Genomic DNA, 56,430 nt, shown 5'->3' with positions numbered 1-56,430 from the left:
TGGCCGGTTCGCTGCTTGCCATCCTGCTGTCCCGCCAGGGCTGGCAGATCACCTTGTATGAGCGCCGCGGCGACCCACGCGTGAGCGATTACGAGTCCGGTCGCTCGATCAACCTGGCGCTCGCCGAGCGTGGCCGCCATGCGCTGCGCCAAGCTGGTGTCGAAGACGCGGTCATGGCCAAGGCGGTGATGATGCGCGGGCGCATGATCCACCCGCGCGAGGGCGAACCGCAGCTGCAGCGCTACGGCCGCGATGACAGCGAAGTGATCTGGTCGATCCACCGCAAGGACCTCAACACCACCCTGCTGCAGCTGGCCGAGGATGCGGGCGCGACCGTGCATTTCCACCGTCGCCTGCATACGGTGGATTTCGATGCCGGCTACGCGCGCTTCATCGATGACCGCGACGACCAGCCGCACGATATCCGCTTCGATACCCTGATCGGCGCCGACGGTGCCGGCTCGGCGCTGCGCGCGGCGATGAACCGCAAGCAGCCGCTGGACGAGCGCATCGCCTTCCTGGATCACTCCTACAAGGAACTGGAGATCCCGCCGACCGACGATGGTGGTTTCCGGATCGAGGCCAATGCTTTGCACATCTGGCCGCGCGGGCACTACATGTGCATTGCGCTGCCCAACGACGAAGGCACCTTCACGGTCACGCTGTTCCTGCCCAACGAGGGCGACCCGAGCTTTGCCACCACCAACAGCGGGGCCGAGGCCGAGGCGCTGTTCGCGCGCGACTTCCCCGATGCACTGGCGCTGATCCCGAACCTGCGCCGCGACTGGGAGCAGCACCCGCCGGGCCTGCTCGGCACGCTGCACCTCAAGCATTGGCATATGAAGGGCCGCGCGGTGCTGATCGGCGATGCCGCGCACGCGATGGTCCCGTTCCACGGCCAGGGCATGAACTGCGCCTTCGAAGACTGCATCGCACTGGCCGCGCATCTGCTGGAGCAGGACTCGCTGGCCGAGGCCTTCGCCGCCTTCGAAACCGACCGCAAACCGAACGCCGAAGCGATCCAGCAGATGGCGCTGGAAAACTACCTGGAGATGCGCGACCGCGTGGCCGATCCGCAGTTCCTGCTGCAGCGCGAACTGGAACAGGCGCTGCAGGCGCGGTGGCCGACCCGCTTCGTGCCGCATTACACGATGGTCACCTTCCTGCGCACCCCGTATGCCGTAGCGCTGGCCCGCACCGAGCTGCAGCGGCGCATGCTGGAGGACGCCACCGCCGGGCACGACAGCCTGGCACATATCGACTGGGCCGCCCTTGAGCGCCTGGTCCACGAACAACTGTCAGTCCTGGAGGGCGCGCACTGATGGCCGACAGCTTCCTGTTCTATGACCTGGAAACCTTCGGCCAGGACCCGCGCCGCACGCGCATCGCGCAGTTTGCCGGTATCCGCACCGATGCCGATCTGAACACCATCGACGAGCCGGTCAGCTTCTACGTCAAACCGGCCGACGACCTGTTGCCCTCGCCGGTCGCCACGCTGATCACCGGCATCACCCCGCAGCATGCCCTCACCGCCGGGGTCACCGAGGCCGAGGCATTCGCGCGCATCAACGACCTGATGTCGCGGCCGGGGACCTGCACGCTGGGTTACAACACCCTGCGCTTCGACGATGAGTTCGTCCGCCACGGTCTGTTCCGCAACTTCTACGACCCCTACGAGCGCGAATGGCGCAACGGCAATTCGCGCTGGGACCTGCTGGACATGATGCGGCTGCTGCACGCGCTGCGCCCGGACGGCATTGTCTGGCCGCAACGCGAGGATGGCGCGACCTCCTTCAAGCTGGAACATCTGGCCGTGGCCAACAACGTCCGCCAGGGCGATGCGCACGAAGCATTGTCCGATGTGTACGCGACGATCGGGCTGGCGAAGCTGTTCAAGCAGGCGCAGCCACGGCTGTGGGACTACGCGCTGAAGCTGCGTGACAAGCGTTTCGTCGGCGGCCTGCTGGATGTGGACGCGATGCAGCCGGTGCTGCACATCTCGATGCGCTATCCGGCCCAGCGCATGTGCGCCGCGCCGGTGCTGCCACTGGCGCGCCATCCCTTCATCAACAACCGCATCATCGCGCTCGACCTGGACGGTGATATCGAACCGTTGCTCGAGCTGCCGCCGGAAACCATCGCCGCGCGCCTGTACACCCGCGCGGCCGACATGGCCGAGGGCGAGCAGCGCGTGCCGCTCAAGGAAGTGCACCTCAACAAGGTGCCGGCGCTGGTCGCATGGAACCATCTGCGCCCGGCCGACCATGCACGCCTGGGGATCGACCCGGCCGCGATCGAGGCCAAGGCCGAGCGGCTGCGCCAGATCGGACCGGCGCTGGCCGAGAAGGTCCGCCAGGTGTATTCGGGCGAGCGCAGCCTGGCGCCCAGCGATGTCGATGCCTCGCTGTACGACGGCTTCCTGGCCGACGGCGACAAATCCCTGATGTCGCGGATCCGCACCAGCCCGCCGGCCGAGCTGGCCAGCTTCGCCGAGCGCCTGCGTGACCCGCGCATGCCCGAACTGCTGTTCCGGTACCGCGCCCGCAACCATCTGGACACCCTGGACACCACCGAGCGCTCACGCTGGAACGATTATCGTCGCCAGCGCCTGCTCGGCGATGCGTCGCTGGGCGAACAGACCCTGCCGCAGTTCACCGCGCAGCTGGATGCACTGGCCGCAGAGCATGCCGACGATGCCGGCAAGCTCGCCCTGCTGCAGCAGCTGCGCGACTGGGGCACCCACCTGCAGAGCAGCCTATGAGCAAGTATTTCAGCCCGGCCACCTTCACGTTCCTGCGTGGCCTGGCCCGCAACAACGACAAGACCTGGTTCAACGAACACAAGCCGAAGTACGAAGAACATGTCCGCCAGCCGTTCCTGCGGTTGATCACCGATCTGCAGCCGGACCTGGCCGCGGTCAGCGAGCACTTCCGCGCCGACCCGCGCACCGTGGGTGGCTCGTTGTTCCGCATCTACCGCGATGCGCGCTTCTCCAACGATAAATCGCCCTACAAAAGCTGGCAGGGCGCGCGCCTGTTCCATGAGCGGCGCAAGCAGGTGCCGGCCCCGTCGTTCTACATCCACCTGCAGCCAGGCGAGAGCTTCGTCGGCGCGGGGCTATGGCATCCCGAGCCGGCCACCCAGCGCAAGGTACGCCACTTCATCGTAGACAATCCCGGCAGCTGGAAGGCGGCCGCGCATTCCCCGGTGCTGCGCAAAAAGTTCGATTTCGAGGAAAGCGAAAAGCTGGTCCGTGCCCCGCGGGGTTTCGAGCCGGATTTCGAGTTCATCGACGATCTGAAGCACCGCAACTGGGTGTTCTGGCGCTCGCTGGACGATGCCACGATGACCGGCCCGCGGCTGCGCCAGACCATCGCGGCCGACCTGGTCACGCTGGCGCCATTCGTGGACTACCTGTGCGCGGCGCTGGACCTGGAATTCTGAGCTTCACGTGCGCTGACGTCCGCTGCGGCAAGCTGGGCACCATGACGACAAGGCAGACCCGATGAAGAAACTGCTCTGGTTGCTGGTCACCGTGCTGCTGGTGCTGGCCGGCATTGTGTTCAGCGGGCCCTACGTGACCGTGCACGGCCTCAGCCGCGCGATCGAACAGCGTGATACCGCCAGGCTCGACCGTTACGTGGATTTCCCGATGCTGCGCGCCAACCTGCGCGCCCAGCTCAGCGACTACGTGGTCCGTCGCGCCGGTCCGGACATGCAGTCCAGCCTGTTTGGCGCGTTGCTGCTCTCGGCCGGCGACCGGCTCAGCGCGACCGCCGTGGATGCGCTGGTGACGCCGACCGGCATCGGCGCGCTGCTGGAGGGCCATACCCTGTGGAAGCGGGCCAGCAATGACCTGGACAGCCCGAGCAACGATGCCTACGCGGCGCCACGGCCGGCGCGCCCGCTGAAGGGGGCGACCCACCATTTCGACTCGCTGTCGCGCTTTACCGCCACCACCTACACGCCGCAGGGCGCACCGGTGGTGTTCATCCTGCAGCGTTCGGGCCTGCGCTGGCGGCTGGTGGACATCCGCCTGCCGCTGAATCCTGACACCACCGCCCCGTCGGTCCTGCCGATCCGGTAGGTACCCACCGTTGGTGGGTACATCGGCGCCACCGTTGGTAAGTACATGGGCGCCACCGTTGGCGGATACCTGGGGCCCCAGGTGCATCCGGGCGCCGCATCAACCGCCGTTGGCGACCCCGTGCGGCACATGCCCGGCCGCCACGCTCTGGTGCTGCAGCGCGCTGTCGATGTTGTGCTGGGAATCATCGAAGAAGATGTCCGCGCCGAACGCTTCCAGGAACGGCCCCTTGTGGCGGCCGCCAAGGAACAGCGCTTCGTCCAGACGCACGCCCCACTCGCGCAGGGTGCGGATCACGCGCTCGTGCGCCGGCGCCGAGCGCGCCGTCACCAGGGCGGTGCGGATCGGCGCATCCTCGCCTGAGGGAAACACGGCCTGCAGCGTATGCAGGGCCGAGAGGAAATTGCGGAACGGGCCACCACTGAGCGGCTCGCGGGCGTTTTCCCGCTCGTGGCGACCGAACGCTTCCACGCCCTGCTCGCGCGAAATGCGCTCGCTTTCATCGCCGAAGATCACCGCATCGCCATCGAAGGCGATGCGCAGCTGGCCCAGCGGACGGCCCAGATCGACCTGCTCGGCCGCGGCAATCGTCTCGCCCGGCGGCTTGGGCAGGATGGTGGCCGCGGCGATCCCGTGCAGCAATGCGCGGCGCACCGATTCCGGGTTGGCCGACAGGAACAGATCGGTGCCGAACGGCTTCACGTACGGCCAGGTCGGCTCACCTGCGGTGAAGGTCGCGCGGATGATGCCCAGGTCGTAGTGCTGGATCGAATTGAAAATGCGCAGGCCGGTGTCGGCCGAGTTGCGCGAGAGCAGGATCACTTCCACCCGCGGCTGTTCCGGCGACTGGCCCTGGTTGAGCGCCAGCAGCTTGCGCACCACCGGGAAGGCCACGCCGGGGCGCAGCACATCGTCTTCGTGCTTGCGCTGGTACTCGGCATAGGCATCGACGCCTTCGGCCTCGAACAGCGCATGGCCCTCTTCCAGATCGAACAGGGCCCGCGAGGTCACGGCAACGGTCAGCAAACGGGGGGTGTTGTCGCCCATGGCAATCAGCAATCCAATGCGGCCGCAGCGGCCGGCCATCCATTCTCCCACAGAGCATGGCCGCCACGGCCAAGCGCCCTCAGAACATGAACTGCTCGCTCAGGATCCGGTCTTCCAGATTGTGCTCCGGGTCGAACAGCATGGTGACGCGGCGCTCGCGCGATTCGCGGATGGTGACTTCCACCACATCGCGGGTTTCGTGCGAATCGGCGGTGACGCTGACCGGGCGCTTGTATGGGTCGAGCACGCGGAAACGCACTTCCGTGTCGGCCTTGAGGATCGCACCGCGCCAGCGGCGTGGGCGGTACGGGGCCAGCGGGGTCAATGCGATGGTGTGCGAGCCCAGCGGCAGGATCGGGCCGTGCGCGGAATAGTTGTAGGCGGTGCTGCCGGCCGGGGTGGCCACCAGCACGCCGTCGCCGATCAGCTCGGCCACGCGTTCCTGGCCATTGAGGTCGATGCCGATGTGCGCGGCCTGGCGGGTCTGGCGCAGCAGCGAGACATCGTTGTAGGCCAGCGAGCCGGTGGTGGTGCCCGACTCGGTCAGCGCCAGCATCTCCAGCGGGCGCAGGTTGGCCGGCTCGGCCGCAGCCAAGCGTGCCGGCAGGTCGTCATCACGGAACTGGTTCATCAGGAACCCGACCGTGCCCAGCTTCATGCCGAACACCGGTTTGCCCAGCGCGCCATAGCGATGCAGGGTCTGCAGCAGGAAACCATCACCGCCCAGCGGGCACAGCACCTCGGCCTGCTCGGGCGCGAAGTCGCCATAACGCGCCCGCATCTGTGCCAGCGCAAGCTGCGCCGCTTCGGTGGAGCTGGCCAGGAAGGCGATACGGGGGGTGTCGCTCATCGGTGAATCCGGGTGGGGTATGCCGGCAAGAGCATAACCGTTCGTGCCGGTCGCGGGCCTGCACGAACGGAAACAAAAACGGCCCCGCCGAAGCGGAGCCGTGTGTTTCTCATGCAATGCAGTTACCAGACCCCGCCCATCCCTCTGGAGCAGAGCCCCCCTGAGTCAGGGGGGCGCGCCGAAGGCGCGGGGGTCTGGACGCAGGGTTTGCATGGGGCCCACGGTCTGCAGAGCAAACCGTGGGGCGTCAGCGCGAATGCGCTTACGCACCATGCGAAGCCAGCTGGCCCAGGCGCTGCACCGCGACCGAAACGGTCGGGTAGTCCAAGGTCTTCTGCTCGGCCAGTTCGGCCAGCATCGCCAGGGTGAAGCGCAGGCTGCTGTCATCGCGGCCCATCCAGGCGGCGACCTTGGCTTCGGCGCTGCTGCCCTTCATCGACAGGACCTGGGCAGCCAGGTTGCGATGGTGGGCGGCCAGCTCGTCGCGCAGTACGCCACGGGCCACCGCGTGCCAGCGGCCATTGACCTCCAGCGCGTCGATCTGCTCGAACAGCCACGGCAGCTGCAGGGCATCGCCCAGGCGGAAGTGGACCTTGGAGACGTCCACCGGCTTGAGCTTGCGGGTGCGGGCCAGTTCGATGATGTCGAACGCCGGCTCCAGGAACTGCAGTTCCGAGAGCTGCTGCGACAACGCCGGCGGCAGACCCTTGTCCTTCCACTCCTGCACGCTCGCCTCGTAGGCCGGGCGCTGCGAATCCGGCAGCACGCCCGAGGCGTCGCGGATGTCGTTGAACGCGGCCTGGTAGCGGTTGACGGCTTCGGTGATGCCCGGCATGGCGCCCGGACGCGACAGCAGCCAACGCACGAACGAGCGCTGCAGCTTCCAGATCACTTCCAGTGCGTCGATCTGCACCGACTCCGGCAGCGTGCCATCGAGGGCGTCGATCTGTGCCCACAGGGCGCGCGCGTCCAGCGTTTCACGGCTGATCGTGTACGCCTTGGCGACCTCGGCCACGGTGCGGCCGGTGTCTTCCTGCATGCGCATCAGGAAGGTGGCGCCCATGCGGTTGATGGTCTGGTTGGTCACGGCCGTGGCGATGATTTCGCGCTTCAGGCGGTGACGCTCCATCGCGTCGGCGTACTTCTTCTGCAGGGGCGTGGGGAAGTAACGCTGCAGTTCCTTGGACAGGTACGGGTCTTCCGGGATGTCCGACTCGAGCAGCTGCTGGAAGGCCACCAGCTTGGAGTAGGACAACAGCACCGACAGCTCCGGACGGGTCAGGCCCTGGCCACGCGCCTTGCGCGCGGACAGCTCCGCATCCGAGGGCAGGTACTCGATCTGGCGATCCAGCAGCCCCTGCTGTTCCAGCGTGCGGATGAAGTGCTGCTTGGAGCCCAGGCGCTTGACCGCCATGCGTTCCATCAGGCTCAGCGCCTGGTTCTGACGGTAGTTGTCCATCAGCACCAGCGCGGCCACTTCGTCGGTCATCGAGGCCAGCAGCTTGTTGCGCTGCTCGACGGTCAACTTCTTGGCCCGCACCACATCATTGAGCAGGATCTTGATGTTGACTTCGTGGTCGGAGGTGTCCACACCGGCCGAGTTGTCGATGAAGTCGGTGTTGAGCAGCACGCCGGCCTGGGCAGCTTCGATACGGCCCAGCTGGGTCATGCCCAGGTTGCCGCCCTCGCCCACCACCTTGCAGCGCAGCTCGCCGCCATTGACGCGCAGCGCGTTGTTGGCGCGGTCGCCGACATCGCTGTGCTGCTCGCTGGCCGCCTTGACGTAGGTACCGATGCCGCCGTTCCACAGCAGATCGACCGGTGCCTTCAGGATCGCGCTCATCAGATCGTTCGGGGCCATCGACTTGATGCCCTCGTCCAGGCCCAGCACGTCACGGACCTGCGGGGTGATCTCGATCGACTTCAGCGTACGCGGGTACACGCCGCCGCCCTTGCTGATCAGCTTGGCATCGTAATCGGCCCAGCTGGAACGCGGCACGGTGAACAGACGCTCGCGCTCGACGAAGGTCGTGGCCGCATCCGGGTTCGGGTCCAGGAAGATGTGGCGGTGATCGAACGCGGCGACCAGGCGGATGTGGCGCGACAGCAGCATGCCGTTGCCGAACACGTCGCCGGACATGTCGCCCACGCCGACCGCGGTGAAGTCCTGGCTCTGGCTGTCACGGCCCAGCGCACGGAAGTGGCGCTTGACCGACTCCCACGCACCGCGCGCGGTGATGCCCATGCCCTTGTGGTCGTAACCGACCGAGCCACCGGAGGCGAAGGCATCGCCCATCCAGAAGCCGTGCGCCACGGCCAGGCCGTTGGCGATGTCGGAGAACGTCGCAGTGCCCTTGTCGGCGGCCACCACCAGGTACGGGTCGTCCATGTCATGGCGCACGACATCCACCGGCGGCACGATCTTGTTGTTGACGATGTTGTCGGTGATGTCCAGCAGGCCCTGGATGAACAGCTTGTAGCAGGCCACGCCGTTGGCGAAGATCGCATCGCGGTCGCCGTTCACCGGCGGGGTCTTGGCGAAGAAGCCACCCTTCGCACCGACCGGCACAATCACGGTGTTCTTGACCATCTGCGCCTTGACCAGGCCCAGCACCTCGGTACGGAAGTCTTCGCGACGGTCCGACCAGCGCAGGCCACCACGGGCCACCGCGCCGAAGCGCAGGTGGGTACCTTCCACGCGCGGGCCGTACACGAAGATTTCACGGTACGGGCGCGGCTTAGGCAGGTCCGGCACCAGCGCCGAATCGAACTTGAAGCTGATGACGTGGCCCGGGCGGCCCTCGGCATCGGTCTGGTAGTAGCTGGTGCGCAGGGTCGCATCGATCACGCCCATGAAGCTGCGCAGGATGCGGTCTTCATCCAGGCTGGAGACGCGGTCCATCAGCTTCAGCAGCGCATCGCGCGCGGCATCCATCTGCACGGTGCGGTCGCCCTTGCGTGCATCGACCACGGTCTTGAGCACTTTCAGGGTGGCTTCGTCACCACCGGCAAGCACGGTCAGGTGTGCGCGCAGCTGGGCCTGGCCCTCGGCGATCGCATCCTTGCTCTCGTTGCCGGTGGCCGGGTCGAAGCGGGCTTCGAACAGCTCCACCAGCAGGCGGGCCAGCAGCGGGTAACGGGTGAAGGTGCCTTCCACGTAGGCCTGCGAGAACGGCACGCCGGTCTGCAGCAGGTACTTGCAGTAGCCGCGCAGCATCGCCACCTGGCGCCAGTGCAGGCCGGCAGCGAGCACGAGGCGGTTGAAGCCGTCGTTCTCGGCATCGCCATGCCACACGCGGGCGAAGGTCTCGCCGAAGGCTTCATCGACGCTCGGTGCATCGATCGCACCGGCCACCGATTCCACTTCGAAGTCCTGCACGTACACCGGCGCGTTGTCGACCGTCAGGCGGTACGGACGCTCGGCAATCACGCGCAGGCCCATGTTTTCCATCATCGGCAGGGCGTCGGACAGCGGGATGTCATCCAGCTGGCGATACAGCTTCAGGCGCAGGCCTTCACCACCTTCGCGCTGCACGGCCTGCAGGCTCAGGCGCAGATCGTCCGGGCCGGTCAGCGCATCCAGCTGGCTGACGTCGTTGGCGGCGATCTCGGTGCTGGAGTCTTCGATGTAACCGGCCGGCAGTGCCTTGCCGATACGCGCGGCGATGCGCAGGCCTTCGCTTTCACCATGACGGGCGACCAGCGCTTCGCGCAGATCGTCCTGCCAGTTGCGCAGCACCTGGGCAAGCTTCTGCTCCAGTTCGCTGGTGTCCACTTCCAGGGTCTGGCCAGCCTTCGGGCGCACGATCAGATGCACCTGGGCCAGCGGCGATTCGCCGAGCACCACGGAGCTGTCCACGTACTCACCCTGCAGGGCGTCCTTGAGCATGGCTTCGATGCGCAGGCGCACATCGGTGTTGAAGCGTTCGCGCGGCAGGTACACCAGCGCGGAGATGAAACGGCTGTACTTGTCACGGCGCAGGAACAGGCGGCTGCGCACGCGCTCCTGCAGGCCCAGCACGCCCATGGCGGTGCGGAACAGTTCGTCCTCGCTGGACTGGAACAGTTCTTCGCGCGGCAGGGTTTCCAGGATGTGGCGCAGGGCCTTGCCGCTGTGGCTGCTCGGCGCCAGGCCGGACTTGCTCATCACATATTCGTGGCGCTGGCGCACCAGCGGGATTTCCCACGGGCGGCGGTTGTAGGCGCTGGAGGTGAACAGGCCCAGGAAGCGCTGCTCGCCGATGATCTTGCCCTTGGCGTCGAACTCCAGCACGCCGATGTAATCCATGTAACCGGCGCGATGCACGCGCGAACGGGCATTGGTCTTGGTCAGGATCAGTGCGTCCTTCAAACCGGAGGTGGCATTGAGCCCCTGCGCGGCGAGGGTCTTGACCGGGCGCGCGGCGGACTTGTCCTGCCCGCGCATCAGGCCCAGGCCGGTGTCGTTCAACGGCGCCAGCACCTCTTCCTTGCCCTGCTTCTCGACGCGGTACTCGCGGTAACCGAAGAAGGTGAAGTGATTGTCGGCGGCCCAGCGCAGGAATTCCTGTGCTTCGGCGCGCGAGGCGGCATCGACCGGCAGCTGGCGGCTGCCGAGATCGTCGGCCAGGCTCTGCGCCTTGGCACGCATCGCGTCCCAATCGCGGACGATGGCACGCACCTCGTCCAGCGCCTTGATGATCGCCTTCTCGACGTCGGCCATGGCTTCGGCCGGCTGACGGTCGATTTCCAGCAGCATCACCGATTCGGCGGTGCCGTCGCTGACGGTGGTCAGCTTGCCGGCCTTGTCACGCGCGAAGCGGATCACCGGGTGACCCAGCACGTGCACGCCAACGCCGTGTTCGGCCAGCGACATCGTGACGGTGTCGACCAGGAACGGCATGTCGTCATTGACGATCTGCAGCACCGTATGCGGCGACTCCCACCCGTTGCCCTTCAGCGTCGGGTTGAACACGCGGACGTTGGCCTTGCCGGGCTTGCGCACACGCGCGAATTCCAGCGTGTCCGCTGCCAGTGCGGCCCACTCCTCGGCGCTGTGGTGCGGGAACTCGTCCGCCTCCATGCGCTTGTAGAAGTCGGCGGCAAAAGCCACTGCCTCGGCCTGCCCGGCCGACGGGTAGCGCTTGCGCAAGGCCGTGTACACCGGCTCCAGCGAGAAGCCCACTGGCGAAACAGTCTGCGTATCGGCTGGTTTGGATTTGTTTTTCACGGTCTTGGCTGCTGGTTTTTGCGGTTTCATGACGGAGCGGTGCGTGTTGCTCAGTTGGGAAAATGAAATTGTAGGCCTACCGCACAGAAATACCTTGCTGCAGGACGGAATAAGGTGATTCGGGTTGGGTCCCGTTTACATCGGCGATGTCAATTCGGCGACGTACGGATCAGCGCATCGGCGCTTCCTCCGTCGCAGCATCGGCCGCTTCGGTTGCAACTTGACGTTGGTCATCAAAACGCACCGAAAGACAAGGCTTCTACAATTCTGAACTGGACGGTATAGTCCACCGCGTGACTCCCCCACACCCCGCCGCCAGCACGATGGACGCGCGCGATCATCGCGTGTTCGATGCCGTGCGCGAGTTGCTGGCCAGCCAGGGGATGCAGCTGAGCATGGACGCGGTGGCCCAGCACGCCGGCTGCTCCAAGCAGACCCTCTACAGCCGCTATGGAAGCAAGCAGGAACTCCTGCGCCGGGTGATGCAGCGGCATGTGTGCCGCGCGACCGCCGGGCTGCGCTCACTGGATGGTGATGACCTGCGTGGCAGCCTGCTGCAGTTCGCCAACGATTACCTGGATCACTTCAATCAGCCCCACGTGGTCCAGGCCCGGAGGCTGATCGCAACAGAATCCAGCCAGTTCCCCCAGGAAGCCCGCACCCTTTACCAGGACGGCGCCGGGGCACTGGCACTTCATGTTTCTGAATGGATGGCAACCCGGTCCGCGCAAGGCCAATTGAGGCATGACGACCCGCACTTCATGGCTGAACTGCTATTGAGCATGATCGCCGGCTTGGATTTCGAAAAACAGCGCTTCCACATCCCCCATCGCGCTGACGCCACCGTGCGGCGCCGCTGGGCAGAATTCTCCGTCGACAGCTTCCTGCGCGCGTTCGCTGCGCCCGAAGCCGCCACGGCTTCGCATTCAAACCAACACCGGAGCTTCTCCTGATGATCGCCCCACTCCGCACCCTTGCCCTGACGTGCGCAGTCGCCCTTGCGTTGACCGCCTGCAAGAAGGAAGAGCAGCAGGCCCCGCCGCCGCCGGAAGTGGGCGTGATCGAGGCCAAGCCCCAGACCCTGCCCCTGCAGCGTGAGCTGGTCGGCCGTCTGTCGCCGTACCGCAGTGCCGATGTCCGGGCCCGTGTGCCGGGCGTGCTGCTCAAGCGCGTCTACCAGGAAGGCTCGGATGTGAAGGAAGGCCAGGTGCTGTTCCTGATCGATCCGGCACCGCTGCGCGCCGCGCTCAACGCCGCGCAGGCCGAGCTGACCTCGGCCCAGGCCACCGCCGCGAACGCCAAGGCCGCGGCCAACCGCGCCCGCTCGCTGGCCCCGCAGGCCTATGTCTCCAAGTCCGATCTGGACGCGGCCGAAGCGACCGAGCGTACCGCCGCCGCGGCGGTGCAGCAGGCCCAGGCCTCGCTGGCCAGCGCGAAGATCAACCTCGGCTATGCCGAAGTGCGTTCGCCGATCAGCGGCCGCGCCGGCAAGCAGCAGGTCACCGAAGGCGCACTGGTCGGCCAGGGCGATGTCACCCTGCTGACCACCGTGGACCAGCTCGACCCGCTGTACGTGAACTTCTCCATGAGCGTGGATGAGCTGACCCAGATGCGCGCGGCCCAGGCCAAGGGCGCACTGGCCCTGAGCGGGGACGGCAAGTCCACCGTGCAGGTGAAGCTGGCCGACGGCACCGTCTACGACCAGCCGGGCACGCTGGACTTCTCCTCGACCACGGTCGACCCGGCCACCGGCGCGGTCTCGCTGCGCGCGGTGCTGCCCAACCCGCAGCAGATCCTGCTGCCGGGCGCCTTCGTCAGCTTCCAGGCGACCCTGGGTGAGCGCAACAACGCCTACCTGGTGCCGCTGCAGGCGCTGCAGCGCGACACCACCGGCGGCTACGTGCTGGTGGTCGGCAAGGATGGCAAGGTCATCCGCAAGAACGTGAAGAGCGAAGGCCAGCAGGGCAGCAACTGGCTGGTCAGCGGTGGCCTGGATGCCGGCGACCAGGTGATCGTGGCCGGCGTGCAGAAGGTCAAGGAAGGCGCCCCGGCCAAGGCCGCCCCGTGGAACCCGGCCGCCGGCAACGGCAATGGCCAGGCTCCGGCGGGTGCTGCTCCGGCAGGCGCCGCTCCGGCCGATGCCGCCCAGCCTGACGCCGCTGCCGCCCCGGCCGATGCCGCCGCCACGAAGTCCGACGCCGCTCCGGCTGCCGAACCGAACAAGCAATAACGGGAATCCTCCGTCATGCCTAAATTTTTCATTGAACACCCGGTATTCGCCTGGGTGGTCGCGATCCTGATCTCGCTTGCGGGCGTGATCTCGATCCTGGGTCTGGGCGTGGAGTCCTACCCGAGCATCGCACCGCCCCAGGTGACGGTGAGCGCCACCTACCCCGGCGCCAGCGCCGACACCGCCGAAAAGTCGGTCACCCAGGTGATCGAGCAGCAGCTGACCGGCATCGATCACCTGCTGTACTTCAGCTCCTCCTCGGCCTCCAACGGCCGCGTCACCATCACCTTGACCTTCGAGACCGGCACCGATGCCGATATCGCCCAGGTCCAGGTGCAGAACAAGGTCTCGCTGGCGACCCCTCGCCTGCCGACCGAGGTGACCCAGCAGGGCGTGGTGGTGGCCAAGGCCAACGCCGGCTTCCTGATGGTGGTGGCCCTGCAGTCCGACAGCGCCTCGATCGACCGCGATGCCTTGAACGACATCGTCGGCTCGCGCGTGCTCGACCAGATCTCGCGTATTCCCGGCGTGGGCAGCACCCAGCAGTTCGGTTCCGAGTACGCCATGAACATCTGGCTCAACCCGGAAAAGATGCAGGGTTACGGCCTGTCGGCCACCCAGGTGCTGGCCGCGATCAAGGACCAGAACGTGCAGTTCGCAGCCGGTTCGCTGGGCTCGGATCCCTCGCCTGAAGGCCACTACTTCACCGCGACGGTCTCGGCCGAAGGCCGCTTCAGTTCGCCGGAAGAGTTCGAGAACATCATCCTGCGCGCCAACACCGATGGCTCGCGCGTGCTGCTCAAGGACATCGCCCGGATCGCCTTCGGTGCGAACAACTACGGCTTTGATACCCAGTACAACGGCAAGCCGACCGGTGCCTTCGCGATCCAGCTGCTGCCGGGCGCCAACGCACTGAACGTGGCCAACGCGGTCACCGCCAAGATGGACGAACTGGCCCCGAGCTTCCCGGCCGGTGTGAGCTGGTTCTCGCCGTACGACAGCACCACCTTCGTGAAGATCTCGATCGAGGAAGTGGTCAAGACCCTGATCGAAGCGGTCGCGCTGGTCTTCCTGGTGATGCTGATCTTCCTGCAGAACTTCCGCGCCACGCTGATCCCGACCCTGGTCATCCCGGTCGCGCTGCTGGGCACGTTCCTGGGCATGAGCATCATCGGCTTCACCATCAACCAGCTGACGCTGTTTGCGATGGTGCTCGCGATCGGCATCGTGGTCGATGACGCGATCGTGGTGATCGAGAACGTCGAACGCATCATGACCGAGGAAAAGCTGCCGCCCAAGGCCGCCACCCAGAAGGCCATGACCCAGATCACCGGTGCCGTGGTCGCCATTACCGTGGTGCTGGCGGCGGTGTTCATTCCGTCGGCCCTGCAGGGCGGCGCCGCCGGTGAGATCTACAAGCAGTTCGCGCTGACGATCGCCATCGCGATGGCCTTCTCGGCGTTCCTGGCGCTGGGCTTCACCCCGGCGCTGTGCGCGACGTTCCTCAAGCCGACGCACAACGACAACCCGAACATCGTCTACCGCACCTTCAACAAGTACTACGACAAGGTCAGCAACACCTACGTGGGCCACATCACCTCGGCGGTGAAGCATGCCCCGCGCTGGATGATCCTGTTCGTGGTGCTGACCGTGCTGTGCGGCTTCCTGTTCACGCGCATGCCGGGCAGCTTCCTGCCCGAAGAAGACCAGGGCTATGCGCTGGCGATCGTGCAGCTGCCGCCGGGCTCGACCAAGTCGCAGACCAACCACGCCTTCGCCCAGATGCGCGGCATCCTGGAAAAGCAGGATGGCTTCGAAGGCATGCTGCAGGTGGCCGGTTTCAGCTTCGTCGGTTCCGGTGAAAACGTGGGCATGGGCTTCATCCGCCTCAAGCCCTGGGCGGACCGCGACATCACCGTGCCCGAGTTCATCAACAACATGAACGGCGCGTTCTTCGGCATCAAGGAAGCGCAGATCTTCGTGGTCAACCTGCCGACCGTGCAGGGCCTGGGCCAGTTCGGCGGCTTCGACATGTGGCTGCAGGACCGTGGCGGCGTGGGCTATGAGCAGTTGACGCAGGCCCGCAACATCCTGCTCGGCAAGGCGGCGCAGGAAAGCGACCTGCTGACCGGCGTGCGCCCGAACGGCCTGGAAAACGCGCCGCAGCTGCAGTTGCACGTGGACCGCGTGCAGGCGCAGACCATGGGGCTGTCGGTGTCGGACGTGTACAGCACCATCCAGCTGATGCTGGCCCCGGTGTACGTCAACGACTTCTTCTATGAAGGCCGCATCAAGCGCGTGACCCTGCAGGCCGATGGTCCGTACCGCACCGGTGCGGAGTCGTTGAACAGCTTCTACACGCCCAGCACGCTGCAGACCAACGCCGACGGTACGCAGGCGATGATTCCGCTGAGCACCGTGGTGAAGTCCGAGTGGGTGTCCGCCCCGCCGTCGCTGAGCCGCTACAACGGTTACTCGGCGGTCAACATCGTCGGTTCGCAGGCGGAAGGCCGCAGCTCGGGCGAGGCGATGCAGGCGATGGAACGGATCGTCAACGACGACCTGCCGGCCGGCTTCGGCTACGACTGGTCGGGCATGTCCTACCAGGAAATCCTGGCCGGCAACGCCGCGACCCTGCTGCTGGTGCTGTCCATCGTGGTGGTGTTCCTCTGCCTGGCCGCGCTGTATGAAAGCTGGTCGATTCCGGTGGCGGTGCTGCTGGTGGTGCCGCTGGGTGTCCTGGGCGCGCTGGCCTTCTCGCTCGCACGTGGCCTGCCGAACGATCTGTACTTCAAGATCGGCCTGATCACCGTGATCGGCCTGGCCGCGAAGAACGCGATCCTGATCGTGGAGTTCGCGGTGGAACAGCGGGCCGCAGGCAAGAACCTGCGCGAGGCGACCATCGAAGCCTCCCGCCTGCGTTTCCGCCCGATCCTGATGACCTCCTTCGCCTTCATCATGGGCGTGGTGCCGATGGCCATCTCCACCGGTGCCGGCGCCAACGCACGTCACGCGATCGGTACCGGCGTGATCGGCGGCATGGTGTTCGCCACCTTCCTGGGTCTGCTGATGATCCCGGTGTTCTTCGTGGTGGTCCGCCGCATGCTGGGCGACAAGCTGGACGAACCGTCCAAGGAGTTCCTGGAACGCCAGGGCGAAGCCAATACGGCGCACCGTCCGGATCGTTAAGGGACAGGGGCAGCCACGGTTGCCCCACCGCAGGTGACCACCGTGGGTGGTCACGCTGACACGAAAAAGCCCCGGCGCGAGCCGGGGCTTTTTCGTGTGTGATGCATGACGGGTCACACCATGTGTGGCTGACCGGAACCGATCCCGGTAGTGCCGGCCGCTGGCCGGCTCCTCCGGTTGCCCGGGAAGGGCCGCCTGGTTGCCGGCCAGCGGCCGGCACTACCTGGCGCTCTCAGCGCAGCAGCGCCACCGCCGCGCAGACGATCACGATGGCCAACGACGGCCATTGCATCGGCAGGTAGAAGAAATGATGGCGGGCATGCTCGCCCGCCGCGCGCGGGCCACGATTGAGCACCAGGCCCAGCACCACATTGATTGCCGCGCCGATGCCGAATCCGATCAACAGCTGCGCCAGCGAGGTGTTGCCTTTGGCAACGCTCGGATCCGGCCACAGCCACATCAACAGCAGCAGGGCCGCGATGGGCGTGAGCAGCGTCAGGAACCCTGCGCCTCGATAGATCACCATGGAATCTCCTGCAGAACGGAACCGCATATTCTGCACTACCGCGCGTGCCGACCAACGGTCGGCACCTGCCCGGCTGGCGGCCGCGAGGCGACGGCCGCCGCCAGCAGGCCACGACCGTGGGTCGTGGCCGTCGAACCTCAGCGCAATCCCGTCTCGTTGCGCGCGATCACCAACCGCTGGATCTCCGAGGTGCCCTCGTAGATTTCGGTGATCTTGGCATCACGGAAGTAACGCTCCAGCGGCATTTCCTTGGAGTAGCCCATGCCGCCGTGGATCTGCACCGCCTGGTGGGTGATCCACATGGCCGCTTCGGAGGCGGTCAGCTTGGCGATCGCCGCTTCATTGCTGAAACGCTTGCCCTGGCCCTTCACCCATGCCGCACGCAGCGTCAGCAGCAGGGCTGCGTCCAGCTTGCATTTCATGTCGGCGATCTTGGCCTGGGTCATCTGGAAGGTGCCGATCGCCGCGCCGAAGGCCTTGCGGTCCTTCACGTATTCGATCGTCGCTTCATACGCGGCGCGCGCAATGCCGATCGCCTGCGAGGCGATGCCGATACGGCCGGCGTCGAGCACGCCCATGGCGATCTTGAAGCCCTCGCCTTCCTTGCCGACGACATCCTCGGCGGCCGCCACGTAATCCTGGAACTCGATTTCGCAGGTGGCCGAGGCACGGATGCCCAGCTTCGGCTCGGTCTTGCCGCGGTGGAAGCCGGCCTTGTCGGTGTCGATCATGAACGCGGTGACGCCGCGCGCGCCCTGGTCCGGATCGGTCATCGCAAACAGCACGATGTACTTGGCGACCGGGCCGGAGGTGATCCAGCTTTTCTTGCCGTTGATCACGTAAGTGCCGTCGGCCTGCTTGACCGCCCGGCAGCGCATCGCCGTCGCATCCGACCCGGACTGCGGCTCGGTCAGCGCGAACGCGCCGATGGCCTCGCCCTCGGCGATGGCGCGCACGTACTTCTGCTTCTGCGCTTCACTGCCATGGGTCAGGATGCCGTTGCAGAACAGCGAATTGTTGACCGACATGATCGTCGAATGCGCAGCGTCTCCGGCGGCGACCTCCACCATCGCCAGGACGTAGGCGATCGGGTCCATGCCCGCACCGCCGTATTCTTCAGGCACTTCGATGCCCATCAGACCGTTCTCGCCCAGCAGGCGGATGTTCTCCAGCGGGAACTCGCCGGTACGATCGTGGTGTTCGGCGCTGGGCGCGATTTTTTCCTGCGCGATACGGCGCGCAACGTCCTGCAGCATCAACTGCTCTTCGGTAAAGCTGAAATCCACAACACCCTCCCGGGTACAGAGTGAAAGGGGCCGCAGTGCGCGCGGCCCGGTCGGGCGATTGTACCGGGGGGCGGGGAGAGGACGCCTGACTTGACCGCACCGCCGCCAAAGGACGAAAATATCTCTATATCGCGATAGGTAGATATTTATGGATCTCGAGGACTGGTCCGTCCGGCTGAAAGTGTTCGCCGACGCCACCCGGGTGCGCCTGCTGGCGCTGCTGGAACAGGAAGAACTCACCGTGGCCGAGCTGTCGGCCATCACCACGCTGGCCCAGCCGCGGGTGTCCACCCATCTGGCCCGGCTCAAGGAAGCCGGCCTGGTCCGCGACCGTCGCTCGGGCGTCTCGGCGTATTACCGCTTCGATGACGCCGCGCTGGATCCGGCGCAGCGCGCATTGTGGCATGCCCTGAGCACCGGCAGCGACGATCCGCTGCTGCGCCAGGATGCTGAACGCGTGGCCGCGGTGATGGCCAGCCGCGCCGCCGACCAGAACTGGGCCGACAGCGTCGCCGGCGACATGGAACGCCATTACTCCCCCGGCCGCACCTGGGAGGCACTGGCGCGCACCGCGCTGCCGCTGCTGGAAACCGGTGACGTGCTTGATATCGCCTCCGGTGACGGCGTATTGGCCGAACTGGTCGCCCCGCATGCCAAGCGCTATGTCTGCATCGATACCAGCGCGCGCGTGGTCGCCGCTGCCAGCGAGCGCCTGCGCCGGCTGGCCAACGTGGAAGTGCGCGAAGGGGACATGCACGCCCTGCCCTTCCCCGACCAGAGCTTCGATCTGGTGGTGCTGATGCACGCACTGACCTACGCGGCCAAGCCGGCCCAGGCCGTCGCCGAGGGCGCGCGCGTGCTGCGCCCGGGCGGTCGCCTGCTGCTGTGCAGCCTGGCCCGTCACGAACACCGTGCGGCCGTGGACGCGTATGGCCACGTCAACCTTGGTTTCAGCGACAAGGAACTGCGCAAGTTCGTGGAGAAGGCCGGCCTGGTCGTCTCCAGCCTGGAAACCGTGACCCGCGAGAAGCGCCCGCCGCATTTCGAAGTCATTTCGCTGATTGCCAGCAAGCCCTGAGGTCTGCCCATGCCATCCCTGCCCTGGCTCCACCCCGACCGCGTGCATGCGCTGGAAACGGCGCTGGCCCAGCGCATCCTGATCATCGATGGCGCCATGGGCACGATGATCCAGCGGCACGGGCTGGAGGAGGACGATTACCGCGGCGAGCGTTTCGCCGGGGGGTACGACCATCATCACGGCCCCGGCTGCGACCATGCCGCACCCGGCGAGCCCCCACAGGGCCATGACCTCAAGGGCAACAACGACCTGCTGTTGTTGACCCGCCCGGAGGTGATCGGCGACATCCACACCGCATACCTCGAGGCCGGCGCCGATCTGGTGGAGACCAACACGTTCAACGCGACCTCGGTCAGCCAGGCCGACTACCACCTTGAGCATCTGGTCTACGAGCTCAACAAAGCCGGTGCCGCGGTAGCGCGTGCCTGCTGCGATGCGGTAGCGGCGACCACGCCGGGCAAACCGCGCTTCGTGATCGGCGTGCTCGGCCCGACCAGCCGCACCGCCTCGATCAGCCCGGACGTGAACGATCCGGGTTTCCGCAATACCAGCTTCGATGCGCTGCGCGAGACCTACCGCGAGGCCATCGATGGGCTGATCGACGGCGGTGCCGACACCCTGATGGTGGAAACCATCTTCGACACGCTCAACGCCAAAGCCGCGCTGTTCGCCATCGAAGAGGTCTTCGATGCCCGCGGCGGGCGGCTGCCGGTGATGATCTCCGGCACCATCACCGATGCGTCCGGGCGCACCTTGTCCGGGCAGACGGCAGAGGCGTTCTACGCCTCGGTCGCGCACGGCCGGCCACTGTCGATCGGGCTGAACTGCGCGCTCGGTGCCAGCGACATGCGCCCCCACGTGGAAACCCTGTCCACCGTGGCCGAGTGCCTGGTCAGTGCACACCCGAATGCGGGCCTGCCCAATGCCTTCGGCGAGTACGACGAAACCCCGGAAGAAATGGCGACCACGCTGCGCGAATTCGCCAGCGCCGGCCTGCTCAACCTGGTGGGCGGCTGCTGCGGCACTACCCCGGCGCACATCCGCGCGATCGCCGAGGCGGTGGCCGATCTGCCGCCGCGCCGCCTGCCGGCGCCGCCGCTGGAAGACGCGGCATGACCGCACCTGCTCCCCGTTCCCGTTGTCGTTGACCTTCCTCCGCCAGCCCGTGCCAGCCTGCCCATGACGTCTTCCCGCCACACCCGCCTGTCCGGTCTCGAGCCGCTGGTCATCACCCCGGACCTGCTGTTCGTCAACATCGGCGAGCGCACCAACGTCACCGGCAGTGCGCAGTTCCGCAAGCTGGTGAAGGAAGAGCGTTACGAGGAGGCGGTGGAAGTGGCGCGCCAGCAGGTCGCCAATGGCGCGCAGATCCTCGATGTGAACATGGACGAGGGCCTGATCGATTCCGAAAAGGCGATGACGCGCTATCTGAATCTGATCATGTCCGAGCCGGACATCGCGCGCATTCCGGTGATGGTCGATTCGTCCAAGTGGAGCGTGATCGAGGCCGGGCTGAAGTGCCTGCAGGGCAAGAGCGTGGTCAACTCGATCTCGCTCAAGGAAGGCGAAGCGCAGTTCATCGAACAGGCCCGCAAGGTGCTGCGTTACGGCGCGGCCGCGGTGGTGATGGCCTTCGATGAGGACGGCCAGGCCGATACCTGCGCACGCAAGGTCGAGATCTGCACCCGCGCCTACCGGATCCTGACCGAACAGGTCGGCTTCCCGCCGCAGGACATCATCTTCGACCCGAACATCTTCGCCGTCGCCACGGGTATCGAGGAACACGACAACTACGCGGTCGACTTCATCGAAGCCACCCGCATCATCAAGCGCACCCTGCCGCACTGCCACGTCTCCGGCGGTGTCTCCAATGTGTCCTTCTCCTTCCGCGGCAATGAAACCGTCCGCCAGGCGATCCACTCCGTGTTCCTGTTCCATGCCATTGGCGCGGGCATGGACATGGGCATCGTCAATGCCGGCGCGATGCCGATCTACGATGACCTGGACCCGGAACTGCGCGAGCGCGTGGAGGATGTGATCCTCAACCGCCGCCGCGACGGCACCGAGCGCTTGCTGGAGATCGCCGAGCGCTACAAAGGCAAGAAAGGCGAAGTGCGCGGCGAAGATCTGGCCTGGCGCGAGAAGCCGGTCAACGACCGCCTTGCGCATGCGCTCGTGCACGGCATGGACGCCTGGGTCGAGCAGGATACCGAAGAAGCGCGTGCGCGCTCGACGCGGCCGCTGGATGTGATCGAGGGGCCGCTGATGGACGGCATGAACATCGTCGGCGACCTGTTCGGCGCCGGCAAGATGTTCCTGCCGCAGGTGGTCAAGTCCGCACGCGTGATGAAAAAGGCGGTGGCCTACCTGCTGCCCTACATCGAGGCCGAGAAGGCGCGCAGTGGCGACACCGCCAAGAGCAACGGCAAGATCATCATGGCCACGGTCAAGGGCGACGTGCACGACATCGGCAAGAACATCGTCGGCGTGGTCCTGGCCTGCAACAACTTCGATGTGGTCGATCTGGGCGTGATGGTGCCGGCGCAGAAGATCCTCGACGCCGCACGTGCTGAAAACGCGGACATCATCGGGCTGTCCGGGCTGATCACCCCCTCGCTGGAAGAGATGAGCCACGTCGCCCGCGAGATGGAGCGGCAGGGCTTCACGATGCCGCTGATGATCGGCGGCGCCACCACCTCGCGTGCGCACACGGCGCTGAAGATCGACCCGCATTACAAGGCCCCCACGGTGTGGGTGAAGGATGCCTCGCGCGCGGTCGGCGTCGCGCAGTCGCTGATCTCGCGCGAACTGCGCGATGCCTTCGTGGCCGCCAACGAGGCCGACTACGCCGACATCCGCCAGCGCCACCGCAACCGTGGCGATGCCAAGCGCCTGGTGCCCCTGGCCAAGGCACGCGCCCAGCGCTTCATGGGCGACTGGGCGAACTACACCCCGCCGACGCCGCGCAGGCCGGGCCTGCATGTGCTTGACGATTACCCGTTGGCCGACCTGGTCGAGGTGATCGACTGGACGCCGTTCTTCCAGGCCTGGGAACTGGCCGGCAAGTTCCCGGCGATCCTGACCGACGAGATCGTCGGGCCCCAGGCGACGGATCTGTACCAGGATGCCCGCGCGATGCTCACCCGCATCGTCGAGGAGAAGTGGCTGACCGCCAAGGCGGTGTTCGGGCTGTGGCCGGCCAACAGCGTCGGCGATGACGTGCACCTGCGCACCGACAACGGCCCGGCCGTGCTGCACTTCCTGCGCCAGCAGGTCGACAAGCCGGTCGAGCGCCCGGACTTCTGCCTGGCCGATTTCATTGCCCCGGCCGACACGGGCAAGCAGGACTGGATCGGCGCGTTCGCCGTGACCGCCGGCATCGGCATCGACCCGCACGTGGCCCGTTTCGAGGCCGACCATGACGACTACAACGCGATCCTGCTCAAGGCACTGGCCGACCGCCTGGCCGAAGCCCTGGCCGAGCGCCTGCACCAGCACGTACGCATGGATTACTGGGGCTACCAGCCCGATGAGCAGCTGGACAATGAGTCGCTGATCGCCGAGAAGTACACCGGCATCCGCCCTGCCCCGGGCTATCCGGCCTGCCCGGAGCACAGCGAGAAGGCCACGCTGTTCCACTTGCTCGATGCCGAGCGCACTGCGGACATGCAGCTGACCGAGAGCTTTGCGATGCTGCCCACCGCGGCGGTATCGGGCTATTACTTCAGCCACCCGCAGAGCCAGTATTTCGTGGTCGGCCGGGTCTCGCGCGAGCAGGTGGTGGACTATGCCAAGCGCAAGGGCGTGGATCGCGTGCAGGCCGAACGCTGGCTGGCCTCGAACCTGGATTACGATCCGGAATGACCGCGTCACCCGAGCCACGGTCGGGTGCTACCGGCATAATGCACGGTAGGCACCCACTGTTGGCGGGTGCGCGCCCTCCGAGACCCTGCATGACCGCCCTCCCCCGCGACGCCGTCCCGGCCGTCCGCCTCTCGTCGTTCTACCTGTTCTACTACGCCGCCCTCGGCGCGTTCACGCCCTACTGGTCGCTGTTCCTGACCTCGCGCGGCATGAGCGTCACCGCGATCAGCGTGATGATGGGGCTGTGGTATGCCACCCGTATCGTCGCGCCGACCACGTGGACCTCCATTGCCGCCGCGTCGCCGCGCCCGATCTTCTGGCTGCGGCTGGGCTGCGTGCTCACCCTGCTGACGTTCTGCGCCTTCCTGCTGCCGTTGCCGCAGCCCTGGCTGTACCCGGCGATGATCGCGTTCTGTTTCTTCTACAACGCAGTGATGCCGCAATTCGAATCGATCACGCTGACCCACCTGGGCAGCGACAGCCACCGCTACGGACTGATCCGGGTGTGGGGCTCGCTGGGTTTCATCGTGGTGGTGATGCTGTTTGGCTGGATCATCGAAGGTGACGGCGGCGCCGGCAATGCACACCTGCTGCCGTGGCTGATGCTGCCCCTGTTCGGCCTGCTCACGGCCTCGGGCTTCGCCAACCGCTATGCGCGCAACCTGCAGCGCAGCGACGGCGATGCCACTGGTTTCTGGCAGATCGTGCGCAAGCCGCAGGTACTGGCGTTCTTCCTGGCCGCCTTCATGGAGCAGCTGTCGTTCGGCCCGTACTACACGTTCTTCTCGGTCTACATGGACCACCACGGCTACGCGACTTCCACGCTGGGCGTGTTGTGGACGGTCGGGGTGGTGTTCGAAGTCGGCGTGTTCTTCACCATCGGCCGCTTCTTCCGCCGCTATGACGCCAGCTGGATGCTGCTGATCGCCCTGCTCAGCTCCACCGTGCGCTGGGCGATCACCGCACTGTTCCCGCAGAACCTGCCGGTGATGCTGGTCGCCCAGACCGCGCATGCACTGGGCTTTGCGGCCTTCTTCGCCGCTGCGATGCAGATGCTGGCCACCTACTTCCCCGGCCGCCTCAATGGGCACGGCCAGGGCGTGTTGTACGGCTTCTCCTCGGGTGTGGGCGGTGTGCTCGGTGCGTTGATCGCGGGCCAGCTGTGGCCGATCGATCAGGGCCGCACCGCATTCCTGGCGGCCAGCGGATTCGCGCTGGCCGGCGCCCTGCTGTGCTTCTTCGCGATCAGCCTGCCGCTGTTGCGGGCCGCCCGCCGGAAGCCCGGGGCCGTGTAGCGCCACGCCGTGCATGGCCCTGCCGTCACGTTGGTGCCGGTACGCTCGGGACTCCCCAACCCCGGAGTCCCCATGCGACGTTCCCTTCGCCTGCCGACCCTGTTCACCGCCCTCGTGGCGGCCTGTGCCACCGCGAACGCGGCCCCCCCGATCATTCTCGACAACGCCCGCGTGTTCGACGGCGAACGCGACCTGGGCATCACCACGCTGACCCTGCGCGATGAGCGCATCGCGCACATCGGCCCACCACCGCCCGCACTGGCCAAGGGTGCCAAGCGCATCGACTACCAGGGCAAGGTGATCCTGCCCGGCCTGGTCAGCAACCACATCCACGTCGGCAACACCGACGGCCTGGAGCATGGCGACCGCTTCTACACCCGCGATCACGTGCTCCGCGACCTGCAGCAGTTCCAGCGCTACGGCATCACCACGGTGACCGCGCTGGGCATGAACGGCGCTGCGTTCACCACGATCCGCGCCGAAGTCCGTGACCAACCCACGCTCGGTGCGCAGCTGTACGGCGCCGGTGGCGGCATCGGCGCGGCCGCAGGCGCCCCGCCGGCCAAAACGATGGGGCTCGAGCACGACCCCGTGGCACGCCCGACCACGCCCGATCAGGCCCGCGCCGCGGTCCGCGCGCAGCAGCAGGCCGGGGTGGACGTGATCAAGCTGTGGGTGGACGACCTCGGTGGCCGCTTCCCGATGATGGCGCCGCCGATCTACCGCGCGGCGATCGATGAGGCGCACCGGCACCAGCTCAAGGTGGCCGCGCACATCCACGACCAGGCGCCGGCAGCGGATCTGGTCGAGGCCGGCGTGGACATCATCGCGCACGGCATCCGCGATACGCCGGTCGCCCCGGCGCTGGTCAGCGCGATGCGCGACAAGGGCGTGTGGTACATCCCGACGGTCAACATCGACGAGGCGAATTATCTGTACGCAGAGAACCCGCAGTGGCTGCAGCAGCCGTTCGTGGCCAACGCCCTGCCGGCAGCCGTGCGTGAGCGCTGGCAGCAACCACAGTGGCAGAAGGCGCAGCTGGCGGGCGATGGCATCCCCAAGGCACGCGCAGCGGTGGCCATGAACCTGCGTAACCTGAGAACGCTGCACGAGGCCGGCGTGAACATCGGCTTCGGTACCGATGCCGGCGCGATGCCGCAGCGCGTGATCGGCGTCGCCGAGCATCGCGAGCTGGAGCTGATGACCCAGGCCGGTTTCACCCCGGCGCAGGCGTTGCAGGTAGCCACCGCCGACGCCGCACGCCTGCTTGGCCTGGACGATCGCGGGCGGATCGCGGTCGGACGCCGTGCGGATCTGCTGGTTCTGGGGGCCAACCCGCTTGAGGACATCCGCAACAGCCGCCGGATCGATGCGGTCTGGCAGGCGGGCCAGCAGGTCGCCGGCCCGATCGAGGCCGAAGCAGGAACGGCTGCCCGCGACTGATCGCGGGCGATGGGATTCAGGGGGCGGCGGCCGGCGCCGTCGCCTCCAGGCGCTTCAGCTGGGCCTGGAAATCAGGCAGCAGCAGACGATTGCCATAGCCGCTGAGATGATCGCCATCGAAGAACAGCGGCTTGCCCTCGCGGGTCGGCAGGCACTGCTCGCCGGGACATAGCAGCGGCATCGGATCCCAGATCGACGCCCCCGGCAGCGCATCCGCCACCTGCTGCAGGCCGGCCAGCACCGGCGCACGCAGCTGCTCGATCTCGCTGCGCGGCACAGTCATGCCATTGACGCAGATCGGGTTGTGCCGGTTGAACACATCCGAGCAGCGGTACGGTGGCGCGGGCAGTACCGGCTTGGGCGCTTCCAGCACGATGTGCACGCCGCGCCCGGCCAGCGGGGTGAGCTGAGCGATCCAGGACGCGACCTCGGCCCTGCGACCGGCATCGGCCGCCGCGCTCAGATGCTCGGCACGCACCTGCGCGATATCGAACACGGTGTACTGCTCGGACAGACGCGGCAGCCGCAGCCCGGCCAGCAACACCACATCGCCCGGCTGCGCACGGGCCTGGATATCCTCCAACACGTTGCGCACATACGCATCACACGCCGGATTGGGGCCCTGCCAGGCACGCAACCCGACCAGCGCGCAGCCCCCGCTGCCGTACAGCCGGATCGTTGCGCCATCCAGCACGGCCAGGCGCTGCAACATCTCGTGGTAGGCCAGCGCATGCGAATCACCGGCCACGAACAGCTGGCGCGTGGAGGCGGCGCGTCCAGGGCACTGGCCGCGCTCGTACAGGCGTGCCTGCCCGCCCTGCACCGGCACGTTGCTGACCCGCACGCGGCAGTCCGGCATTTCCTTCTTGAGCCCCTTGGCATAGGGATACCAGTCCAGCGGAGCGCGGCTGACCACGCTGAGCGAGGTGTACTGCTGGGTCTTGACCAACGCCGTCTGCAGCCCGGCGCCAAGCACCAGCACGGCCACCCCGACCGCGACCCAGCGTGCGTTGCTGATGCGCCAGCGTCCGCCATGCCGCAGGGGCTGTTCCACCCAGCGCCAGGACAGCCAGGACAGCAGCGCCACGCACAGCAGTGCGGCCGCGCCGGTGGCCACCGTCTCAAGGCCCACCGTCCAGCGGAACAGCACGAAAACCGGCCAGTGCCACAGGTACAGCGAATAGGACAGGCGGCCGATCGTCACCATCGGCGTGGTCGCCAGCGCGCGGCCGATCCAGCCCCCTGGCGCGCGCTGCAGCAGACCAAGCAGGCCCAGCGTGCCCAGCACCGGCCAAAGCCCGTCGATCCAGGGCGAATGGCCCGGACGCGCGGACCACAGCCCATAGCCCAGTGCGCCAACGCTGAGCAGCAGCAGCGGCGAGCGCCAGCTGATGCCGCGCGGCGATGCCGTCAGCGGCGTGAACCGGCCGCTGAGCGACAACACCTGGAACAGCAGCACGCCAGCGCCCAGCTGCCAGAACCGCGTGGTGGTCAGATAGAACGCATCGATCTCATGGCCGCCCTGGCGCGCACGGAACACCGCATACCCCAGCGATGCCGCGACCGCCACGCCGAACAGCCCCAGCGATACCCAGCGCCCGCGCGGGCCTTTGGCCCAGGCCAGGAACAACAGCGGGAACAGCAGGTAGAACTGCTCTTCCACGCCCAACGACCAGGTGTGCGTGTACGGGTTGAATTCGGTGCGCGGTGAGAAGTAATCGTTGCCGGTACTGGCCAGCACCCAGTTACTCAGCCCGACGAAGGCCATGCGCCCGGTCTTGTCGCTGGTTTCGCTGAGCCACGATTCGGGAATCAGCAGCGCACTGAGCATTGCCGTGAACAGCAGGCAGACCACCAGCGCCGGGGCGATGCGGCGCATGCGGCGCGCATAGAAACGGGCCAGCCCGGCCCAGCCGCCCACCGCCGGCAGGCGATCCACCGAGGCACTGACCACGAAGCCGGAGATGACGAAAAACACGTCCACGCCGGTGAAGCCGCCGGGCAACCAGCTGGCCTTGAGGTGGTAGAGGATGACCGCCAGCACTGCGATCGCACGCAGGCCATCGATGTGTGGGAAATACCCGGGACTGCGTTCCTGCATGGCCCTGCTCCTGACATGCAACGGGCGCCTGCCGGCGCCCAGTGCATTCAACAATGGTGGCGTCGGCTTACCAGACCAGGTCGTCCGGCACCTGGTACTGCGGATCGGCGTACGGATCTTCGCCAGCCGGTGCATCCGGATCGACCTTCAGCGCCACTGACGGTGCGAACACCGCCTCGGCCTCGGCCAGCACGGCGGCGGTGACCAGCACGTAGCGGCCGTTCTGCTGCAGCACACCGAGCTCGCCGGCATTGAGGGCCTTGAGCTGGTCGGCCGTCACATAGATGCGCTTGATCTTGCCGCCATAGGGGAAGTGGCGCGCGATATCGGCTGCTTCGGCGTTGAGGGACTTGCCCTCCAGCAGGACCTCCAGCTTGGCCTTGGCCTCGCGGCGGATACGCGCCTCTTCCTGCTTCAGGCGCTCGGCCTCGATGCGGTCGTCCTTTTCCTTCTGCGCACGGATCGCGTACGCCTTGGCGAGATCGATATCCTCGCGCGAGCGCGGCTTGCCAGGCGCGCCCTGCGGCGGGCGGGCGCCGGCAGGACGGCCCTTGCCCGGTGGACGGCGATCACCGTCTCGCGCGGGCCGCTGGCCCTCGCCGGGCTTGCCGGCCGGGCGTGCGCCCTGCGGCTTGCCGGCCGGTCGGCCATCGCGGCGCGCATCGGGCCGACGGTCCGGCTTGCGGTCGTTGGTTCGTTCGGGTTTGGGCGCGGCTTTGAAGCCAAGGCCCAGCAGCTGGTCGCGGAGAGTATCGCTCATGACGTCAGATCAGTAATGCGGAGGCGGCGGCTCTTCGGCCGAATCGGAATACAGCGCGGTGCGGACCTTGCCGAGGTCTTCAAGCAGGATGCGGGTCAGGTCGGCATTGCGATTGCCTTCCATGCGCGCATCGGCCAGGGCCTCGCTCAGTTCGGCCAGCGCCTGCTCCTGGAAGGAGACGCGCATTTCCAGCTCGATCAGGCGTGCTTCCAGTGCCTGTTCGCGCTCGGAGGGTGTGGACTCATGCATTCAACGAACGTCCCCGGCCAATGCCGTAGTAAGCCAGGCCCGCGGCTTCGATTTCCTGCGGGTCGTACAGATTGCGGCCGTCGAACACGACCGCATCGCTGAGCATCTCACGCAGGCGGATGAAATCCGGACTGCGGAACTGCTTCCATTCGGTGACCACGACCAGCGCATCGGCGCCGTCGAGGGCGTCATAGGCATCGTCGCAGAACACCAGGTCATCGCGCTCACCGAAGATGCGGCGCGCTTCGTCGGTCGCTTCCGGATCATAGGCGCGCACCCGTGCACCGGCTTCCCACAGCTGCGCCAGCAGGCGGCGGCTGGAGGCTTCGCGCATGTCATCGGTGTTCGGCTTGAAGGCCAGGCCCCACACCGCGAAGGTCTTGCCGCGCACGCCTTCGTCCTCGCCACGGTCGTAGTGGCGCTGGATCAGCGCGTACAGATGGCCCTTCTGATGTTCGTTGACGGCTTCCACCGCGTTCAACAGCTTGGGCTCATGGCCGTACTGCTGGGCGGTCCGGGCCAGGGCCTGCACATCCTTGGGGAAGCACGAGCCGCCGTAACCGGCGCCGGGATAGATGAAGTGCCAGCCGATGCGCGGATCCGAGCCGATGCCCTGTCGGACCTGCTCGATGTCGGCACCGACCTTCTCGGCGATGTTGGCGATTTCGTTCATGAACGAAATCTTGGTCGCCAGCATCGCATTGGCCGCGTACTTGGTGAGCTCGGCCGAGCGCACGTCCATCTCCACCACGCGGTCGTGGTTGCGGTTGAACGGCGCATACAGGCGGCGCATCAGCGCCACCGAGTCGGGATTGGACGCGCCCACCACGATGCGGTCCGGCCGCATGCAGTCGGCGACCGCGTCACCTTCCTTGAGGAATTCGGGATTGGAGACCACGTCGAACGCGATCTCCACGCCGCGCTCGGCCAGCGCCTGGGCGATGGCCTCACGGACGTTGTCGGCCGTGCCTACCGGCACGGTCGATTTGTTCACCACCACCACCGGCGCGGTAATGTGCCGGCCGATGGTGCGGGCCACGGCCAGCACGTACTGCAGGTCGGCACTGCCGTCCTCGTCCGGTGGCGTGCCCACGGCAATGAAGATCACCTGGCCATGCGCGATCGCGGTGGCGGCGTCGGAGGTGAAGACCAACCGCGACGCAGCGTGGTTGGCCTTGACCATCGGCTCCAGGCCGGGCTCATAGATCGGGATGATCCCGTTGTTGAGCCCGTCGACCTTGGCCTGGTCGATGTCGACACAGATCACCTGATGGCCAACCTCGGCCAGGCAGGTACCCGTGACAAGACCGACATAGCCGGTACCGAATATCGCAACGCGCATGGGCGGTGGGGCTCCAGATCCGTTACGGCAGAACGTTCAGCAGCTCGACGTCGAACGTCAGCGTCGCGTTCGGACCGATCGGACCACCCGGGGTGCCCTGCTCGCCATAGGCCAGCTCGCCCGGAATCCAGAAGCGGTACTTGGAGCCGGTCGGCATCAGCGACACGCCTTCGGACCAGCCCTTGATCACCTGGTCCAGGCCGAACTCGATCGGCTGGCCGCGCTGGTAGCTGCTGTCGAACACGGTGCCGTCGAGCAGCTTGCCTTCGTAGTTCACGCGCACCTTGCTGGTCGGCATCGGACGCTCGCCCGAACCCGGACGCAGCACCTGGTACTGCAGACCCGAGGCGGTGGTCACCACGCCCGGCACGGTCTTGTTCTTGGCCAGGAAGTTGTTGCCTTCCACGCGGTTGGTACCGGCCTGGGCGGCGGACTTGGCGTCCATCTCAGCCTGCTTGCCCTTCATGAAGCCTTCCAGCGTGGCCTTGGCCTGCTCGGCGGTCATCTTCGGGGTGCCGTTGTTGAAGGTGGTGCTGACCGCATCGAACAGCGCGTCCAGGTCCAGATCGTCCTTCAGCGGCGCCAGCGACGGGCCCACGGCGAAGCTGCCCAGCATCAGGCCAACCTTCTCGCGGTCCACCTTCGGCGGCGCGGTGCCCGGGGCAACGCCCGGAACCGGCTGGCCGCTCTTGGCCATCACGGCCTGGCGCAGGGCGGCGTCGGTCTTCTGGGCCTCTTCCTGGCTGATCAGCGGCTGCTTGCCTTCAAAGGCATTCGTCACGCCGCGGCGCAGGGCGGCCAGGTCGATCTCGCTGGAGATCGGACCGAACGAATTGGCGACATCGATACCGATGGCGTAGCCAAGCTTTTCGCGTTGGGTATTCAAAGTGGAAGTCTCCTTGACAGCCGCGCGGGCGGCTGGTTGTTGCGACATCGCGGTACCGGTGGCACCCATCGCCAGAATCAGAACCGACGCCGCGGCGCCGCGCATTCCCATCTTCATTCGCTGCATTCCTGGAAGTGACTGGACGCCGACGTCGGCGCGAAAGCAACCATTGTCGCACGCGCGTCCGAGATGTCGATATCGTCAGTGCTTGTTGGCCGTGACAGACAGTTCACGTTCGATCGCCGCGACCAGTTTCGGGTCGTCCGGCGTGACCTTGCTCGGGAACTGCGCCACCACCCGGCCATCGCGGCTGATCAGATACTTGTGGAAGTTCCAGCCGGGCGACACGCCCGTGGCCGTGGCCAGGCTGCGATACAACGGCGTCGCCTCCGGCCCGGTGACGACCACCTTCTGGAACATCGGGAACTTGACGCCATAGGTCAGCGTGCAGAACTCCTGGATCTGGGCTTCGTCACCCGGCTCCTGGCCCTTGAAGTCATTGGACGGGAAGCCCAGCACCGAGAAACCACGCGCGGCGTACTTTCGCTGCAGCGCTTCCAGGCCTTCGTACTGCGGGGTGAATCCGCACTTGCTGGCGGTGTTGACCACCAGCAGCACCTTGCCGCCGTACTGCTTGGCCAGATTGACCTCGCCCTTGCCGGCCAGCGGGCGATAGCTCACATCCAGCAGATCGGCCGCCTGGGCCGAGGCGCCCACCAGCAGGCCGGCCGCCAGCAACAACACGGACCACCGCGCCCGGCGCGGAATGCGGCCGCAGCGGATGGGCGACAACAAAGACACGTGATGCATCGCGACACTCCAGAGTGGGGAAGAACGAAGGCCTGAATGCGCCCGGCGAGGGCGGCCAGGACGGCGGCGGGCACTATATCACCGGTGTTTTTGCCGCCGGACGCCGTTGGTCCGCCGGCAGGACGCCTCGCCGCAATGCGCCGTGGCCGGGCACGGCCCCGTCGATGCTGCCCGCCGCATTCAGCGCCGTTTTACAGCGTCTGGCGGTGTGGACCGACAGGCCAACCTCACCGATTCGATCACCTGAATACGGCGCCCACTTGCCATACCATTGACATCAATGAATGTGCGCTGGCCCGCATCGGCAGCTCACGTGCCGATATATATCTTTATATTCAATAACTTGGGAAACCATGGAGGCTGTCATACGCCCCCTGCCATCAGTTGGGTTGCTCGCCCTGTTGATCTTCGGCGTGCCGGTGTTATAGTTGCATACAACACCAGTCACCTAGACAGGGGAAGCCCATGAACCGCATGCGCCACCACCACGCCGCCAAAGCCGTCACCGCCGCCTCGGCGTTGCTGCTGCTTGGCTGGTTCGGCATCCCCTCCGGTGACGCTGGCAGCCCTGCCAGCGCCAATGTGTTTGAAGGCCCGCAGGACGCAGGCGTCATCGAGGCAGGGACCGCCGACGGCGCCCCCACGCCCCCCCGCCGGCTGCACAGCTCCCTGTCCATGCCTTACTTCTCATTCGCGCAGTCGCTGAACCCACGGAGCTGACCATGAGCGATATTCAATGGAGCGATGGTGCTCCGATCTACCGCCAGCTGAAAGAGCGCGTGATCGCCATGATGCTTGACGGCATCATCAAGCCGGGCGACGCCCTGCCTTCGGTCCGGCAGGTTGCCGCCGAGTACCAGCTCAATCCCATCACCGTTTCGCGCGCCTACCAGGAACTGGCTGATGAAGGCCTGGTCGAGAAGCGCCGCGGCCTGGGCATGTTCATGACCGAAGAAGCGGCCACGCAGCTGCGCAGCAGCGAGCGCGACCGGTTCCTCAATGAAGAATGGCCGCTGGTCCTGGAACGCATCCAGCGCCTGGGCCTGAACCTCGACGAATTGCTGCCCCAGGGGAAATCCTCATGAATGCCGTTGCAAGTGATGTCGTCATTTCCGCTCGAGGCCTGCGCAAGGCCTATAAACAGACCGTGGCACTGGACAACACCAGTTTCACGATCGCGTCCGGCCGCATCACCGGCCTGATCGGCCCCAACGGCGCCGGCAAGACCACCCTGCTCAAGGCGCTGCTGGGCCTGACCGCGGTGGAAGGCGAGCTGCGCGTACTCGGGCTGGACCCGACCGTACAGCGCAACGCCCTGATGAACGATGTGTGCTTCATCGCCGACGTGGCGGTGCTGCCGCGCTGGATGAAGGTGCGCGAGGCCATCGATTTCGTCGCCGGCACCCACCCGCGTTTCGACCGGGCGCGCTGCGAACGCTTCCTGGCCTCCACCAAACTGCATCCCAAGCAGCGCGTGCGCGAACTGTCCAAGGGCATGATCGTGCAGCTGCACCTGGCGCTGGTGATGGCCATCGATGCCAAGGTCCTGGTGCTGGACGAACCGACCCTGGGCCTGGACATCCTGTACCGCAAGGAGTTCTACCAGCGCCTGCTGGAGGACTACTTCGACGAGCAGAAAACCATCATCGTCACCACCCACCAGGTGGAAGAGATCGAGCACATCCTCACCGATGTGATGTTCATCCGCGATGGCCGCATCGTGTTGACCACCGACATGGAAGACATCGGCGAACGCTATACCGAAGTGCTGGTGTCGGCCGATGCGGTGGAGGCCGCACGCGCGCTCAAGCCGATCGACGAACGTGCCCTGCCCTTCGGCAAGACCGTGCTGCTGTTCGACGGGGTGCCACGCGCCCAGCTCACGCCCCTGGGCGAAATCCGCAGCCCGGGGCTGGCGGATCTGTTCGTGGCCATCATGAAGGGAACCTACGCATGAACACCGTCAACCATCCCATCAGCAAGGCCAGTGCGTTCAAGTGGCTGCTCAAGCGTGAGTACTGGGAAAACCGCGGCGGCTTCCTGTATGCGCCGGTGATCGCCGGCGGCATCTCGCTGGTGATGAGCCTGCTCGGCATCGTGTTCGGCCTGGTCGCCATGCACCGTGCGGTCAAGAGCGGCGGCATCCACATCGACAACGAAAGCGTCAACATCAACGGCCTGGACCTGAGCCTGCTGACCAGCAAGCTCGATGCCAAGGACCTGCACGACCTGGCCAATGGCCTGGACCTGACCCTGATCCTGAGCTCGGGCTGGCCGCTGATCGTGCTCGCCTTCGTGGTGTTCTTCTACTGCCTGGGCGCCCTGTACGACGACCGCCGCGACCGCAGCATCCTGTTCTGGAAATCGCTGCCGCTGTCGGATACCGCCACGGTGCTGTCCAAGGCCGTGAGTGCGCTGCTGATCGCCCCGATCATCGCGGTGATCGCCTCGGCCCTGACCATGCTCGGTTTCCTGCTGATGATCTCGATCGTGGTGATCGCCCACGGCGGTGATCCGATGATGCTGATCTGGGGCCCTGCCAGCCCGCTGACCATCATCGCCGGCCACCTGTCCTGGATTCCGGTCTACCTGCTCTGGGCGCTGCCGACCGTTGGCTGGTTGCTGCTGTGCTCGGCCTGGGCCAAGACCAAGCCGTTCCTGTGGGCGGTGATGCTGCCGCTGTTCGCCGGCATCATCGTCAGCACCACCAAGGTGATGACCCTGTTCGACCTGACCGGCGGCTGGTTCTGGAAGCATATCGTTGGCCGCCTGCTGCTCAGCGCGGTCCCGGCCAGCGACCAGTTCTACCGCGGTGAGTCCATGTTCAGTGGCAACGGCAACATGGACAACCTGGTCAACGAACTGGGCCCAAGCCACCAGCTGGCCGCCCTGGCCATGCCGGAACTGTGGATCGGGGCTGCCGCCGGCGTGGTGTTCCTGTTCCTGGCCATCCGCCTGCGCCGCCGCGCTGGCGAAATCTGATCCCCCGCCCTTCTTCGAGGAGCCACCCATGATCCGCACGCTCGCTGTTGCTTCCCTGTTGCTGCTGCCGCTGACCGCGCTCGCCAATGAACCGCAGTGCAGGTTCAACGAACCGCGCGACCTCAAGCTCGACCTGGCCGGTGCCAAGGCCGTGGTGTTCGAAGTGAACCAGCATGACCTGGTGCTGCAGGCCGGCCCCGGTGCGGCCCAGCTCGGCGGGCGCGCCTGCGCCTCCAACGCGGACTGGTTGCGCCAACTCACGGTCACCCAGCAGAAGGTCGGCGACAAGCTCGTCGTCCGCCTGCAGCGCGAAGGGCGCAGCCTCACCATGAGCGGCAGCAGCTATGCCTACCTGGACCTGCGCGGCACGGTGCCGGACACGCTCCTGGTCCAGATGAAGGTCGGCTCCGGCGATGCCAGCGTCAGCGGTGCGCATTCGCTCAGCGCCGATGTCGGCTCCGGGGATATCAAGCTGGAGAACATCAAAGGGCTGGTGACCGCGGCAGTCGGCTCGGGCGATGTCATCCTCGATGGCGCCGGTGCACTGAACCTGCTCTCGGTCGGCTCGGGTGATTTCAAGGCCCGCAACGTGCGCGGCGACGCCAAGGTCGGCACCATCGGTTCGGGCGACTTCGAGCTGGATACCGTCGGTGGCAATGTCGAGATCGGCGTGGTCGGCTCCGGCGACACCGACGTGCGCCAGGCCAAGGGCAACGTCCGGATCGGCACCGTCGGCTCCGGCGATACCGAGCTGCGCGACATCGGCGGCAGCGTCACGGTGGAACGCCATGGCTCCGGCGATGTGACGGCCCGTGATGTCGGTGGCGACCTGCGCGTGGCCAACAGTGGCAGCGGCGATATCCGCCACAGCAATGTACGCGGCCGGGTTGAACTGCCGCGCGGCAAGTAAGCCTCTTTACCCTCAACGGATACGGACCATGACAACTCGACTGCTGCTGCCTGCCCTGCTGTTGTGCCTGCCCATCGCCGCCTGTACCGCCCCGGACAGCGGAAAAGGCAAAGCCCCCGCCGACCAGAGCGCCGCCGCCCCGGCCACCAGCGCGCTGGATACCGACAGCATCGGCAAGACCGTGCAGGAGGCCACCGACAAGGCCCGCCGGGAAATTGCCCAGGGCAACATCTCCATCTCCAATGGCAAATCTCCCAAGGCCGAGATCAGCCCCCAGGGCGACCTGCTGATCGATGGCAAAGCGGTACCGGTGGATGCCCACCAGCGTGCGCTCCTGCAGGACTACCGCAAGCAGGTCGAGTCGCTGGCCAGTGCGGGCATGGAGATCGGCGTGGCCGGCGCCAATCTCGGCGTGAAGGCGGCCGGTGAGGCGATCAAGGGCATGTTCTCCGGTGACACCCAGGGCATCGAAGCGCGGGTGAACGAGGAAGCCAGGAAGATCGAAGGCCAGGCCCAGAAGCTGTGCGGCCTGCTGCCCGGGATGATGGCCAGACAGCAGGCGCTGGCGGCCGCGCTGCCGGCCTTCCAGCCTTACGCGACCATGGACCAGAAAGACATCGACGACTGCGGCAAGTAAGCGGCCCCTGCCTGCGACGATGCGTCGCAGGCAGGCCCTTCCCGGCGCCAGGGGACTACAATCTGCGTTCCCGCCGCACGCGTTGTTGCCTGCTCATGAAGAAGCTGAGTCTGTTGCTGTTCGCCCTGTTCTGCCTCGTCGCCACTGGTTGCGACCAGGAGTACCGCAATCACCGCGCCGAGCGCAGCAAGCCGAAGATCACCGTCAGCGACGGCATGGTCACCGTGCGCCGCGCACCTGCGCCGAACATCATCATCCTGCCCAACGGGCACATGAAGATCGACGAGATCGAGATCCCGCTCAACGAAGAGCAGCAGGCGATGCTGCAGGGCATGTTCGGCCAGCTGCAGGTGCTGCGCCAGAACACCTTGACCGATGCTCCGCCGGACCCGGCCAAGCGCTCGGTGAAGATCCAGGTGCCCGATGGCATGCAGCCGATCCCGCCGGACCTGACCACGAAGATCCCCGAGTTCAAGGATTACACCGAGACCTTCGGCAATCTGCAGGCCGACCGCCACTGACTGAGCCCCGCAGCGGCCGGCAGGCCCCTGGGCAAATGTCCCCCTTCCGCCGCCTGGCAGCGACGGCCTCCGCCTTGATTTTGCCCTGGGGCCCGCCGGCCGCTACGGGGCTCACGCACAAAAAAACGGGCCATTCGGCCCGTTTTTCGTTTCAGGTAGTACGCGCGCTCAACCGCCGCCGCCACCACCGGCGTGGATGCCGCCGGCGGTCAGCGCGGCCGGATCGAGCAGCTTGCGCAGCTCGGCCTCGGACAGACCGCTGTCTTCCTTGGCCACCTCCAGCACCGGGCGCTGTTCCTTGTAGGCACGCTTGGCGATCGCGGCGGCTTTCTCATAGCCGATGATCGGGTTCAACGCGGTCACCAGGATCGGATTGCGATCCAGTGCCTCGCGGACGCGATCCTCCCGCACCTTCAACCCGGCGATCGCAGTATCGGCCAGCAGGCGGGTGATGTTGGCCAGCAGATTGATGCCATCGAGCAGGTTCGCGGCGATCAACGGCAGCGTCACGTTCAACTGGAAGTTGCCGGTCTGGCCGGCCACGGTGATCGCGGTGTGGTGGCCGATCACCTGGGCGCACACCATCACGGTGGCTTCGGGAATCACCGGGTTGACCTTGCCCGGCATGATCGAGCTGCCCGGCTGCAGCGCCGGCAGTTCGATCTCGCCCAGACCGGCCAGCGGACCGGCATTCATCCAGCGCAGGTCGTTGGCGATCTTGATCAGTGCCACCGCCAACGCGTTGAGCTGGCCGGACAGTTCAACCGCATCGTCCTGCGCGGCCAGGCCTTCGAACTTGTTCTCGGCGCTGTCGAACTTGATGCCGGTCTGCTGCTTGAGCTGCCTGGCCACCTGCGCGCCGAAACGCGGGTCGGCATTGATGCCGGTGCCGATGGCGGTGCCGCCCAGCGGCAGCCGACGCAGGCGCTTGAGGCTGTCTTCGATACGCTCCTGGGCAGAGGACAACTGCGCCGACCACGCACCGAATTCCTGTTCGAAGGTCAGCGGCATCGCATCCATCAGATGGGTGCGGCCGGTCTTGACCACCTTGCGCAGCGCGCGGCCACGCTTGTCGATGGTCTTGCGCAGGTGCACCAGCGAAGGCAGCAGCTGCTCATGCACGCCCAGCAGCGCCGAAACGCGCAGCGCGGTCGGGATCACGTCGTTGGAGCTCTGCCCCTGGTTGACGTGATCGTTGGGATGCACCGCGGTCTTGCCCGCCTTGCCGGCACGATTGGCCAGCGTGGCGATGACCTCGTTGGCATTCATGTTCGAGGAGGTGCCCGAACCGGTCTGGTACACGTCGATCGGGAAGTGCGCGTCATGGCGCCCATCGGCGACTTCGGCAGCGGCCGCCTCGATGGCCTTGCCGATGTTGCGCGGCAGATGGCCCAGCTCGACGTTGACGTTGGCCGCAGCCCCCTTGACCAGGCCGAGCGCGCGGATGAAACCGCGCGGCATGCGCTGGCCCGACACCGGGAAATTATCGACGGCGCGCTGGGTCTGCGCGCCCCACAACGCATCGGCGGGCACCTGCAGCTCGCCCATGCTGTCGTGTTCAATCCTGAAACCCTTGCTCATTGCTTCAACTCCGCACATCTTTCGTGGATGAAAGGGAACCTGCGGCTGGCAACGGGCCTGATTCCCTGGCTGGCGGCTCTGATCACGATACTCCCAAGCACCGTTGAAACCCAACCACGCGGTGGATCGGCTAGACTCGGGATTCGTTTTCATTCAGACAGACTGCCGCCCCCATGGGTGACGATCCCGACAGTAGTACCGGGCGTGCGAGCGCGCACGCACCGATGACCGCCCTCGCCGCCCTGGCGACCGCGGGTGCCGTTCCGCTCCAGGCAGCAGCGCTGCGGGGCCGCGGATGATCGGCAACCTCCTGCTTCTGCTGCTGGCCCTGCTGCTGGTGGTGCTCAACGGCTTCTTCGTGGCCGCCGAGTTCGCCCTGGTGAAGCTGCGCCATACCCAGGCCGTCGGCCTGGCCGAGAACCATGGCTGGCGGGGACGGCTGCTGCTCAACGTGCACTCGCACCTGGATGCGTACCTGTCGGCCTGCCAGCTGGGCATCACGCTGTCCTCGCTGGGCCTGGGCTGGGTCGGTGAGCCGGCCTTCGCACACCTGCTGCAGCCGTTGTTCGACACCTTGGGGCTGACCCCGGAAGCCTCGCGCCTGACGTCCTTCATCATCGCCTTCAGCCTGATCTCGTTCCTGCACATCGTGTTGGGCGAACTGGCGCCGAAATCGATGGCGATCCGTCGCCCCGAGGCGATGTCGCTGTGGACGGCCGCGCCGCTGTACCTGTTCTATTGGGCCATGTACCCGGCCATCTGGCTGCTCAACAACAGCGCCAATGCGCTGCTGCGCCTGGCCGGCTGGGGCGATGTGGAGCACACCTCGCACCGCTATTCGCGCGAGGAGCTCAAGCTGATCGTGGGTCGCCAGCAACCGCTCGGCAGTGCGCCTGACCAGGACCTCACCTTGATGAGCCACGCGCTGGAGCTGCCCGAGCTGGTGGCCGGCGACCTGATGCGCTCCCGCGACCACATGCGCTCGTTCCGCGAAGGCATGCGCCTGGCCGACGTCATGGCCGAGTTCGCCGAAAGCCGCTACAGCCGCTACCCGTGGTTCGACCGCGATGGCGAGGAAGTGCTGGGCATCCTGCACATGAAGGACCTGCTGGTCGAGATCGCTCGAGGCAATCCCACCGACGACCTGCGCCCGCTGCTGCGCCCGGCCAACCTGATCGCGCTGGAAACCCCGGTACCGCTGGTGCTGGAGCGCTTCCGCACCGGCACCACCCACCTGGCGCTGTGCGTGGAAGAGCACGGCCGCATCCTGGGCTACTTCACCCTGGAAGACCTGCTGGAAGTGGTGGTCGGGGATATCGAGGACGAACACCCGCATATCGTCAAGGACGCCCCCACCCGTGGCGCCGACGGCACCCTGCTGGTGGCCGGCTCGACCTCGATCTTCCGGCTGGAGCGGCTGCTGGGGCACGACCTGAGCGCGCCGGACCACCTCAATTCGGTCGGCGGGCTGATCGTGCACCAGCTCCAGCGGCTGCCCGAGGAAGGCGAGCAGCTGGAGATCGACGGGCACCAGTTCACGATCAAGCGCATGGCCGGGCACCGGATCCAGGCCGTGACGGTGCGCATGGCACAGGCCGAGGACGCCGGGGCAGCGTAGAATGGCGGCCCCCGCTGCCACCGATCTGCGCCCTGCCATGTCCGAATTCGCCCTGCTCGCCCTGTCCCCGCTCGATGGCCGCTACGCCGGCAAGGTCGACGCCCTGCGCCCGATTTTCTCCGAATACGGCCTGATCAAGGCCCGCGTGAAGGTGGAAGTGGAATGGCTGCTGGCACTGGCCAATGAGCCGGGCATCGTCGAACTGGCGCCGTTCTCGGCTGCCGCCACCGCGCGCCTGCGCGCCTTGGCCGACGACTTTGCCCCGGCCCACGCCGCGCGGGTGAAGGAGATCGAGCGCACCACCAACCACGACGTCAAGGCCGTGGAGTACTTCATCAAGGAGCAGCTCACCGCCGATGCGGAGCTGGGCCCGGCGCTGGAGTTCGTGCATTTCGCCTGCACCAGCGAGGACATCAACAACCTCAGCTACGGGCTGATGCTCGAGCAGGCCCGCCGCGAGGTGCTGCTGCCCTCGCTGGACAACATCGCCGGCGTGCTGCGTGCCCTCGCCCATGCCCAGGCCGCCCAGCCGATGCTCTCGCGCACCCATGGCCAGACCGCCTCGCCGACCACCCTGGGCAAGGAAGTGGCCAACGTCGTGGCCCGCCTGGAGCGCCAGCGCCGCCAGATCGCCGCCGTCGAACTGACCGGCAAGATCAATGGCGCGGTGGGCAACTACAACGCGCACGTCATCGCCTACCCGGACGTGGACTGGCCGGCCTTCGCCCAGCGCTTCGTGGAAAGCCTCGGCCTGGTCTTCAACCCGTACACCACCCAGATCGAGCCGCACGACAACGTCGCCGAGATCGGCGATGCCGCGCGCCGCGCCAACATCATCCTGATCGACCTGGCGCGCGACGTCTGGGGCTATATCTCGCTGGGCTACTTCAAGCAGAAGCTCAAGGAAGGCGAAGTCGGCTCCTCGACCATGCCGCACAAGGTCAACCCGATCGACTTCGAAAACGCCGAAGGCAACTTCGGCATCGCCAACGCCCTGTTCGAGCATTTCAGCGCCAAGCTGCCGATCAGCCGCTGGCAGCGCGATCTGACCGACTCCACCGTGCTGCGCGCGGTCGGCACCGCCTTCGGCCATACCCAGGTCGCCCTGGACTCGCTGGCCAAGGGCCTGGGCAAGCTGACCGTCAATCCGGAACGCCTGGATGCCGACCTGGACGCCGCATGGGAAGTGCTGGCCGAAGCGGTGCAGACCGTCATGCGCCGCCATGGCCTGCCCAACCCCTACGAACAGCTCAAGGCGCTCACCCGCGGCCAGGGCATCACCACCGAATCGATGCAGGCCTTCGTTGAATCGCTGGACCTGCCCGCCGACGCCAAGCAGAGCCTGCGCGCGCTGACCCCGGGCGGCTACATCGGCCTGGCAGCGGACCTGGCCAAGGCGATCTGAAGGCATGGGCGCCGCCCCGCTGCGCCCCCGAACTACCGTCTACACGCTCCAAGGATCTCCCCCATGGCCGCACGCAAGATCAAAACCCCCGTCATCGAAATCCAGGCCCGTCCCGGCCTGCCGCTGGGCATGCCCGCCGCTACCTTCCTGCGCGATTACTGGCAGAAGCGCCCGCTGCTCATCCGCGGCGCCTTCCCCGATTTCGAGACCCCGGTGCAGCCCGAAGACCTCGCCGGTCTGGCCTGTGAAGAAAGCGCGCTGTCGCGGCTGATCACCCACGACCGCGCCACCGATGGCTGGACCGTGCGCACCGGCCCGTTCCAGGAAGAAGAATTCCCCGGCATGCCGGACCACGACTGGACCCTGCTGGTCCAGGACGTGGACAAGTGGGACGCCGACGTGCGCGCCCTGATCAGCCACTTCGATTTCCTGCCGCGCTGGCGCATGGACGATGTGATGATCAGCTTCGCCGCCACCGGCGGCTCGGTCGGCGCCCACGTGGACCAGTACGACGTCTTCCTGCTGCAGGCTTACGGCCACCGCCGCTGGCAGATCGACGCCAGCGAATCCATCAAGGGCAAGCGCCCGCCGCTGGACTTCCGCGACGACGTCGAACTCAAGCTGCTGCGCCGCTTCAAGCCGACCCACGACTGGGTGCTGGCCCCGGGCGACATGCTCTACCTGCCGCCGAACGTGCCGCACAACGGCGTTGCCGAAGACCCCTGCCTGACGTTCTCCTTCGGCATGCGCGCCCCGGCCTCGGCCGAACTGATCAGCGACTACCTCGATACCCTGATCGAGGGCGCCGACGAGTCCATCCGTTACCAGGATCCGGACCTGAAGGTGCCGGAGGATCCGAACGAGATCGACGTGGTCTCCATGAACCGCGTCGTCGAAGCGCTCAACGCCATCCGGATGAACGATCCGGACAAGCTCGGCGACTGGTTCGGCCGCTTCATCACCACCTACCGTGCCGCCGGGGAAGTGATGGCGCAGGGCGAACCGCTGCCGCGCGAAGAGATCGAAGCCGCCCTGGGTGCCGGCGTGGAACTGCATCGCCACCCCTGGGCGCGCCTGGCCTGGCGCCGTGCCAAGCGTGGCGCCAGCCTGTACTGCAGCGGCCTGGACTTCGCGCTGCCGGTCAAGGATGCCCAGGTACTGGCCGGCGCCGAACAGATCGGTGCGGCGCTGTACCAGAAACTCTCGGCCAAGGGCCGTGATGCCGTGCAGGCACTGGTCGCCGGCGGCTTCTACCAGCTGGTGGAAGACGCCGGCCTGGAGGACGAAGACGACTACGTCGCCGAGTACGACATCGTCGACGGCACCGAGGCAGTCGACGTGGTCGACGACGAGGCCATCGAGGCCGACGTGCACGAGGTGACCATCCATGACGACGGCATCGAGGTGATCGTCGATTTCGACGACAGCGACGAGACCGACGGCAAGGACGAGCCCCAGCGCGGCTGACCGCCCCCGCCATGACCGGCCCCGGCTTCCACGTTGATGTGGTCGACTACCCGGTGCAGCACGCCGCGCTGCACCGGGTCCGGTTCACCGTGTTCGTCGACGAGCAGCAGGTCCCCGCCGAACTGGAGATCGACGCGCTCGACCCCCTGAGCGTGCATGTCCTGGCCTGCGACACCGCCGGCACCCCGATCGGAGCCGGACGGCTCACCCCGGACGGCCGGATCGGCCGCATGGCGGTACTGGCCGCCTGGCGTGGCAAAGGCGTCGGCGAAGCCCTGCTGCTGGCCCTGGTCGACCAGGCCCGGGCCCGGGGCTGGCGCGAGGTCGGGCTGCATGCGCAGCTGCCGGCCCGCGTGTTCTATACCCGGCAGGGCTTTCTGCCGGAAGGCGAGATCTTCGAAGAGGCCGGCATCGCCCACCAGCACATGCGGCTGGCCCTGTCCGGTGCAGTCGCGATCGAGCGCGCCGAAGAGGCCGTGGCGATCACCACCGCGTTGATCCACCGCTCCCGTCGCCAGCTGTGGATCCACAGCCGCCAGCTCGACCCCGGCCTGCTCGATGCACCGCCGGTGCTGGAAGCGTTGCGCCGCTACGCCACCGCCCGCCACGACAAACAGGCCTGGCTGATCGTCCACGACAGCGCCGCCATCCGTCAGGCCGGCTCACCCGTGCTGAGCCTGCTCCAGCGGCTGCCGAGCGTCTTCCGGGTGCGCGAGGTGAGCGATCCGATCGACCGCGCGACGCCATCTGCCTGCCTGCTCAACGACACGGGCGACTACTACTTTCGTCTGAGCGGCCACCGCTTCGATGGCGAGGCCGGGCTGGCCCAACCGGCACGTTCACGACCGTTGCAGGAAGGTTTGCAGCGCGTATGGGAACGTTCGCGTGATTGCAGCGAACTGCGGGCACTCGGCCTGTAGCCCACCGCGCGGCCCCGAACCTGTCTGGGAATGACACCGCGGTTCCCGCACTGGACCGTACGGTGCCCCTTCCTGTCGCGTTGGGGGTACAATTTGGGGCGTTAGATACCGCCCGCGCAGGCTATTCACTTTTCCCTGCCGGATCATCGAAGCCTTACCCCACAAGCGAATCCGACTCTCCATCGTGGACAATCAACTGAAGCAGTTTGCGCAATCTTCGCAGCTCGCCGGCGGCAACGCCTCCTATATCGAGGATCTGTACGAGCAGTACCTCGTTTCTCCGGACAGTGTCGATCCCAAATGGAAGACCTACTTCGACGGCTTCCAGGGCCGCGAAGCCGGTGATATTCCGCATTCGGCCGTCATCGCCCACATTGCCGACGCCGCCAAAAACGCCATCAAGAGCGGCACCGCCGATGGTGCCGGCGACGAGCGCGAGCGCAATGTCGGCCGCCTGATCACCGCTTACCGGTCGCGTGGCCACCTCGGTGCCCGCCTGGACCCGCTGAGCCTGACCGCGCCGACCAATCCGCCGGATCTGGGCCTGCCGTTCCACAGCCTGTCGGAAAGCGACCTGGGCAGTGAGTTCAGCACCGGCGGCGTCGCCGGCCAGCCGCGCATGAAACTGCGTGACCTGCTGGAGCGCCTGAAGAAGACCTACACCGGCTCGATCGGTGCGGAATTCATGCACATCTCCGAGGTCGAGCAGCGCCAGTGGCTGTACCAGCGCCTGGAAATGGCCGGTGGCAACTACAACCTGGACGCAGACACCCAGCGCCGTACCCTGGAGCGCCTGACGGCTGCCGAGGGTCTGGAGCGCTACCTGCACACCAAGTACGTGGGCCAGAAGCGCTTCTCGCTGGAAGGCGGCGATTCGCTGATCCCGATGATGGACACCATCATCCGTGACGCCGGCAAGGATGGCGTCAAGGACGTGGTGATCGGCATGGCCCACCGCGGCCGCCTGAACGTGCTGGTCAACACCCTCGGCAAGAGCCCGCGCAAGCTGTTCGACGAGTTCGAAGGCAAGTTCGAGCACGACGACCACGCCTCCGCCGGCGATGTGAAGTACCACATGGGCTTCTCGGCCGACGTCGCCACCGCCGGCGGCGCGGTCCACCTGGCGCTGGCGTTCAACCCGTCGCACCTGGAAATCGCCGATCCGGTCGTGGCCGGCAGCGTCCGTTCGCGCCAGGAACGCCGTGGCGATACCGCCCGCAAGCAGGTGATGCCGATCCTGATCCACGGTGATGCGGCCTTCGCCGGTCAGGGCGTGGTGATGGAGCTGTTCCAGATGTCCCAGGCCCGCGGCTTCGCCGTTGGTGGCACGGTGCACATCGTGGTCAACAACCAGGTCGGCTTCACCACCTCCAATCCGGAAGATTCGCGCTCCACGCTGTACTGCACCGACGTGGCCAAGATGATCGCCGCGCCCGTGCTGCACGTGAACGGCGACGATCCCGAAGCGGTCGTGTTCGCCGCCAAGCTGGCCTTCGAGTTCCGCCAGAAGTTCAGCAAGGACGTGGTCATCGACCTGATGTGCTACCGCCGCTGGGGCCACAACGAAGCCGATGAACCGGCGATCACCCAGCCGCTGATGTACCAGGTCATCCGCAAGCACCAGACCACCCGCGAGCTGTACGCCGCGACGCTGGAAGCGGCCGGCGTGATCGAAGCCGGTGCCGGCAAGGCCCTGGTTGATGCGTACCGCAACAAGCTCGATGCCGGCGAAGTCACCACCGAGCTGGCCCAGGTCGAGAAGACGCCGGCCACCAGCAAGATGTACGTGGACTGGCCCAAGCTGCTCAACGGCAAGCTGTCCGACGCCGTCTCCACTGCCGTGGGCATGGAGAAGGTCAAGCAGCTGGCGCAGATGATCAACACCGTGCCCGAAGGCGTGGAACTGCACTCGCGCGTGGCCAAGGTCTATGACGACCGCCGCAAGATGGCCGCAGGCGAGATCCCGGGCGACTGGGGCTTCGCCGAGAACCTGGCCTACGCCACCATCCTCGACGAAGGCAACAACCTGCGCCTGGTCGGCCAGGACGTCGGCCGCGGTACGTTCACGCACCGCCACGCGATCCTGCACGACCAGAAGACCGACAACTACTACCTGCCGCTGCGCCAGCTGGTCGAGTCGCCGGAACAGGCCACCATCATCGATTCGCTGCTCAGCGAAGAAGCCGTGATGGCCTACGAGTACGGCTTCTCCACCACCGATCCGAACACCCTGTGCATCTGGGAAGGCCAGTTCGGCGACTTCGCCAACGGCGCCCAGGTCGTGATCGATCAGTTCATCGCCGCCGGCGAAGCCAAGTGGGGCCGCATCACCGGCCTGACCCTGCTGCTGCCGCACGGTTATGAAGGCCAGGGCCCGGAGCACAGCTCCGCACGCCTGGAGCGTTTCCTGCAGCTGTGCGCGCTGGAGAACATGCTGGTGTGCGTGCCGTCGACCCCGGCGCAGGCGTACCACATGCTGCGTCGCCAGATGCGCATGACCACCCGCAAGCCGCTGATCGTCATGTCGCCCAAGTCGCTGCTGCGCCACAAGCTGGCCGTGTCGACCCTGGACGAACTGGCCAACGGCGAGTTCCAGCACCTGATCGGCGATGCCAACGCAGACGCCAGGAAGGTCAAGCGCGTGGTGTTGTGCTCGGGCAAGGTCTACTACGACCTGCTGGAAGACCAGACCAAGCGTGGCCAGGACGATGTCGCCATCATCCGCGTGGAGCAGCTGTATCCGTTCCCGCGCGTGGCACTGGCAGCAGAGCTGAAGAAGTACGGCAAGGCGGCCGATGTGGTGTGGTGTCAGGAAGAACCGCAGAACCAGGGTGCCTGGTACCAGATCCGTCACCACCTGCAGGCGTGCCTGGCCGATGGCCAGAGCATCCATTACGCAGGTCGCGCCCGTTCGGCATCGCCGGCCGCTGGACACATGGCTGACCACATCATCGAGCAGCAGAAGCTGATCGCCGATGCCCTGGTCAACCCGTTCAACGACTCGGTCGCTGAATAACTCTCCCCCTCATTCTAGAAAAGACAAACCAGGAAGCTCCCGCATGGCCACCGAAGTCAAAGCCCCGGTACTGCCCGAATCCGTCGCCGACGGCACCATCGCCACCTGGCACAAGAAGGTCGGCGATGCCGTCAAGCGCGATGAAAACCTGCTTGATCTGGAAACCGACAAGGTCGTCCTGGAAGTGCCGTCGCCGGTCGATGGCGTGCTGAAGGAGATCAAGTTCGAGGTGGGCGCCACCGTGACCTCCAGCCAGGTCGTGGCCATCATCGAAGAAGGTGCGACCGCTGCTGCTGCGCCGGCCGAAGAGAAGAAGGCCGACGCCCCGGCCGCTGCTCCGGCACCGGCCGCTGCCGCTCCGGCCGCTGCCGCAGCGCCGGCCCCGGCCACCAAGTCCGCTGCCGATTCGCTGCCCCCGGGTGCCCGCTTCACCGCCATCACCGAAGGCGTGAACCCGGCCGACGTGGACGGCACCGGCCGCCGCGGCGCGGTGACCAAGGAAGACATCGTCAACTTCGCCCGCAACGGCGGCGCCGGCAAGTCCGGTGGCGCACGTCCGGAAGAACGCGTGCCGATGACCCGCATCCGCAAGCGCATCGCCGAGCGCCTGATGCAGTCCAAGAACGGCACCGCGATGCTGACCACCTTCAACGAGGTCGACCTGTCCAAGGTCTCGGCCGCGCGCAAGGATCTGCAGGACGAGTTCGTCAAGGCGCACGGCATCAAGCTGGGCTTCATGAGCTTCTTCGTGAAGGCCGCCGCCAACGCACTGCAGCGCTTCCCGCTGGTCAATGCCTCGATCGACGGTGACGACATCATCTATCACGGCTACTCGGACATCTCGATCGCCGTGTCGACCGAGAAGGGTCTGGTGACCCCGGTGCTGCGCAACGTCGAGCGCATGTCCTTCGCCGATATCGAAAAGACCATCGCCGACTACGCCAAGAAGGCCCGTGACGGCAAGCTGAGCCTGGAAGAACTGCAGGGCGGCACCTTCACCGTGACCAACGGCGGCACCTTCGGTTCGCTGCTGTCGACCCCGATCATCAACCCGCCGCAGAGCGCCATCCTGGGCATGCACGCCATCAAGGAGCGTCCGATCGCGCAGAACGGCCAGGTCGTGATCGCGCCGATGATGTACCTGGCGCTGTCCTACGATCACCGCATCATCGACGGCAAGGACTCGGTCCAGTTCCTGGTGGACATCAAGAACCAGCTGGAAAACCCGGGCCGCATGCTGTTCGGCCTGTAAGACCTCCCACCCCTCCGCGCCCGCGCGGAGGGGTTCTGGTTTTACGGCACTGCACCGCACTGCCCTGCTCTCTCCCCCGGCGCCTGCGCGCCACCGGCTTCAAGCGAAGCTCGGGAATGCAACAAGGAACTATCAATGGCTGAACAATTCGACGTCGTCGTCATCGGTGCCGGTCCGGCCGGCTACCATGCCGCCATCCGCGCCGCGCAGCTGGGTCTGAAGACCGCCTGCATCGACGCTGCGCTGGGCAAGGACGGCAAGCCGGCCCTGGGTGGCACCTGCCTGCGCGTGGGCTGCATCCCGTCCAAGGCGCTGCTCGATTCCTCGCGCCAGTTCTGGAACATGGGCCACATCTTTGGCGACCACGGCATCAGCTTCAAGGATGCCAAGATGGACGTCGAGGCGATGGTTGGCCGCAAGGACAAGATCGTCAAGCAGTTCACCGGCGGCATCGCCATGCTGTTCAAGGCGAACAAGGTCACCGCGTACTACGGTTTCGGTGAGCTGCAGCCGGGCAACATCGTCAAGGTCAAGCAGCACGACGGTTCGGAAGTCGAGCTGAAGGGCACCAACGTCATCATCGCCGCCGGTTCGGATTCGATCGAACTGCCGTTCGCCAAGTTCGATGGCGAAACCATCGTCGACAACGTCGGCGGCCTGGATTTCACCGAAGTGCCGGCTCGCCTGGCCGTGATCGGTGCCGGCGTGATCGGCCTGGAACTGGGCAGCGTCTGGAAGCGTCTGGGTTCGGAAGTGACCATCCTGGAAGCGCTGCCGGACTTCCTGGCCGCGGCCGATGCCGAAGTGGCCAAGACCGCCCTGAAGGAATTCAAGAAGCAGGGCCTGGACATCCGCCTGGGCGCCAAGGTCTCCAAGGCCGAGGTGACCGGCAAGGGCAAGAAGAAGGAAGTCGCCCTGACCTACGCCGATGCTGAAGGCGAAAAGAGCCTGGTCGTGGACAAGCTGCTGGTGGCCGTCGGCCGTCGCGCCGCCACCAAGGGCCTGCTGGCCGAAGGCACCGGCGTCAAGATCAACGAGCGTGGCCAGATCGAAGTGGACGCACACTGCCACACCGGCGTCGATGGCGTCTGGGCGGTCGGTGACTGCGTGCGCGGCCCGATGCTGGCGCACAAGGGCTTCGAGGAAGGCATTGCCGTGGCCGAGCTGATCGCGGGCCTGCCGGGCCACGTCAACTTCGACACGATCCCGTGGGTGATCTACACCGAGCCGGAGCTGGCCTGGGTCGGCAAGACCGAGCAGCAGCTGAAGGCCGAGGGCATTCCGTACAAGGCCGGCAGCTTCCCGTTCGCCGCCAACGGCCGTGCCGTGGCGATGATCGAGCCGTCGGGCTTCGTGAAGGTCCTGGCACACGCCGAGACCGACCGCATCCTGGGCATGCACCTGGTCGGTGCGAACGTCTCCGAGCTGGTGCACGAAGGCGTGCTGACCATGGAGTTCAGCGGTTCGGCCGACGACCTGGCGCGCATCTGCCACGCCCACCCGTCGCTGTCGGAAGTGGTGCATGACGCCGCGATGGCCGTGAGCAAGCGCGCGATCCACAAGGCCAACTGAGCCTTGTTGATGGCGTAACGAAAAACCCCGCTTCGGCGGGGTTTTTTGTGGGCGACAGGCAGCGCCGGCCGCTGCACGGGCCCCTTCGCAATTGGTAGTGCCGGCCGCTGGCCGGCTCCTCGCCATGCCGACAGCAAGAGCCGCCGGCCAGCGGCCGGCACTACCCGATCCCATTCCTGTTCAGGCCGTTGCGACGCGCCCGCCACCCAGCAGCCGCGCCGGAAGCATCAACAGCGCACGCAGGAAGGCAAACAGCGCCGAGAACGTGATGCCGACCAGGCGGAACGGCAGGCTGACCAGCCACACCAACGGCCACGCCACCAGGGCCAGCAGCGCCAGCGGCCAGCACAGCACGAACAGCAGGCACCACACGCCCAGCACGAACAGGGTCTTCATCGTCGGTCTCCTTCGACTCGGGGCAACGTCGCCCACCGGGCCACGTTGCCCCGCGCCGGGGAACGCGACAAGCGCGCTGCGACGAAGCACGCCCCAGCGCGGATGAAGCTGCCGCTGCGGCGATGAAACCGGCGTGCCGACCGTGGCCGGCGCGCCGCCCACTCACGGTACCGGCGGTGACTCCACCGCGCCGCCCTGCCCGCCCGAGGTCAGGCGCAGGCCGATGCTGCTGGCACGATCCGCGCCGCGCGCCTGTTCATGGCCCAGCAGCAACGACAGGCTCCAGCCACGCTGGATCGCCAGATCCACGCCGGCCTGCAACGACAACACATCATCGTTGTAGCTGCGGAGTGCTACCTGGTAGTCCTGCGGCCGTGACCACGTCGCGTAGTTCAGCGAAGCCATCCCGCGGTCCTGCAGCGCCCGCCGGTACTCGATGCTCCAGAACGGACGCAACCGGCTCTCGGCCGATACCTGCGCACTGCCCTCCATCCCGATGGCCAGCGCGCGGTTTTCCACGGTCTGGCGGCCATAGGCGAGATCCAGCACGCCCAGGCCGTGCTCGCGGTAGGCATCCAGGGTGGTACGGCTGGCATCCCAGCGGGCGTACCCGGTCAGCCGGGTTGCCGCCAGCATCTGCTCGTAGCCCAGGCCGAGCGAACCGAACCACTGCGTGCCATCGCGCCGCGCCTGCGCCTGCGCATCGGCATCGGTGCTCCAGCGCTGCAGATCGAACTGCAGGTTGCCGGTGGCGATCATCGCGTCCACGTACAGGTGCGCGTTGCCACGCCACAGGCCGTACAGCGCCAGCGAGCGCTGGTCGGCGCGCAGGCGGGTGCGATCGTCGTCCTGGTCGCTGTCGCTGCGGCCCACGCTGCCCGCCACGCCGAGCAGCGTGCGTTCGCCGAAATGGCGGTCCACACCGACGCTCAGCCCGTCGCTGCGCAGGTCATAGCGGCCGCCTGCGGTGGCCCCGCCGCGGCCGTAGCTCGCGCTGCCCGCGGCCCAGGTTCCCCAGCCGGCCGGCAACCACGCCGCGCCGGTACCGAGCGCGCTGCCCAGCGGCAGCGATGCGGCGTTGGGGCCGCCACCGCCACTGGACACCGACAGCGTGTTGCTGGCGGGGTTGCCGCCGTCGCGTACCTGGCGCAGGCGATCGCGGATGTTGCCCTGTTGCGCGGCGGCGAAACGGACGCTCGCATCCACCTGCGCCTGCAGCAGTCCGGTGACGCCCGGGTCACGGGTCGGGTCAGGGCGCACATTGACCACCAACCGCAGTTCCACGCGGGCGGCGGCGTAACCACCACTGGCGGCCTGCTGTGCGGTGATCACGGCGCTGCCTTCAGCGTGTACCTGGACTGTGCGGCCCTCGATGCTGGCCACCGCCGGCGCACTGCTGTGGAAGGTGAACGCACCGGGGCTGACACTGGTCGGCAGCGGCAGCTCGAAGCTGCCCTGCTCCAGCAGACGCGACATGTCTGCCGCCCAGGCCAGCACCGGCACCGCGGCGGCGATGTCCACGTCCAAGCGCTGCTGTGCGGCGGCCTGGTGATTGGCGTCGCCGGCCTGGTCGGCGGTCAGGCTGCACCGCCCGGACGCCAGCATGACCACGCGCGGGCCGTCCACGCTGCACACCGCCGGGGTGGTGCTGGCGAAGATGATCGGCTGCCCCGAGGCGCCGCCCTGGGCGCTCAACAGGAAGCTGCCTCCCGCGCTGAACACCGGGGCGCCGGGATCGGCGACGAAGGCGCTGATGGCCTGCGCGGCCTGCGCGACCACGAAGCGGTAGCCGAGCGCGGCGGTGAAGCCATGCGCATCGCGGACCTCGACCTGCACCTCGAACGTGCCGGCCTGGATGGCGGTGCCCTCAAGCAGCCCATCCGCAGTCAACCGCACGCCCGGCGGCAGCTCGCCGGACAGCAGCCGGAACGCATACGGGGCGACGCCGCCACGCACTGGCAGGCGCGTGCTCACTGCCTGCCCCAGGGCGACCTCCGGCGGTGCAGTGTCGCCGGGGATGATCTGCGGCGCGTCCACCAGCAGCACCATGCTGCGGCGGGCCTGGAATGGGCCGTCGCCGGTGCTGCTGTCGGTAACCTCGACATCGACCGCAAAACGGCCGGCAACCACCGGCGTGCCGATCAGCTGCCCGCCCGGCGTCAGCGCCATCCCGGCCGGCAATGCGCCCCCCACCAGCGCATAGCGGTAGGGTGCGCTGCCGCCGCGGCTGAGCAGCTGCAGCGTGTAGGGGCGGCCGGCGGTGGCCGCGTCGGGCACGATGTCATCGATCGCTACACTCGGCGCGGCCACGGTGATCGTCACGGTCGCCGGTGCGGAGGTGCTGAAGGCATCGCTGGCGGTGTAGTCCACGCTGTCGGCGCCGGCGTAACCGGCGTGCGGCGTGTAGCGCAGCGTGGTGCCCTGCACCTCCAGCGTGCCATGCTGCGGCGCGCGGACAACGTCGAGGCGGGTGGCGGCACCCTGCAGCGTCAACGGCAGCACGATGCCCGCTGCGCCGTAAGCGATGCCGATGCGGCTGTCCGCCGCGCCCAGGACCGGCAACGGAGTGACCGCCGCCGAAGGCGCCGAGGCCGAGCCTTGGCCGTGTTCGCTGCGTGCGACCACGATGAAACGATACGCGGTGCCGTTGGCCAGCCCGGTCACGGCAATCGGCGAGCCGCTGCCGGTGGCGCTGATGCCGCCCGGTTGCGCGCTCACGGTGTAGTCGAGGATCGCGCCGCTGCCGGCGCGGGCCGGCGCAACGAAATGCACCAGCACCTGGCCATCGGCGGCCACGCCACGCACATCGGCCGGCGCGCCCGGCAGCTCGACGCCGACCAGCACCGCCACCGTGCTGCCGACACCGTGCAATGCCGTCGCCGCGTCGGTGCCTTGTGCATTGCGCAGGCTGCCTGCAGCGGCCTGCAGCGCCTCCACGGCGATCCCATCCTCATCGAGGTCATCGGCCTGCACGGTGTAGCCAAAGCGCAGCACGGTGCCCTGCGCATCGGCCGCCTGCGCGAGCACCACGGCCTCGCGCTGCTGTGCGCCGATACGCAACTGCAGTACCGGTGGCACGCCGACCTGCAGCGGCTGGTCGAAGCCGACCTGGAACGCCAGCGTCTGCCCCGCCAGATAGCGGCCCGCTGCAGGCGGAGTCACCCGCAGCACGCGCGGCGCATCGAGCACGGTGAGCGCGTCCGATGGCGCCGAGGCCGCGCCGCTGCCCACGCGGTTGATGGCGGTAACGGTAAAGCGCTGCGCGACGCCGGCAGGCAGGCCACCGATGCGCAGCGGGCTGGCCGCGCCGCGCACGCTCTGCCCGCCTGGCAGCGCCTGCACGAGGTAGCCGGTGATCGGGCTGCCACCGTCGAACGCCGGAGCCACGAAACGGATCTCGGCAGTCTGGCTGGACGCCAGCACGACCTGCACGATCGCTGGCGCACCCGGTGCCACCGCCCGCACTTCGAAGCGATGCGAGACGCGTACGGCGGCACGGGTGGCGGCATCGCCGGGCTGGTCGGCATCGATGCCGCAGGTGCCGGCCGCCAGCAGGGTCAGCGTGCCGTCGGGGCCCACGCTGCACACCGCCGGTGTGGTGGCCGTCCACTGCACCGGCAACTGGCTGCTGGCGGTGGCGGCCAGCCGCGGCGACGTGCCGAGGTCCTGCGGACCCGGATCGGCGAACTGGATCTGCTGGTCGGCCATCGGCACCACCGGTGCCGACGGCGCCGAGGCCGCGCCCGTGCCGGCCGCGTTGCGCGCGGCGACGGTGAAGCGGTACGCCGTACCGTTGCGCAGGTTGGTCAGCACCGCCGGCGATTGTGCCACCGGTACCTGCAGGCCACCGGGCTGCACGGTGACGATGTAATCCAACACCGTGCCGCCGCCGTTCTGCAGCGGCGGATCGAAGGTCACCGTCGCCGTACCGTCATCCGCACGGACGGCGGTGATGGTCGGCGCATCAGGCGCCACGGCGCCCACGGTGATGCCAGCAGTGGAACCGACACCGGCCAGGACCAGCACCGCATCGACGCCGTCGGCGTTGCGCAGGGTGCCCCCGTTCAATCCGAGCGATTCGATCGCGATCCCGTCCAGATCCCGCTGGCCGGGCAGTACGGTGTAACGGAAATCAAGCGTGGTGCCGCCCGAGCCGGCGTCGTACTGCGCCGCCACGCGCTCGCTGCCGATCACCAGCACCAGCTGCGGCGTACCCGTCACCTGCACCGGCTGGTCGAAGACAAGCTGGAAGTCGAGCGACTGGCCGGCAACATAGCGACCCGCGGCCGGTACCTGCACCGCGCTGATCCGCGGCACGGTCGGCAGGGTGACCGGGTTGGAGGCCACCGACATCGTCCCGGGACCGCTGGCCGTGCGTGCGCGCACATGGAACGTGTAACGTCCCCCTGCCTGCAGGCGCTCCACCCGTACCGGGCTGGCGGCACCGGAAACCACCGATGCACCTGGCAGGGTGATCACCTCGTAGGCCGTGATCGCGCTGCCGCCATCACTGCCAGGCGGGTCGAAGAATACGTCCACGCTGGTGGCGCCCGCGCGTTCGGCGCGCAACATGGTGGGGGCCGACGCGGTGCCGGGCACCACCATGAAACTGCGCGCCACCGGCGTGGCTGCGGTGATGCCGGCCGTGCCGGGCTGCTCGGCGAGCACGGTACAGGTGCCGGTGCTGAGCAGGCGCACGCTGGCAGGCGCTTCGGCCTGGCACACCAACGGCGTCTGGCTGCTGTACTGCACCGGCAGCCCGCTGCTGGCCGTGGCGGTGAGCGACAACAGGGTGCCGACCGGCTGTGGGGCCGGCAACGGGAAGGTGATGGCCTGGCTGGCCTGCGGGGTGACCGTGTTGCTCGGGTCCGAGTCGACACTCACCTCGGTGCCGTTGTCGGCACGCACGCGGAACTGTACCGGCACGCCATTGGCCAGCCCGGTGACGGGGATCGGCGAGGCGCTGCCGGTGGCCTGCGCGCCGCCGCTGGAGATCACGACGTAGTGCGCGATCGGCGCCCCGCCGTTGCGGGCCGGCGCCTGGAAGCTGATGCTGGCTTCGCCGTCTGCGGCGGAGGCGACCACCCGGGTCGGCGCGTCCGGTACACCCGCCGCGACGCTGCCCGCGTAGCCCGAACTGGCGCTGGCCCTGGTCGCATCGGCCACGGTGATGGTGGCACTGAAGCCACCGGCCTGTTCGGGCACGCCATGCACGCGGCCATCGGGCTCCAGCACCAGGCCGGCAGGCAGTTGCCCTGCCGTGATCGTGAAGGCGTAGGGCGCGGTGCCGCCGCGAACCCCCAGGGTCTGGTCGACATTGCGGCCCACGGTCATCACTGGCGGCGTGGTGGCGTCCAGCGTGAGCGGCGCGGCCGAGGCGTTCTCGCAGCGTACGACCGCGTTCATGAGGTAGCCGCCACGGGTACTCACGGAAAGGTACAGGCCGTTGGCCACCAGGTATCCGGCCGGCGTACTGCCCGTATGAGGGCCTGGCGTCCCGGTGAAACTGCGGTAGTCGTATGCCACCGAGGAAAAGTTCGCCGCACGCAGGATGACGCTGTCCGACTGGGCCAGGTTGATACGGGGGTCCAGCCCGCTGTCGAGGAAGGTGACGGAGACGATGTCACCCGGGAGGAATTTCGTGGGCTGCTGACTGGTCGTCATCGTGACGCCACCGCTCAACGCGTTGACCGCCGCACACCCCGGTGATTCGGCCATGGCCATGCCGCTGCCCAGCACCAGCTGCAGTACACCGGCGCCCATCCAGATGGCGGCCCGCGCCAGCCTGCCCTTCCCTGCCCCTGACAGCATCCGCACTTCCCCTTGCCCGTCCGTTCAGCGCGCGCCGCCGTGGTCCGGTCGGCAACGCCGTCGCTGTGGTGATCGTCGAGATGGGGAAAC

Annotated in this window: 39 protein-coding genes and 1 pseudogene; 26 read left to right on the top strand and 14 right to left on the bottom strand. The window is 67.0% G+C overall.

Annotated elements, in window-relative coordinates:
* From ORK51_RS13340 to ORK51_RS13325, 4 genes are all read left to right on the top strand, one after another.
* Positions 1–1,322, top strand: a 1,322-nt coding sequence (locus ORK51_RS13340; protein WP_266085155.1) for an FAD-dependent oxidoreductase, incomplete at its 5' end; no start/stop codon positions are given.
* Positions 1,322–2,761, top strand: a complete 1,440-nt coding sequence (gene sbcB, locus ORK51_RS13335) for an exodeoxyribonuclease I (RefSeq protein WP_266085154.1) — start codon at positions 1,322–1,324, stop codon at positions 2,759–2,761. The genes ORK51_RS13340 and sbcB, both read left to right, overlap by 1 nt.
* Complete coding sequence (locus ORK51_RS13330) at positions 2,758–3,444, top strand: DUF2461 domain-containing protein (RefSeq protein ID WP_266085153.1); 687 nt, start codon at positions 2,758–2,760, stop codon at positions 3,442–3,444. Before sbcB ends, ORK51_RS13330 begins: the two co-directional genes overlap by 4 nt.
* 61 nt (positions 3,445–3,505) lie before the next feature.
* Positions 3,506–4,087, top strand: coding sequence for a DUF2939 domain-containing protein (locus tag ORK51_RS13325; RefSeq protein ID WP_019184360.1), 582 nt, complete (start codon positions 3,506–3,508; stop codon positions 4,085–4,087).
* 99 nt (positions 4,088–4,186) lie between these two features.
* Here ORK51_RS13325 and ORK51_RS13320 read toward each other — a convergent pair whose 3' ends face one another.
* From ORK51_RS13320 to ORK51_RS13310, 3 genes and pseudogenes are all read right to left on the bottom strand, one after another.
* On the bottom strand, positions 4,187–5,134 hold the full coding sequence (locus ORK51_RS13320) for a 5'-nucleotidase (RefSeq protein ID WP_026069966.1): 948 nt from the start codon (positions 5,132–5,134) through the stop codon (positions 4,187–4,189).
* A gap of 79 nt (positions 5,135–5,213) precedes the next feature.
* The gene (locus tag ORK51_RS13315) at positions 5,214–5,984 is read right to left on the bottom strand and encodes an NAD kinase (RefSeq protein WP_019184362.1); all 771 of its coding nucleotides are present in this window, start codon (positions 5,982–5,984) and stop codon (positions 5,214–5,216) included.
* 262 nt (positions 5,985–6,246) lie between these two features.
* Positions 6,247–11,142 (bottom strand): annotated as a pseudogene (locus ORK51_RS13310) (NAD-glutamate dehydrogenase); the annotation flags it as partial.
* A gap of 374 nt (positions 11,143–11,516) precedes the next feature.
* Here ORK51_RS13310 and ORK51_RS13305 point away from each other — a divergent pair.
* The 3 genes from ORK51_RS13305 to ORK51_RS13295 are packed head-to-tail and all read left to right on the top strand — an operon-like array spanning position 11,517 to position 16,612.
* The gene (locus ORK51_RS13305) at positions 11,517–12,146 is read left to right on the top strand and encodes a TetR/AcrR family transcriptional regulator (RefSeq protein WP_019184364.1); all 630 of its coding nucleotides are present in this window, start codon (positions 11,517–11,519) and stop codon (positions 12,144–12,146) included.
* A complete protein-coding gene (locus ORK51_RS13300; protein WP_019184365.1) occupies positions 12,146–13,423 on the top strand; it encodes an efflux RND transporter periplasmic adaptor subunit in 1,278 nt (425 codons plus the stop codon). Before ORK51_RS13305 ends, ORK51_RS13300 begins: the two co-directional genes overlap by 1 nt.
* A gap of 15 nt (positions 13,424–13,438) precedes the next feature.
* The gene (locus ORK51_RS13295) at positions 13,439–16,612 is read left to right on the top strand and encodes a multidrug efflux RND transporter permease subunit (protein WP_046274306.1); all 3,174 of its coding nucleotides are present in this window, start codon (positions 13,439–13,441) and stop codon (positions 16,610–16,612) included.
* A gap of 232 nt (positions 16,613–16,844) precedes the next feature.
* Here the strand turns inward: ORK51_RS13295 and ORK51_RS13290 are convergent, their stop codons facing one another.
* Positions 16,845–17,138, bottom strand: a complete 294-nt coding sequence (locus ORK51_RS13290) for a hypothetical protein (RefSeq protein ID WP_070425470.1) — start codon at positions 17,136–17,138, stop codon at positions 16,845–16,847.
* Positions 17,139–17,275: 137 nt separating this feature from the next.
* Positions 17,276–18,460, bottom strand: coding sequence for an acyl-CoA dehydrogenase family protein (locus ORK51_RS13285; RefSeq protein WP_429000677.1), 1,185 nt, complete (start codon positions 18,458–18,460; stop codon positions 17,276–17,278).
* A 112-nt stretch (positions 18,461–18,572) separates the two neighbouring features.
* Here ORK51_RS13285 and ORK51_RS13280 point away from each other — a divergent pair, with 112 nt between their 5' ends.
* The 5 genes from ORK51_RS13280 to ORK51_RS13260 all read left to right on the top strand — a co-directional run bounded on the left by ORK51_RS13280 (position 18,573) and on the right by ORK51_RS13260 (position 26,104).
* Entirely contained in the window at positions 18,573–19,502 is a 930-nt protein-coding gene (locus tag ORK51_RS13280) for an ArsR/SmtB family transcription factor (RefSeq protein ID WP_046274305.1), read from the top strand.
* A 9-nt stretch (positions 19,503–19,511) separates the two neighbouring features.
* On the top strand, positions 19,512–20,618 hold the full coding sequence (locus tag ORK51_RS13275) for a homocysteine S-methyltransferase family protein (protein WP_070425472.1): 1,107 nt from the start codon (positions 19,512–19,514) through the stop codon (positions 20,616–20,618).
* Positions 20,619–20,624: 6 nt separating this feature from the next.
* Positions 20,625–23,366 (top strand): methionine synthase, encoded by a 2,742-nt coding sequence (gene metH, locus ORK51_RS13270; RefSeq protein ID WP_257785243.1) that lies wholly within the window; start codon positions 20,625–20,627, stop codon positions 23,364–23,366.
* 89 nt (positions 23,367–23,455) lie between these two features.
* Positions 23,456–24,661, top strand: coding sequence for an MFS transporter (locus ORK51_RS13265; RefSeq protein ID WP_019185952.1), 1,206 nt, complete (start codon positions 23,456–23,458; stop codon positions 24,659–24,661).
* 72 nt (positions 24,662–24,733) lie between these two features.
* Positions 24,734–26,104, top strand: coding sequence for an amidohydrolase family protein (locus tag ORK51_RS13260; RefSeq protein ID WP_070425475.1), 1,371 nt, complete (start codon positions 24,734–24,736; stop codon positions 26,102–26,104).
* A 16-nt stretch (positions 26,105–26,120) separates the two neighbouring features.
* Here the strand turns inward: ORK51_RS13260 and ORK51_RS13255 are convergent, their stop codons facing one another.
* The 6 genes from ORK51_RS13255 to ORK51_RS13230 form a co-directional block, all read right to left on the bottom strand.
* Positions 26,121–28,205, bottom strand: a complete 2,085-nt coding sequence (locus ORK51_RS13255) for an acyltransferase family protein (protein WP_266085151.1) — start codon at positions 28,203–28,205, stop codon at positions 26,121–26,123.
* 67 nt (positions 28,206–28,272) lie between these two features.
* Complete coding sequence (locus tag ORK51_RS13250) at positions 28,273–28,965, bottom strand: DUF2058 domain-containing protein (RefSeq protein ID WP_019185949.1); 693 nt, start codon at positions 28,963–28,965, stop codon at positions 28,273–28,275.
* Positions 28,966–28,974: 9 nt separating this feature from the next.
* Positions 28,975–29,214, bottom strand: a complete 240-nt coding sequence (locus tag ORK51_RS13245; protein WP_019185948.1) for a SlyX family protein — start codon at positions 29,212–29,214, stop codon at positions 28,975–28,977.
* Positions 29,207–30,556: a UDP-glucose dehydrogenase family protein gene (locus tag ORK51_RS13240; RefSeq protein ID WP_070425477.1), complete on the bottom strand. Its 1,350-nt coding sequence runs from the start codon at positions 30,554–30,556 to the stop codon at positions 29,207–29,209. The genes ORK51_RS13245 and ORK51_RS13240 overlap by 8 nt, the downstream gene beginning before the upstream one ends.
* A 22-nt stretch (positions 30,557–30,578) precedes the next feature.
* Complete coding sequence (locus ORK51_RS13235; RefSeq protein WP_019185946.1) at positions 30,579–31,559, bottom strand: FKBP-type peptidyl-prolyl cis-trans isomerase; 981 nt, start codon at positions 31,557–31,559, stop codon at positions 30,579–30,581.
* A gap of 84 nt (positions 31,560–31,643) precedes the next feature.
* A complete protein-coding gene (locus ORK51_RS13230; RefSeq protein WP_070425478.1) occupies positions 31,644–32,252 on the bottom strand; it encodes a glutathione peroxidase in 609 nt (202 codons plus the stop codon).
* 465 nt (positions 32,253–32,717) lie between these two features.
* Between ORK51_RS13230 and ORK51_RS13225 the strand changes: the two genes are divergently transcribed.
* The 7 genes from ORK51_RS13225 to ORK51_RS13195 all read left to right on the top strand — a co-directional run bounded on the left by ORK51_RS13225 (position 32,718) and on the right by ORK51_RS13195 (position 37,302).
* Entirely contained in the window at positions 32,718–32,972 is a 255-nt protein-coding gene (locus ORK51_RS13225) for a hypothetical protein (protein ID WP_026070209.1), read from the top strand.
* Between the two features lie 2 nt (positions 32,973–32,974).
* Positions 32,975–33,337, top strand: coding sequence for a GntR family transcriptional regulator (locus ORK51_RS13220; protein WP_019185943.1), 363 nt, complete (start codon positions 32,975–32,977; stop codon positions 33,335–33,337).
* Positions 33,334–34,209 (top strand): ABC transporter ATP-binding protein, encoded by an 876-nt coding sequence (locus tag ORK51_RS13215; RefSeq protein ID WP_266085150.1) that lies wholly within the window; start codon positions 33,334–33,336, stop codon positions 34,207–34,209. The genes ORK51_RS13220 and ORK51_RS13215 overlap by 4 nt, the downstream gene beginning before the upstream one ends.
* The gene (locus ORK51_RS13210; protein WP_266085149.1) at positions 34,206–35,234 is read left to right on the top strand and encodes a hypothetical protein; all 1,029 of its coding nucleotides are present in this window, start codon (positions 34,206–34,208) and stop codon (positions 35,232–35,234) included. The genes ORK51_RS13215 and ORK51_RS13210 overlap by 4 nt, the downstream gene beginning before the upstream one ends.
* 28 nt (positions 35,235–35,262) lie before the next feature.
* Entirely contained in the window at positions 35,263–36,144 is an 882-nt protein-coding gene (locus tag ORK51_RS13205; RefSeq protein ID WP_070425480.1) for a DUF4097 family beta strand repeat-containing protein, read from the top strand.
* A gap of 28 nt (positions 36,145–36,172) precedes the next feature.
* Positions 36,173–36,781 (top strand): DUF2884 family protein, encoded by a 609-nt coding sequence (locus ORK51_RS13200; protein ID WP_019185939.1) that lies wholly within the window; start codon positions 36,173–36,175, stop codon positions 36,779–36,781.
* Between the two features lie 95 nt (positions 36,782–36,876).
* Positions 36,877–37,302, top strand: a complete 426-nt coding sequence (locus tag ORK51_RS13195) for a hypothetical protein (protein ID WP_046273903.1) — start codon at positions 36,877–36,879, stop codon at positions 37,300–37,302.
* 168 nt (positions 37,303–37,470) lie between these two features.
* On the opposite strand, the gene ORK51_RS13190 is transcribed toward ORK51_RS13195, so the two are convergent.
* Positions 37,471–38,883 (bottom strand): class II fumarate hydratase, encoded by a 1,413-nt coding sequence (locus ORK51_RS13190; RefSeq protein ID WP_046273902.1) that lies wholly within the window; start codon positions 38,881–38,883, stop codon positions 37,471–37,473.
* A 295-nt stretch (positions 38,884–39,178) separates the two neighbouring features.
* On the opposite strand from ORK51_RS13190, the gene ORK51_RS13185 reads away from it, so the two are divergent.
* The 7 genes from ORK51_RS13185 to lpdA all read left to right on the top strand — a co-directional run bounded on the left by ORK51_RS13185 (position 39,179) and on the right by lpdA (position 50,133).
* A complete protein-coding gene (locus tag ORK51_RS13185; protein ID WP_070470548.1) occupies positions 39,179–40,501 on the top strand; it encodes a hemolysin family protein in 1,323 nt (440 codons plus the stop codon).
* A 37-nt stretch (positions 40,502–40,538) separates the two neighbouring features.
* Positions 40,539–41,906: an adenylosuccinate lyase gene (gene purB / locus ORK51_RS13180; protein ID WP_026070207.1), complete on the top strand. Its 1,368-nt coding sequence runs from the start codon at positions 40,539–40,541 to the stop codon at positions 41,904–41,906.
* Positions 41,907–41,969: 63 nt separating this feature from the next.
* On the top strand, positions 41,970–43,373 hold the full coding sequence (locus tag ORK51_RS13175; protein ID WP_266085148.1) for a ribosomal protein uL16 3-hydroxylase: 1,404 nt from the start codon (positions 41,970–41,972) through the stop codon (positions 43,371–43,373).
* An 11-nt stretch (positions 43,374–43,384) separates the two neighbouring features.
* Positions 43,385–44,293, top strand: coding sequence for a GNAT family N-acetyltransferase (locus ORK51_RS13170; RefSeq protein WP_266085147.1), 909 nt, complete (start codon positions 43,385–43,387; stop codon positions 44,291–44,293).
* A 184-nt stretch (positions 44,294–44,477) separates the two neighbouring features.
* The gene (locus ORK51_RS13165; protein WP_266085146.1) at positions 44,478–47,309 is read left to right on the top strand and encodes a 2-oxoglutarate dehydrogenase E1 component; all 2,832 of its coding nucleotides are present in this window, start codon (positions 44,478–44,480) and stop codon (positions 47,307–47,309) included.
* A 43-nt stretch (positions 47,310–47,352) separates the two neighbouring features.
* Entirely contained in the window at positions 47,353–48,561 is a 1,209-nt protein-coding gene (gene sucB / locus ORK51_RS13160; protein ID WP_070425485.1) for a dihydrolipoyllysine-residue succinyltransferase, read from the top strand.
* Between the two features lie 135 nt (positions 48,562–48,696).
* Positions 48,697–50,133, top strand: coding sequence for a dihydrolipoyl dehydrogenase (lpdA, locus tag ORK51_RS13155; protein ID WP_070425486.1), 1,437 nt, complete (start codon positions 48,697–48,699; stop codon positions 50,131–50,133).
* A gap of 180 nt (positions 50,134–50,313) precedes the next feature.
* On the opposite strand, the gene ORK51_RS13150 is transcribed toward lpdA, so the two are convergent.
* Together ORK51_RS13150 and ORK51_RS13145 are read right to left on the bottom strand one after the other, a co-directional pair.
* Entirely contained in the window at positions 50,314–50,529 is a 216-nt protein-coding gene (locus tag ORK51_RS13150) for a hypothetical protein (protein ID WP_019185929.1), read from the bottom strand.
* A gap of 162 nt (positions 50,530–50,691) precedes the next feature.
* Entirely contained in the window at positions 50,692–56,340 is a 5,649-nt protein-coding gene (locus ORK51_RS13145) for a fibronectin type III domain-containing protein (RefSeq protein WP_266085145.1), read from the bottom strand.
* Between the last annotated feature and the right edge of the window lie 90 nt (positions 56,341–56,430).

It is taken from the genome of Stenotrophomonas sp. RIT-551 (assembly GCF_026241915.1).
GTDB classification, from domain to species: Bacteria; Pseudomonadota; Gammaproteobacteria; order Xanthomonadales; family Xanthomonadaceae; genus Stenotrophomonas; species Stenotrophomonas bentonitica_A.
Note: the sequence above shows the minus strand (reverse complement) of the source record. Positions and strands in the feature narration are given on the sequence as shown.

What these genes read in the sequence shown, in the direction of transcription:
- sbcB (WP_266085154.1), top strand. Translation starts at nt 1,322, where the DNA reads ATGGCCGACAGCTTCCTGTTCTATGACCTGGAAACCTTCGGCCAGGAC.
- ORK51_RS13330 (WP_266085153.1), top strand. Translation starts at nt 2,758, where the DNA reads ATGAGCAAGTATTTCAGCCCGGCCACCTTCACGTTCCTGCGTGGCCTG.
- ORK51_RS13325 (WP_019184360.1), top strand. Translation starts at nt 3,506, where the DNA reads ATGAAGAAACTGCTCTGGTTGCTGGTCACCGTGCTGCTGGTGCTGGCC.
- ORK51_RS13320 (WP_026069966.1), bottom strand. Translation starts at nt 5,134, where the DNA reads ATGGGCGACAACACCCCCCGTTTGCTGACCGTTGCCGTGACCTCGCGG.
- ORK51_RS13315 (WP_019184362.1), bottom strand. Translation starts at nt 5,984, where the DNA reads ATGAGCGACACCCCCCGTATCGCCTTCCTGGCCAGCTCCACCGAAGCG.
- ORK51_RS13305 (WP_019184364.1), top strand. Translation starts at nt 11,517, where the DNA reads ATGGACGCGCGCGATCATCGCGTGTTCGATGCCGTGCGCGAGTTGCTG.
- ORK51_RS13300 (WP_019184365.1), top strand. Translation starts at nt 12,146, where the DNA reads ATGATCGCCCCACTCCGCACCCTTGCCCTGACGTGCGCAGTCGCCCTT.
- ORK51_RS13295 (WP_046274306.1), top strand. Translation starts at nt 13,439, where the DNA reads ATGCCTAAATTTTTCATTGAACACCCGGTATTCGCCTGGGTGGTCGCG.
- ORK51_RS13290 (WP_070425470.1), bottom strand. Translation starts at nt 17,138, where the DNA reads ATGGTGATCTATCGAGGCGCAGGGTTCCTGACGCTGCTCACGCCCATC.
- ORK51_RS13280 (WP_046274305.1), top strand. Translation starts at nt 18,573, where the DNA reads ATGGATCTCGAGGACTGGTCCGTCCGGCTGAAAGTGTTCGCCGACGCC.
- ORK51_RS13275 (WP_070425472.1), top strand. Translation starts at nt 19,512, where the DNA reads ATGCCATCCCTGCCCTGGCTCCACCCCGACCGCGTGCATGCGCTGGAA.
- ORK51_RS13265 (WP_019185952.1), top strand. Translation starts at nt 23,456, where the DNA reads ATGACCGCCCTCCCCCGCGACGCCGTCCCGGCCGTCCGCCTCTCGTCG.
- ORK51_RS13260 (WP_070425475.1), top strand. Translation starts at nt 24,734, where the DNA reads ATGCGACGTTCCCTTCGCCTGCCGACCCTGTTCACCGCCCTCGTGGCG.
- ORK51_RS13255 (WP_266085151.1), bottom strand. Translation starts at nt 28,205, where the DNA reads ATGCAGGAACGCAGTCCCGGGTATTTCCCACACATCGATGGCCTGCGT.
- ORK51_RS13250 (WP_019185949.1), bottom strand. Translation starts at nt 28,965, where the DNA reads ATGAGCGATACTCTCCGCGACCAGCTGCTGGGCCTTGGCTTCAAAGCC.
- ORK51_RS13245 (WP_019185948.1), bottom strand. Translation starts at nt 29,214, where the DNA reads ATGCATGAGTCCACACCCTCCGAGCGCGAACAGGCACTGGAAGCACGC.
- ORK51_RS13240 (WP_070425477.1), bottom strand. Translation starts at nt 30,556, where the DNA reads ATGCGCGTTGCGATATTCGGTACCGGCTATGTCGGTCTTGTCACGGGT.
- ORK51_RS13235 (WP_019185946.1), bottom strand. Translation starts at nt 31,559, where the DNA reads ATGAAGATGGGAATGCGCGGCGCCGCGGCGTCGGTTCTGATTCTGGCG.
- ORK51_RS13230 (WP_070425478.1), bottom strand. Translation starts at nt 32,252, where the DNA reads ATGCATCACGTGTCTTTGTTGTCGCCCATCCGCTGCGGCCGCATTCCG.
- ORK51_RS13225 (WP_026070209.1), top strand. Translation starts at nt 32,718, where the DNA reads ATGAACCGCATGCGCCACCACCACGCCGCCAAAGCCGTCACCGCCGCC.
- ORK51_RS13220 (WP_019185943.1), top strand. Translation starts at nt 32,975, where the DNA reads ATGAGCGATATTCAATGGAGCGATGGTGCTCCGATCTACCGCCAGCTG.
- ORK51_RS13215 (WP_266085150.1), top strand. Translation starts at nt 33,334, where the DNA reads ATGAATGCCGTTGCAAGTGATGTCGTCATTTCCGCTCGAGGCCTGCGC.
- ORK51_RS13210 (WP_266085149.1), top strand. Translation starts at nt 34,206, where the DNA reads ATGAACACCGTCAACCATCCCATCAGCAAGGCCAGTGCGTTCAAGTGG.
- ORK51_RS13205 (WP_070425480.1), top strand. Translation starts at nt 35,263, where the DNA reads ATGATCCGCACGCTCGCTGTTGCTTCCCTGTTGCTGCTGCCGCTGACC.
- ORK51_RS13200 (WP_019185939.1), top strand. Translation starts at nt 36,173, where the DNA reads ATGACAACTCGACTGCTGCTGCCTGCCCTGCTGTTGTGCCTGCCCATC.
- ORK51_RS13195 (WP_046273903.1), top strand. Translation starts at nt 36,877, where the DNA reads ATGAAGAAGCTGAGTCTGTTGCTGTTCGCCCTGTTCTGCCTCGTCGCC.
- ORK51_RS13190 (WP_046273902.1), bottom strand. Translation starts at nt 38,883, where the DNA reads ATGAGCAAGGGTTTCAGGATTGAACACGACAGCATGGGCGAGCTGCAG.
- ORK51_RS13185 (WP_070470548.1), top strand. Translation starts at nt 39,179, where the DNA reads ATGATCGGCAACCTCCTGCTTCTGCTGCTGGCCCTGCTGCTGGTGGTG.
- purB (WP_026070207.1), top strand. Translation starts at nt 40,539, where the DNA reads ATGTCCGAATTCGCCCTGCTCGCCCTGTCCCCGCTCGATGGCCGCTAC.
- ORK51_RS13175 (WP_266085148.1), top strand. Translation starts at nt 41,970, where the DNA reads ATGGCCGCACGCAAGATCAAAACCCCCGTCATCGAAATCCAGGCCCGT.
- ORK51_RS13170 (WP_266085147.1), top strand. Translation starts at nt 43,385, where the DNA reads ATGACCGGCCCCGGCTTCCACGTTGATGTGGTCGACTACCCGGTGCAG.
- sucB (WP_070425485.1), top strand. Translation starts at nt 47,353, where the DNA reads ATGGCCACCGAAGTCAAAGCCCCGGTACTGCCCGAATCCGTCGCCGAC.
- lpdA (WP_070425486.1), top strand. Translation starts at nt 48,697, where the DNA reads ATGGCTGAACAATTCGACGTCGTCGTCATCGGTGCCGGTCCGGCCGGC.
- ORK51_RS13150 (WP_019185929.1), bottom strand. Translation starts at nt 50,529, where the DNA reads ATGAAGACCCTGTTCGTGCTGGGCGTGTGGTGCCTGCTGTTCGTGCTG.
- ORK51_RS13145 (WP_266085145.1), bottom strand. Translation starts at nt 56,340, where the DNA reads ATGCTGTCAGGGGCAGGGAAGGGCAGGCTGGCGCGGGCCGCCATCTGG.